Here is a 55,108-nt window from a genome sequence, read left to right as displayed (position 1 = left end):
AAGCCTGCGGGGTCTCACTTGTCTAGCTGCAGGGCTTAGAGGCACATGTCATAAGCCAAACCGACCACCAAGAAGCCAAAGAGCACATTTTAGGTCGATTCGTCTTATGACACCAGCCTCTGAGCAAAGCCCTTCCGCTTTTCTAATAAGCTACTTTTCCCGCAGGAATCTTCGTCTTGCACTCCAATCAACCGCTCGAACAAGCTATATACATAATGGACATATGAACAAAGCTAATAAAAACCAGAACTTACTTGAAGTTAGAGTTCGAATTAGTTCGGGTTTTATTCAGACTAAAGCACTTTTGTCCCAGCCTCATTTTTCATCTCAAGATAAGCACTGGTTAGCGATTTTCATATCTACAATAATATCCAGAAAATAAGCTACTAAAATAAGGAGAGAAAATCCTCTTATTGAGGAAATAGCACGAAAAATAGAGTGAATAGAGGGAAAAAATCCCCCTATTTACTCCAAAAGCATGAAAATGCCATTTCACTTGCCTTAAAGGAAAAAACTCCCATTATATCCCACGAAGCTAGCCCTATTCTGCAGGATAAAGGAAAAAACTCCCCTTATTTAAGCATTCAGAGGTTACTCACAATGAAGGATGAAAAAAATGTCTGCTTCATTTATCTGCCTCTAAAAATCAACACCCCCCTGCTAGATAAATATCATTCGCAGCACACCAATTGGTATAACAATTAGCATGTGAATTTTCATGCTGACAAAAACTTATGAGACCATGTTAAAAGGGGTTCGAAATTCAGGGCAGATTTACCGTATATTTTTCAACCCCTATATATATCAACAAAAAGAAGCAGTCTAATTCAGTTACGAATAGGACTGCTAATATTTTTTGTATTCGAAATCCGAACCCGTTATAAAAATTACTGCAGGTTATATATTTACAACTGGTAGAACGAGGTCACCTGTCCTGTGCAAGTATATTTAAAGATATGGATTTCCCCAATGAATAAACGGCCAATCCATCTAGGATTGGCCGTTCATATCTTTATTCTTCAGTCTTCTCTTCAGTGCTGCTGCCTTCATCAGTAGTTGATTCTTCTTCCATCTGTTCTTCTGTTCCTGTGTCATCTTCCGTGTCACCGCTGCATCCGGCTGCGAATCCAATTACTGATACCGACGTCAAAAGCATTAATAACCATTTTTTCATTGATTTCATTTTTTTGCCTCCTAATTAGATGCATTTGTAATACACCTCTATCATAATGATTTTTCTTCGATAGAGAAGGCTATTTACCATAAATCAACTTTTCTTTAGAGGGTCTTAACTTTATCATAACGAAGTTTACAAAGTAATCTTTAATCAGTTTTTTTGCATTGTATTAGCTTTAGCTGCATCGATTAACTCTTTGATTTCGCTGATCCTGTTCTCTTGAAGGAGGTCGATGATTCTGCTTCCTACTACGACTCCATCACATTCCTCAGTCATTTCTTTCACATGTTCGGGCGTAGAAATACCAAATCCTGCAAGGACTGGTACATTGCTATATTCCTTCAATACTTGCAGATGAGCACCGATTTGCTTGTTTACATCATTTCTTGCCCCAGTTGTACCATTAATGGTCACGGCATATAGAAATCCTTCCGTCAGCTCTGCAAGTTCACTGATTCGTTCTCGGGAACTTGTCAAGGTGGCAAGCTGGATGATCGCTATCCCATGTTTTTCAGCAGGCGCGGATATCAAGTCAAGATGCTCTGCAGGAAGGTCCGGAATGATCAGTCCGTCCACCCCGGCTTCTTCACATCGATTGAAAAAACGATCGATGCCAAATTTATAAACAGGATTTATATAAGTCATGAAAACTAACGGGATACTGATTTCCTCTCTTCTTAATACCAGCTCATCCAGTATTTGCGTTAATGTGATCCCTTTTTTCAGAGCCCTCTTCCCCGCTTTTTGAATGGTGGGTCCGTCAGCTACAGGGTCTGAAAAAGGAATGCCTACCTCGATTGCGGTCGCTCCGGCTTCTTCAAGCTGTTTCAAAGTGTTAATAAAACCACCGATTCCTCCGTCTCCTGCCATAATGTAAGGGATGAATAATTTATTTCCTTTATTCAATTCATATTGAAATGTTTGATCCATAAACACTTTACCCATTCTCCTTACCTCCTAACAATTCCTTCACTTGTTCCACGTCTTTATCCCCTCTGCCCGACAGACAAATGACGATCGATTCGTGAGGTTTCATACTCTTGGCTAAATGCAACGCATATGCAACAGCATGTGAACTTTCCAAAGCGGGAATGATCCCTTCAGTTTGGGAAAGCATTTTGAACGCATTCAGCGCCTCTTCATCAGAAATGGAAGTATATTGCACTCTATTAATATCCTTCAAGTAACTGTGTTCAGGACCGACACCCGGATAATCCAGTCCCGCAGAGACTGAGTGGGCTTCCTGAATCTGGCCGTCATCATCCTGCAGCAGATACATCAAGCTTCCATGCAGTATCCCCGGTGTTCCTTTCGTAAGTGTTGCCGCATGTTTATCTGAATCAAGTCCCGAACCTGCTGCCTCTACACCATATAATTTAATCTCTTTATCATCAATAAACGGGTGAAACATACCAATTGCATTGCTTCCTCCTCCAACGCATGCCACGATCGCTTGCGGGAGAGTGTTTTCTTTCTCCAGGAATTGTTCCTTTGTTTCTTTACCTATTACACTTTGAAAATCCCGTACAATTTTCGGAAATGGATGCGGTCCAAGAACAGAGCCGATGATATAGTGAGTATCTTCCACATTCGTCACCCAGTATCGCAGGGCTTCATTTACTGCATCCTTCAACGTGGCGCTGCCAGCAGTAACGCTTACCACTTTTGCGCCAAGCAGTTCCATGCGGAATACATTCAATTTCTGTCTTCTGATATCTTCTTCGCCCATGAAGATGACACATTCAAGGTTCAGCAATGCACAAACTGTAGCAGTGGCTACCCCATGCTGACCCGCCCCGGTTTCAGCTACAATCTTTCGTTTGCCCATACGCTCGGCTAATAGTGCCTGACCGATTGTATTATTGATTTTGTGGGCTCCGGTATGGTTCAGATCTTCCCTTTTCAAGTATAATTTTGCTCCGCCAACTTTTTCTGATAAATTTCCCGCAAAGTATAGTGGGGTTTTTCTCCCGACGTAATCAGTAAGATAATACCTGAGATTCTGCTGAAATTCCTCGTCCTGTGAAGCTTCTGTGTAGGCAGCTTCAAGCTCTTTCACTGCTTTCATCAACGTTTCGGGAACGTATTTCCCACCAAACTGTCCAAATAACCCTTTCTCGTCCGGCTGTGCATAAATCATTGTAACTCCCCGCTTTCACTGTCTGAATTTATTTCTCTTACTTCCTTGATGAACTCCACAATTTTTTCTTTATCTTTGATGCCGCCGCTTTCCACTCCACTGGAAACGTCGACCATGTATGGCCTTACTTTTTTGATTGCTTCCCTTATGTTTTCCTTCTTCAATCCTCCTGCGAGTATCAATCTGCGATTATTGGAATGATAGTCTCTGAGATAATCCCAGTCGAAAGAGGTGCCATTCCCTCCCCTGTATGGTCCTTTTCCGCTGTCAACAAGGATCATCTCTTCGCCGAATTCCGGCAATTTGTCTAAATCATTTTTTTCTTTAATAGAAACAGCCTTAATGTAAGGTATGTTCAAGCCCCTGCAAAAGGCGGGACTTTCATCCCCATGGAGCTGTACATAGTCAAGATTCGCCATTTTCACTGCTGATTGGAGTTCTTTCTTGGATGCATTCACAAACACACCGATTCGCAGAATACTTTCAGGAAGTGAGTCTGAGATGGCAGCCGCCTTTTCCAGAGTAATCCTCCGTCTACTGTCGGCAAAGATAAAGCCCACAGCATCTGCTCCTGCATCGACAGCCCACTGGGCAGCTTCCAGGTGCTGAATCCCGCATACTTTTACTTTAGTCATATCACTTCCCCCTTAAAACCTGCAAAGAGGCGAGTGTGCTGGCACAATCATTGCTTCTCATTAATGTTTCCCCGACCAGTACTCCATGAACACCAGCCTTTGCAGCCTTTTCACAGTCTGCCTCATGTTTAATCCCGCTTTCACTGATGAGAATGATATCTTTATTATTAACGATTGTTCCGAGTCTTTCCGTTACTTCCAGACTGACCTCGAACGTTTTTAAATTGCGATTATTGATACCGATGATATGCGCCCCCATCTCCACGGCCGCTTTCATTTCTTCTTCATTGTGCACTTCTACCAGAACTTCAAGCCCCTTGCTTTCAGCATAGTCAAACAGGGAGTGCAGAGTAGATTCATCCAGCGCAGCCACAATCAGGAGAATGATGTTTGCACCTGCATCTTCAGCACGGTCGATCTGTACGGGATCAAGAATGAAATCCTTGCATAAGATCGGGATGGAAACCTCCTTCCTTACTTTTGCCAGGTCATCCATCGAACCTTTAAAGAAGTGAGTGTCTGTCAATACAGAAATGGCCGCGGCACCAGCCATTTCGTATTCTTTCGCTTGCTGGGCGGGATCTACCTCCAATCTGATATCACCTTTGGAAGGGGATGCCCGTTTTATTTCTGCAATCACCTGCAATCTGTCCGCTTTTCCTAAAGAATCGTACAATCTGTTTGTATGCTTAATTGACTGATTAAATGGTTTATAACCCCGTTCTTTCAATTCTTTTATTTCACCAGTTTTCATTTTTATGATTTCTTGAAGTATTGTAGACACTTATATCACCTGCTTTCTCTTTTGTTGACTGAAACGAATGAGCGATTGAAGGGTTTCTTTTGCTTTTCCTGAAATGATGCTTTCCCTGGCAGTTTCCACTCCTTCAGCAATAGTTGAGACACTGCCATGAGCATACAAAGCAATTCCGGCATTGAATAGGACAGTGTCCAGATGCGCACCTTGCTTACCTTCCAAGACATTTTGCAGAATCCGTGCATTATCTGCCGCCTCTCCCCCCCTAATCATTGAATTTGGATAATGGGGCAGTCCGACATCCTTACCTTCCAAGGTGAAATGGGTTATCGAGCCGTTTTCCAGAAGAACCAGATGATTTTCCCCTGCAAGCGATGCTTCATCCATATAATCAGCTCCATTTAATACAATCGCCCTTTTTCTGCCGAGTGCATTCAGCACCTTGGCCATCGTTTCAAGCTTATCTCTCCTGTACACTCCGATAAGCTGGGTTTCAAGCTGTACAGGGTTCGTTAGCGGTCCGATCAAGTTGAAGATCGTTGGAATTTTCATTTCTTTCCTTACTTTCATAATCCTTTTTAAACCTGCATGGATATGAGGTGCGTACAGAAACGCGATATTGCATTCCGAAAGAAGCGTGTTGATATCATTCGAATGAAAATCCAGAGATACGCCCATTTGCTCGAGCACGTCGGCACTGCCGGTTTTACTGGAAATGCTCCTGTTTCCATGCTTTGCCACCTTCACTCCCGCTCCGGCCAATACAAATGCACTCGCCGTACTGATATTGAAACTGTTCGAACCGTCTCCTCCTGTTCCGCAGTTATCCAATACTCCCCTCATTTTGCTTCTTACAGGCAGTGCCATTTCCCTTAGTACCTCCACAAGTCCCGCGATTTCATCAACAGATTCACCTTTCGTTTTCATGAGGGTCAGGAAACAGGCAATTTGACTTTCTGTTGTGTCTTCGCTGAATAATTCTTGTGCAGCTTTTCTCATCTCAGCTTTTTCTAAAGAATGTCCGTTAGATAGCTTTTGCAGAAACTGTTTCACGGTTACTCTCCTTTCTCATCTCATCCAAAAAGTTTTTCAGCATTTTTCTCCCGGTATCAGTCCCAATCGATTCCGGATGAAATTGAACACCGAAAACTGGGTATCTCATATGCTGAATGGCCATGATTTCTTTGTCGTCCATCGATAATGCACTTATTTTGAATTGCGGGGGGAGTGATTCTTTGTCAATGATCAGTGAATGGTACCTCATCACGCTGAGCGGCTGGCTTAAATATTGGAATATTCCATGTCCGTCATGATGGATCAGCGATGTTTTCCCGTGCATGATATGGTCAGCAATGATGATATTTGCGCCAAATGCTGCTCCGATTGCCTGATGTCCAAGACAAACGCCCAAAATAGGCATTCTAGTGTGAAGATTCTGGATAATCTCGATGCAGATCCCCGCATTTTCAGGTGTACCGGGACCTGGCGACAGGACGATTCCAGATGGATTCATCTCCCGAATTTCGTTCAACGTGATCTCGTCATTTCTTTTTATCAGGACTTCTTCACCCAATTCATTGATATACTGATACAGGTTATATGTGAAAGAATCATAGTTGTCGATGAGTAAAATCATCCTCCCACCTCCAGTAAAGACTTAGCTTTATTCATCGTTTCTTCGTATTCACTTTTCGGATCAGAGTCATATACAATACCTGCCCCTGCCTGGACATAAGCTGTTTTATCTTTCAGAACCAGTGTCCGGATGGCCAATGCGAAATCCAGATTGCCGTTCGCCCCTATATAACCGATGGCGCCGGAGTATACTCCCCTTTTCTTCACCTCAAGCTCATTTATGATCTGCATCGCCCGGATTTTAGGCGCGCCGCTTACAGTCCCTGCCGGCAAACAGCTTACCAGTGCCTCTAAAGGGGTTATGTCTGCTTTTAAATTCCCTTTCACTTCCGATACCAGATGCATCACATATTTATACCGTTCAACCAACATGTATTTCGTTAAGGTGATGGACCCAGTTTCACATACTTTTCCTAAATCGTTCCTTCCTAAATCGACCAGCATCCTGTGTTCCGCTATTTCTTTCTCATCCGAAGCCAATTCATTTTCCAATCGATGATCTTCATCTTCCGTTGACCCCCTTTTTCTTGTGCCGGCAATCGGGTTTGTCGTAATCCTTCTGCCCTCGACTTTTACCAGGCTTTCAGGGGAAGCACCCAACACGACATATTCATCAAAGTCTATGAAAAACATATACGGCGACGGGTTGGATTGCCTGAGTCTTCTGTAGAAGCTGAACGAATCCCCGGTGAATGAGGCGCTCATCCTCTGAGAAAGAACCACCTGGAAGATATCTCCTTTCCGGATGTGGTCTTTAGCCGATTTGACTTTACCCATAAACTCCTGTTCTGACATTTGAGACTCAAAATGCACGCCTTTCAACTGAACTTCGTTGACATCAAGGTGTACATTTGTTATTTGACTTTCCACTTCTCTGATCTTCTTTTCAAGATTTCCTTCAACCGCATCCAGAACCACGATCGTCATTTTTTGTTCAACATGATCATATACAATCACTTTTTCGTAAAACATCAAATGAATGTCGGGCATATTCATTTCATCCTGTGGAATTGATCCAATGTCTTCGTATTGGCGGATGACATCATACCCGAGATACCCGACTCCTCCACCGGTAAAAGGTATACTCAGCTCTTGATGATTCACGGTTGGTATCAGCTCCTGGATGATTTCGATCGGCCTTCCTTCCCGCTCTTCTACTACCCCGGTATGGTTATTCAAGATTTGTACCCGGTCCCCGTAAGCTTTACATTCAAATAATGGATCACTTCCAACGAAAGAATATCGTCCTGACTGTTCATGCTTCAATGAACTTTCCAGCAAAAACTTTTTTGTACCCTTCAATGTTTGATAAAGGGAAATGGGTGTGTACAGATCTCCATTTATCTCTTTCACTGCATAATTGACTGCCTCTTGTTGTTTCACTTTCCATTCCTCCAATCGAAATAAAAAAAGTCCCCTATAAACACAGATTTAATGTGTTTATAGAGGACGATGCTGACCGCGGTGCCACCTCAGGTTGGAGTAAGAATCTTACTCCCTCTTCATTTCGAATACAGGGGTTAGACCCGATATTCTATCCATATAACGGTGGAATCCCGTATGACCCTACTCCAATATTCAAGTCATCTCTCATAAGTCCATTCCACTTAAGCTCGCCTGCCAAGGTCTCACCGTTCCCCGGCTCTCTGTAAAGATTCCCTTAAGTGTACTCTTCTTATTCAACGATTTATGATTATATAATTTTGCAAATAAAAAAGGGCATCTCTTCTCCTTATAAAAAGGACGAGATACCCGTGGTGCCACCTTTGTTGACTGCCTGAACAGTCCACTTTACCGCATCGAAGCCCCATGCTTGAATGCGAGTCTTCTGTAACGATAAGACATTCGCCAAATCCTACTCCCCGGCAGGGTTTCGGTTTGGAGGCTCGGAAGTCCATTCGCCCATGCATCCACACTAGTTCACACCAGCCACTAGCTCTCTTAAGTGTCTGCAAAGGGTACTCCTCTTCGTCAAAGCCATTCGCTCATTAATTTATTGTTTATTATATTAATCTGTTTAACTATAGATGTCAATACAAAAGAAAATATTTTTTTAATCACTTAATATTGACCATTAGTGAATCGCATATTGGTTCGTATCCGATTTCCATATAAATTTTATTGGAAGTCGGGTTATCAAGATCGGTGTAAAGGGTACAAAAATCGAATTCTTTCAATAAAATCGCACTTAATTTCGCTACAACGGCGGATGCATATCCTTTTTTTCTATACTGCTTCGGTGTATAGACAAAATTCACTGTGATCCCGTTGTCTGTCCATCTCCCGCCTCTAGCCATGGATACAGGTCTTCCGTCAACTTCCCAAAAGTAAACAAATTTTTCATTTGCAATCATATCTTGCGCCCTTTCGAGAGCATCTTGCTTGGATAAAGTGTTGATACCTGTTTCTTCTGTAAAACCAATTATCCACTCTGCAAGAAGTTTAATGTCTTTATCTTTTACTCTTACAAAACTGCCTTCAGGAATCGAAATGTTATTTACATGGTCCAGCTTGTATATTCGTTGTTTCATACTTATTTCATGGTCGCTGGAGGTCAGCTTGCACCAGACTTCTATTAGTTTTAGAGCAGTAGTCTTTTCAGAGACAAATCCCGGTATGGTGATTCCTTCCTCACTTAAAAGTTTATTCAGTTCCACCGCAATGGTGTGGCAGTCTTTCTCTTCTATTTCAAGAACAGCCACCAAATGATGCGGCGGAGTCATGATGAATGCACCCTTCACCAGAGTTCCTTCACCCTCTACACATACTAGAAGAGGGTCTTTATACCGGTTACCCGTCCTAATACTGTTCAACAGTCCCAATGGTAAATTATTTTCTGCTTCCTTTCGAAGAAGAAATGGATTCACTCGGCTGTAATAGCTATTGATATCTTTATATTTTGTCAGTTTCCAACTCATATTCCCCACCTCACTTACTAGTTCTATTTTCATGCATCATTCTCCTTCTCACAAATATGGGGACAGTCCTTTATACAGTTAAAGGACTGTCCCCGCTGGTCATCAGCTGAATACATTCCGCTTGGTGATCAGCGAGACGGAAATGTACATGATGAACGATATGAGAATTGGGAAAACGACAGTGTGCATATCTAAATAGTTCGGCAGGAAACTGTGAAATAAAATGTATGAAATCAAGCCGGAGATCATGGAAGCCAAGGCACCGTATGCATTCCCGGATTCCCAGTATAATCCCAGAACGATCGGCCAGATGAATACTGCTTCCAAACCACCGAATGAAAATAAATTGAGCCAGATGATCAGCTCAGGCGGGCTAAGAGCCATTAGGAATACGGCTATTCCGGTAATGGAGGTAACGAGGAAGCTCATCTTCCTGACCTTTTTTTCACTTGCGTCTTTATTGATATAGTTCATGTAAAGATCCTTTACAACAGCAGAGGAGACAATCAATAAGAGCGAATCCACGGTTGACATGATTGCAGCCATCGGAGCTGCCAGGACTATGCCGGCAAGCCAAGGCGGCAGTACTTCCAAGGCAAGGAGAGGCATGACTTTGTCCGCTGCCTCAACCCCAGGCATTACCGCACGTGCAAGCACCCCGATCAGATGCATCCCAAGCATGATCGATCCGACTACAATCGTCCCGATAATCAGGGCACGATGCAAGGAGCGTGAATTTTTATAACTCATGGCCCTTACAGCTACTTGCGGCAGGCCTACCACACCAACACCCACCAGTATCCAGAAGGAGGAAATATACCTGGCACTCAATTCACCGCTTGCACCATTTGGACTTAGCAGATTGGGATTTTCTGCTTTTAATTCCATCATGATATTTTCCATGCCGCCTCCTGCCACAATCGTCGCAATCAATAAGATCATCGTACCTCCAAGCATGACGACTCCCTGGATTGCATCGGTGACTGCCACCGCCTTGAATCCCCCGATAATAACATAAACAAGCACTGAAACGGCAAATAGAAATAACGCACTCTTATAAGAAAGACCGGTTAAAGATTCAATAAGCCTTGCTCCTCCCACCCATTGGGCGATCATTGCTGAGAACAGGAAAATGATAATGCTGAGTGCGGATAGAATCGTAATATAATGATTTTTATAACGTCCTTGTAAATAATCGACCAAGGTCACCGCATTATATTTCCTTGACATGATGGCAAACTTTTTACCAAGAACAAGAAGGACGAAGTACCCTGTTACAACTTGCGACATCGCTAACAGCACCCAAGATAAACCGAATGAATAAGCTGCACCAGGTCCTCCAATGAAGCTGCTTGCACTTCCATATGTAGCAATCATGGTCATCGCCAGAATGAACCCACCAAGCTGCCTGCTGCCGAGGAAATAATCCTGTACAAAAGAATCGGCTTTCCCGATGTTTCTTGAAGAATAAACTCCAACTATGAAAATGATGATTAAAAAAATGATCAAAGGAACCAATGCCATGTTATTCACGATATTCACCCTCATCTTCCTCAAAAGGAATATCCGTCAGCATATACTTGACTACAAACACCACTAAAATGACCATCAGCAGAAATCCGGCAATACAGCTGTAAAAAAACCACGCCGGCATTCCCAGTACCCACCCATATCCTGAAACGGGGCCACCGCCAAGACCGAAGGCAAAGCCATACCACCAGATAAAATTAATTACAACTAAGACAATTCCGATCAGTGCTTCGCGGTGAGCGATATGAAACCGTTTATCTTCTTTTTCATTCACTCTTTTTTCACTCCTTTTTCTTATCAACATTTTCAATTTACGACAGGCGGCGGTGAAATGCAATAACTTCCTGTATACAAAGGAAAAGAGACAATCCCGGAGCTGTGCACTCCGGGATTGTCTCTACGATTTATTAAAGGGGGGTAATCATGAACCATTCTCCAATATAGAAAGAAAGAGGGGGAAACTCTTTTATTTTCATTGAGAATGATTTTCAATATCATTGTAATTCTTCTATCAAGGTTTGTCAACAATAATTAAAAAAGTTTTATGTTTGAGCTTTTTCCTTACTCATGAACTCTGAAATTTCATGATTCCTTCTTTTCCCGGCAAGAGATTTAAACAATAGGTAATTCAAAGAAAAGACGATCACTGCCGCAATTTCAAGATTGATAAAATATGTGATCCCATCCCCAAACCATAATAAGGGAGTCTTCCCTTCAGGCGGTCCTGACAAAAAGAAGTAGTTCGAACCGCTTACTTTATTCACAATAAGTATGGGGACTGCTAAACAATTGACTAAGCCAAGACCGTAAAGAATGGATCTCTTTCGCAGCGGGTATTGGTCGTAGAAAAATAAATAAATAACCATCAATGGAATGGCCATGTGATGAAGAAAATATTTGATATACCTATAATGTGGAAAAGCATACGGAATATCTGGAGTGATAAGTGCAAGTATGGGAGGGATGAAGCCAATATAGAGGAATAGATAAAATAACCTGCTGCCCCGTTTGAAATACAAATAGATGCCTATGAAGGTACTGATGCTGCAAAGATGGAGGGGTAATGTCGTTTGAACGGACCAAAGTCCATTGGATATCGTCCAAATTTGATAACTGCCTTCAGAAATACAAAGAGTACACAAAAGAATCGTTCCGATCCATTTAACATTTGTCAATTTGGATAAGCACAGTAACATTCCAGCAATCATGAAAGCAAACACTAACAATGTCAAAAGGTGTACACTTGAAAACATCTGAAAGTTCATCATCTTTTCCGGTGAAAACATATCATCCACTCCCTTGCTTTTCATCGTTAATGAAACGGCAGCCGAGACGGAAAATTATTTTCTTAATAAAACATACAGAAGGAAAAATTTGGTGTCAATACGATTGAATTGTGGTAAAATTCTAAATTGAAATCAAAATATAGAAAGAGAGATTAGGGGGATTTTGATGAAAGAAAAACTAACTTCATTCGGTATACCTATCTTGCTGATACTGCTGCTATTGGGTGCACTCTTTGCTCATCAATTACTGGAGGTCAAGAAACAGCCCCAGCCTGACTGGAGCCGGTCGGTTCCATTAGGATTCACGACAGGGGAACGCCCTCAGGTATTCTTCAATAAGGAGAGCTTATTTTTGACTGATAACGGAAAAGTACGTGAATTGGCTTTCGATGATCAATTAAACATTAAAGAAGAATCTGTCCAGAATACAAAAATAACCCGAGGTTTCCCGTTCTGGTCAAACGGTTCTACCTTTATTCAATTGAAGTCAGGTCAACTGGTTTCCACAGAAAACAACGAGGATACTGTCCTCGCAGTAGAAGCAACCGGGCTGAGTACATCTGGTGACAAAATCTACTATTGGGTGGACAGCACGCTTTATTCTTTGAACCCGGCTGATTTGACCAGCAAAGAGATACATACTTTCTCAAAAGATATCATGGAAGTATATCAAGGCGGCAGCGGCACTTCGGTTATCCAGGAACAGATAAATGACTCATCTGCCGTTCTACATTATATGGATGAAAACGAGAAAATAGTCGGTAATCCTTTTGCTTCAGTAAAGATTTCCACCAATCACCATATCGACGGCCTGACGTTTAAGATAGAAAACGGTCATCTGACAGTTCTATATAATGAGGAACAAAGGTCGCAGGGTGTATTGAGCTATTCGATCATGAAATTGGATACTTCTTTGAGTCAATTAGGCACAGAAACTCTTACTCCTGAGAAGCTGAAGTTCAAGAATGTGGCTTCAGGTGAGCCACTTCAAGGTCCGCGTTCAGCAAAATTAGTAACGGTTGATGAAAGTAATGCCATTCTTTTCACTTCTGAAGGACATAAAGTGAGTGATAATAATGCCGTCAGTGTATACTTGGCTCCTCTGGATGATTCAGTGCTTCTCGAGGCAGAACCAATAGGAACCACCAAACATTATTCCTATTTCCCCCTTCAGCTAACAGATGAAAGCATCGCATGGCTGGACTATGATGGAGATACATATGAACTTTTCGGTGCTTCTCAAGATCCAGATGTTATTTCTGCAAGTGTGCAACTTACGAACCGCAGTGTTAAGGAAGCGGTCAACAATAGTATCATCATGCTGTTCAGCAGTGTCATCACCATAATGACCTCTTTCTACTGGGTACTGCCATCATTATTTCTGCTGATCCTGTTGTATATGTTCAGACCGAATATTTTTGAGAAAGACGGGATTAACTGGGTTGAGTATGCTTCAATACTCATATTCCTGATCATGCCATTAACCTTTATAAATAAAGCGATGAATGGATATTTTTATTTTGCAGCTCCTGAATACCTCACCTTTTCAGGAAGCGGTTATGTAGGACTCCTGATCATCACCCTGCTGACGGCGATGGTTTGGAAATTTGGACGAAACCCTGATTGGGGTACTTTCGGGGGAGTTTTTTATTTCATGGGCGTATATATCCTTCTTTACGTCACTTCATTTGGTCCATATATTTTCAATCTATATTAATATAGTCATAACTGAGAGACAAAAACCTGAAGCGGTATTCCGTTTCAGGTTTTTCATTCATTGGCATATTTCCAATCACTTCGTTTATAAAAATATATATACAGCGCTATACAAAGAGTGAGCCAGCCTCCGCCCGCTGAAAATCCGCCTATAATATCACTCGGAAAATGAACACCAAGATATACCCTGCTGATACCTATAAGTAAAATAAGCATTGAAAGGCAGCAGACACTTATCCATTTATAAATCTTTCTGTCGAATGCTCGAAAAAGTATAAACGCTACTGAACCGTAAAAGATGAACGATCCCATTGAGTGTCCGCTCGGAAAGCTGTAGCCCCCTTGTTCAATCAAGGCTTCGATATCTGGCCTGTCCCGCTTGAAAATCCATTTTAACACCCAATTGAAACAAGCCCCCAAGCCTACAGTCAAGGCAACAAAGATTGCGAGTGGATATTTTCTCATAAATAACAAAACGATGACGACCCCTATCGTGCAGATACTGAGCCACTTGACACCTCCCAAAAAGGTGATGGAAGTCATCACGATGGTCAGCTTTGGTGAAACAAAAGCATGAACGACATCAAAGACCCCATTGTCGAAGCCGGATATCTCATTTTCCTTCCACTCTTCTACAATTGAAACAAATCCCCAAGTGAATATACCTAAACAGATTATAGATATGACGAAAAATACTGTTTTCTTAAGTTGTCTCTCCTCCAACGTGTTTCTCCTTCCCACTTAATACTTTTTATTGTGCTTTCTTCTTAGCCGTTGTTTTCTTTTTGGCCGGTTTCTTTTTAGCGGCAGTTTTCTTTTCCGGTTTTGTGGAATCAATTGAAGCTTGAAGCGCTGCCATCAAATCAGTCACATTTTCTTTTGGAGCCTTTTCTTTAGCAGTCACTACCTTCTCACCGGTCTGCTTGGATTCGATCAACTGGCTCAACCGCTCCCGGTATTCATCGTGATAATTTTCCGGCTGGAACTCAGAAGTCAATTGTTCAATCAGCATGGTGGCCGTTTCTAATTCTTTTTCCGAGATATCATCGCTCTCAGGCACATTCGGAACATCTTTTGAAGTCCGTACTTCATCCGGGTAATGAATCGTTTCCATCACCAATGTATTTTCATAGACCCTCACCACTGAAAGTTGTTCTTTTGATCTCATTGTAATTTTGGCTATCCCAACTTTCCCGGACGTCAATAAGGCTTTCCTTAACAGTGTATAAGCTTTCTTTCCTCCATCATTCGGCGAAACAAAATAACTTCGGTCATAGAAAATCGGATCGATTTCATCTATTTTGATGAAATCCAGAATTTCTACTGTCTTTTCTGCATTTGCTTCCTTTATTTGATTCAGTTCATCTTCCTCCAACACCACAAATTTGCCTTTCGTTACCTCATATCCCTTTACGATGTCTGAATGATCGATTTCTTTATCACATACGGGACATACTTTCTCATATTTGATCGGAGTGTGGCATTCTTTATGAAGAGAACGCAGTTTTATATCCCGATCTTCAGTGGCAGAATGCAGTTTGATTGGAATATTTACCAACCCGAAACTAATTGAACCTTTCCAAATGGTATGCAATACAATACCCTCCTTTTTGTATACTGAATCTCATTAACTTTATCTTTTAGTTACTTATTGCACTTCATTCCCATAAACATTTGGAAATAATCAATGCGTGTCGTGGCCACACTATGATAAAAACGTTCAAGGTGATGCGAATTGAAGCCAATGCTGCCTACCCTTACAGACAATCTTCCTTTAAAGGGGAAATGGAATTACGAGGTGAAGTATGATGGATTCAGAGGGATTTTAAGGATTGATGATACAGAAGAAATTAGCCTGAGAAGCAGGAACAATAAGGATTTACTCGCTCATTTCCCAGAAATTGAAGAGTATATTAAAGAACTGATGAACCACACTTCGCTGCGGCTTCCACTCATACTCGACGGTGAAATTGTCATTTTGCGATCACCGGCAAGCTCTGAGTTTTATGAACTGCAAATCAGGGGAAGGATGAAAAACAAAAAGAATATAAGCAAATCCTCCTCTCAAAGACCTGCTAAGTTCCTGGCTTTCGATCTTATTCAAAGCGGGGACGTATCATGGTGCACCCACCCATACAGCAAGCGGAAAAAAGAATTGAAGAATCTGTTTTCCACACTTGAGTTACCCCTTGAACCTGATCCCTCAAACCAGGATGTCATTCAAATGGTTCCTTTCTCGACTAACTGGGATTCGATTTGGAATATAGTGACTGATGAAGAGGGTGAAGGCGTAGTCGCAAAGCTCTCAGACAGCAAGTGGGAAGAAGGAAAAAGGAGTGCATCCTGGCTTAAAGTAAAGAATTGGAAAAAATGTCTGTGTTTTATCACTTCCGTAGATATGAATAACGATTATTTCCATATCGGAGTCTTTGAAGGTGATAAAGTCAAAGGGATTGGATCATTCCATTTTGGCATTTCCGCGAATAATAAAAGAACGTTGAAGGAAATTATTCAAAGAAATCAATCTCGGAAAGAAGGCAGTCATTATTATATCAACCCGGCTATTTGTGTAGAGGTGGTGTACTTAAATTGGTATGAGGAGCAGCTAAGAGAGCCGCATTTTCGTCAGTTTATGTTTTCATCCCGTCCTGAAGAATGCACGTTGGAACGATTTCTACAGGATGAGGCAAGTTTACCCATGAGTGTGGATATCACTCATCCGGAAAAACCGCTTTGGAAAGAACCACCTCTGGAGAAATTGGATTATATCCGTTACCTTCGAAGGATTTCAGTCGTTTTGCTCCCTTTCCTGAGAAATCGTGCATTAACCTGTATCAGGTATCCTCATGGCATGTTTGGAGAATCCTTTTTTCAAAAAAACGTCCCTGATTATGCGCCTGAATTCGTTGAAACACAAGCACAGGATGGAATTGAATATATTGAATGCAATGCATTGGATAGCCTGATGTGGCTGGGAAATCAATTGGCTCTCGAATTTCATATCCCATTCCAGAAAGCGGGTCAACAAGATGTCAATGAAATCGTGTTTGATCTGGATCCTCCCGGCAGAGAACAATTTCCTTTAGCGGTTAAGGCGGCTCTTATCATGAAGGAGTTATTTGACGGCATGCGGTTACAGAGCTTCGTCAAAACATCGGGCAATAAAGGTCTGCAGATTTATATTCCGCTGCCTTCAGGGTTCTCCTGGAAAGATACAGGTTTATTCACTGAGTTCATCGCTGATTACCTTGTATCCAATCATCCGGCAGATTTCACGATTGAGCGGATGAAAAAAAACAGGAAAGGAAGGCTTTATGTAGATTACATTCAGCATGGAGAAGGGAAGACCATCATCGCCCCCTATTCATTAAGAGGGAATGATAAAGCTCTGGTAGCTGCGCCTCTGTGGTGGCATGAAGTAAAAGAAGGATTAAATCCCGAGCAATTTACGATGCAAGAAGTATTAAGCCGTCTTACCCGTTTCGGCTGTCCATTCAGTCAATATGACCGGGTAAAAGATTCTCAGCCGTTTCATGAAGTGATCAGCTTTCTGAGAGGGAATGGAAAATAATGAGCCTGGACGGTCATCGTCCAGGCTCATTCCCCTATGCTTTACTGAATACTTTACTGTCTACAACCAATTTGGAGTGCTTCTGTAGAAGACCGTAAGCATCCTCTTCATTGAAATCTGTTTTAGAGATCAACTCGAAAGATTCAGGCTGTGACAAAGAGAGCTCCAGTTCAGCTGCAAACAAATAAGTAGCATTCCCGATCAATTCCATAAAGTATTGACCGTCCTCCTTACGATTGACCACTACCCTTACCTTTCCACCATTATTATACACATCGATTTCTTCACCGAGTTCATTCTGACCAAGCAGACATGTGACCAAACTGGAAGCTGACATTGCGGTTCCGCACGCATTGGTAAACCCTACTCCTCGTTCATATGTACGGACATAAATCGTACCCCTCGCCATTGTATGCACAAAGCTGACATTCACTCCATCCGGGAACAGGTTATTCGGCCCGTTAACCGTTTCTGAAATCGCCTTCTGCTGGTTGGATATGATGGTTTCGGCATCTACCATACTGATTAGATGCGGGTTTGGCACGGCTAAAACCGTAAAGTGAAGATTTTCGGATATCTCAGGGATCTTCTTATCAACCAATCTTGAAAAATTCATATTCATCGGTACTTTATCAAGTTCAAAAAATACAGGAGAGATTTCCACATTGAATGTGGGGATATCATCATAAATGGCAGGGGCAGATGCCACTTTCAAATCTGCTTTCATTGTTTCGATGATGATTTCTTCTTTGCCCACTAATTCACTAACATACCGGCCTGCGCATCTGAGACCATTCCCGCACATGGATGCTTCGGAACCATCTGCATTGAATACCCTCATGGCGGCATGGCACCGTTCGCTTTTCAGGACAAATAATATCCCATCCGCCCCTAATCCTTTTTGCCTGTCGCATAATGACAGTGCAAGATTTTGTCTTGCTTCTTCTGTAAACGAATAAGGGTTGGAGATTTCATCAATCAGTAAGAAGTCATTCCCCGAACCGTGACATTTAATAAGATTTATATTCATTTTGAACCCTCCGTTGCTTTCAATCTGACAGACTGTTATCTTCGATCTGCCTCAATTGCCAAAGTCTGATTTTATCATAAGCTTGCCATAAACCATTTCATTTGGCAATGTGAAGTAATGATTCTCTATCAGTTTACTACATGGATTCAAACAATGTGTTCAGCAGCATGCTTTTTACTGAAAATCCCTGTGAAAACCGGTACAATTTAAATAGATTCAATGTATTTGGATGATTAGTGAGGTGATGATTGATGGAAGAGTTATTATTCCGTTTTCAAGTGAAAGATGTCAGCGAAGCCGGGGATGAATATCATTCAAGGGATGTTCTTGTGTTGGCGAAGATAATGAACCAAAATAAAGACCTTCTTCAAGAAGGCCTATTCAGGGTGCGATATAATTCGATCGGCATCTATCCATTCCCGGCGGATATCGCTCAGCAAATCAGTTCCAGGAATGTGCAGCGGCTTCTGCTTATGGAGTTAAAAAGATATATAAAACCGCAGAGGAAATTCCTTAAACCAGGCACTTATAAACCAATCTGGTAATCGGTCAATGTGAGATTTCCTGAATGAGGAGCTCTTCCGCCCATAGACAGGCTTGTTGATAACTTTCCGAAATATCCTGCTCAGTCAGGTTGAGCATATCCATTCTCTCATCAAGAGCTGTCCATTCAGCTTTTTCTACCGAAATGACCAATTCCAGCATATCCTTTAGCTCATTTGTTCGGCCGATCAACGCGTTACAAATTTCATCGTTTAACGGTAAATCATCAAGGATCCTCTTCATAGGGACCCCAAGGATGGTATCCATCAAAGAGAACAAACCGGTAAGGAAATAACTGGATGTGTTGACAGGACCGTTCATTTTTTTGGCTGCAAGCTCACACATTTTGGCCCTTGTAAGACATAATGTGATGACTTCATTCTCCATTTTTTCCCTGGAAACAGCCTGTTCCCTCACTGCCAGCACGTAAATCCATCTTTTGATTTCCATTAATCCCAATAACACGATTGCTTGACGGATGGAGTGGATTTTATGTTTAGGCCGGTATGCAGGAGAATTGATCAATTTTAATAGTTTGTAAGATAAAGATAGATCTTGTTCAATCAATCCGCTGATCACATCAATGCTCGGTTCTGACATTTCGAGACTTTGAATGATAGAATAGTATGAATGAAAATAGGCGGGAACATCATGAGACCCGATAATGTTCGGTTTACAGAAAAAGTAACCCTGAAAATAATGATAGCCCCGTTGTCTTGCAAGCTGATACTGTTCTTCTGTTTCGACTTTCTCCGCGATCAGCTTAAATCCCAATAAACTTGATAATACTTCGATGCTCCTTCTCATTTCACTTGTTGTCGACTGAAAGTCCACTTTCACAAAATCAGCCGCCCTCATCAGTTCTTTGGAATAAGGGTTCGATTCGTTGAAGATGAAATCATCAAGTGCAATCTTGTAACCAAGTTTCTTTAGTTCCATACAGATTTTCACCACATCAAGGCTGGGCTCGACCGACTCAAGTACTTCGACCACGATTTCCCTGGGGTTAAAGTAAGTCGGTATCTTTAATCTTAGAAGATTTTCAGTAAAATTTATGAAACATGGCTTTCCGGATGATAAAGAATCGATTCCGATATTCAGAAAGCTATTTATTATGACATCTGCTGTTGCCTGATCGCCATCAATATCAGGAAACATATTCAGCTGATTATGCCTGTATAGAAGTTCATAGGCTGCCTTTTCCTCATTCAAATCAAAAATGGGCTGCCTTGCAACAAATACTTCCATTCTCCCCACTCCTGCCAAATCCCCATAAGTAACCAATATATGTATTTTTTGTAGTTATTTAGATTTGTATTTTCTCTTAATAATATCAAGGAATATGTGGAAAGTCTACGGAATTTGTAAATTTAAGGATGCTGAGGAGAAGCAGGTTAGTTTAGTAAAAAACAAGAAAGAGGCTGAAAAAAAAATAAATACTATACTCTATAGATGAACTATATCTGGTTAAACTTTTTATTAACTTTTAAATACCGCTATTGATTTCCGTGTATGACTTCGCTTTCTGCGGGGTCTCACCTGTCTCGCTTTTCCCGCAGGAATCTGCGTCTTGCACTCCAATCAACCGCTGAAACAAGTTAATATTAATAACAATCTTTAAAGACCTATAAAAAATCCGAACTAATTCGAATTCTAATTAAAGAATTTGAATTAAAGTTCGGATTTTTATTTAGCTAAAACACTTTTGTCCCAGCCTTTTACTTTATGTTTTATTAATGAATCGAATGAACAAAGAAGTTCATGAGGAATAGTCCGGCTATGATGTAAAGGGGGATGGATACTTCCCTTGCTTTACCTGTAGCCATCTTCAAGATCGGATACATGATGAATCCGATTGCGATACCGTCTGCAATGCTATAAGTGAAAGGAATCATCGCAATGATAAAAATCGCCGGAAATGCTTCGGTCAGATCTCTGAGATCCATATGGCGGATGTTCTGTATCATCAACCCGCCGATGATAATCAGGATCGGAGCGATGGCATGGTCCGGAATCCACTTTAAATAGGGAATGAACATGACAGATCCAAGGAATAATACTCCTGTTGTCAGAGAAGTCAACCCTGTTCTGCCCCCTGCTGTCATAGCCGCTGCACTTTCAACCGTCGCCACAGTCGGGCTTGTTCCGAAGAATCCCGATGTGAAAGCAGAAAAAGCATTTGCCTGAAAAGCTTTCGGATATTTGTGAGGCTGTCCGATCATATCGACATGACCATGAATCAGGCCGATGTTCTCAAATACAAGGACCATCGTAACAGAGAATACTGCAATCCAAAATGGGATCTTCACAATAGAATCAAAAGAGATCTGTCCGAAAACCTGACCATATTCACTCCAATGAAAGGACCCTCCAGAAATGGAAGGTTCAATTCCAAATAAGAAACCGAGCAGGGTTCCGAAAGCGATACTCCAGAGAAATTGTCCTTTTACATTGCGGATAAAAAGAAAAATCGTAACCAAAAAGGTCAGCACGGTCGCCAGCACTTTTAATTCCCCAAAGTCACCGATGGTAATGAGGGCAGAGTCCCCTCTTTGGATCAGACCGCCTTTTTCCAGACCGATAAACATCAAAAACATTCCAAGACCGACCGTAATCGCCTCTTTTAATGTTTTTGGGATGGCGTCCGATAATATTTTTGAAAGCTTTGTAAAAGCAATGACCATGAACAGTATCCCTGAAACTACGACAACTGCTAAAGCTTCCTGCCACATCAAACCTGAAGATTTGACCAGGGTGAAAGTAAACATCGCGTTAATGCCCATTCCCGGAACCAGAAGTATTGGTGCATTCGCCCAGAAAGCCATCACCAAACACCCAACAAAGGAAGCCAGTATCGTAGCCATTACCGCCCCTTCAAATGGAATTCCAGCTTCAGAAAGAATGAGTGCATTGACAGCAATGATGTACACAATCGTAAAATAACCAATTGCACCGGCCATTATCTCCTGCTTGAACGTGGTACCATGATCCTTCAATTGAAAAATACCTTTACGCTCGTTCATATAATCTTCCTATAAAACTGCCCTCTCCCTACCCGCTCATCCCCAAAAGGGTGAGCCACAAGATACTATTCTAGCAAATAAGGAGGGGTTTGCCAATAAGAATTGTTACCAAGTGATTGAGATTTGCTCATAAACCAACTTTAATAAGGAAATTAGCTTGAAGGCCGGCACCTTTTCGGAACCGGCCTTCTTTCATATTTGTTTATTTATCTATTTCACGTACAAGATTGGCCATTTCGATGGCTGAGACTGCTGCTTCCCAGCCTTTGTTCCCGGCTTTCGTTCCTGCACGTTCGATTGCCTGTTCAATCGTGTCCGTCGTCAGCACCCCGAAGATGACCGGTATGTCTTCTTGCAGGGCAAGATTCGCAACTCCCTTGGCGACTTCTCCGCTTACATATTCAAAGTGGGCAGTTGCACCGCGTATAACCGTTCCAAGCGTAATGACTGCATCATATTTTCCTGAACGAGCCAGCTTTTTTGCAATCATCGGAATCTCGAATGCACCGGGTACCCACGTGACAGAGATGTCACTTTCGTCGATGCCGTGTCTTTTCAGGGCATCCTCCGCACCACCAAGAAGCTTCGATGTAATGAACTCATTAAAACGTGAAACGACAATTGCCACTTTTAGACCGGAACCAACTAAGTTTCCTTCATAAATTGTTTTCATTTTCTAATTCCTCCAGTTGAATTGATTTTACCGTCACAGGCAGCTTTCGGTATATTCTAAAATTTCAATAAATGCCCAAGCTTCGAATGTTTTGTCTTTAAGTATTTTTCATTTTCCAGTTTTGCCGGCATTTGAATCGGCACCCGGTCAACTATTTCAAGTCCGTAACCGTTGATGCCTGCAATTTTTCGGGGGTTATTGGTTAAAAGCCGGATACGCTGAATATGCAGATCCCTTAGTATTTGTGCACCTATACCGTATTCCCTCAAATCTGCCCCGAACCCGAGCTTATGATTAGCTTCAACGGTATCAAGCCCTTCTTCCTGGAGTTTGTAGGCTTTCAGTTTATTGATTAGACCAATGCCGCGTCCTTCCTGTCTCATATACAGGAGAACACCTTTCCCCGCTTCTTCTATTTGTGTCAGTGCAGTCGCAAGCTGAGGTCCGCAGTCACACCGGTTCGAACCGAACACATCCCCCGTCAGGCATTCGGAATGGACACGGACTAATATATCCTCATCTTCTTTCCATTCACCCTTGACCAGGGCGATATGTTCTTTACCTGTCAGGATTTCTGTGTATGCAACAGCCTTGAACTGACCAAATTCAGTCGGTAATTCGATTTCCACTTCACGTGTCACAAGTACTTCTTTCTTACGGCGGTAGCGAATCAAATCTTCTATCGTAATCATCTTCAAATCCCATTTTTCAGCTACCATTTTTAATTCAGGCACTCTTGCCATTGTGCCGTCTTCGTTCATGATTTCACAGATGACACCAGCCGGCACTGCCCCTGCAAGGGAGGCGAGATCAACCGCAGCTTCCGTGTGGCCTGCACGTTTCAGTACTCCGCCTTTCTTGGCGACAAGCGGGAAAACATGTCCGGGACGTTTGAAATCTTCCGGAAGGGACGACGGATTCAACAGCTGCCGGATGGTTTCCGAACGTTCAAATGCACTGATTCCCGTCGTGGATGAACGGTGGTCGATACTAATCGTAAAAGCAGTCCCGTGTGGATCAGTATTTTCATCAGTCATCGGCGAAAACTTTAACTTATTGGATAATTCTTCTGTAATTGGCGCACAAATCAGACCCCTTCCTTCTTTCGCCATGAAATTGATGACTTCAGGTGTGGCTTTTTCGGCAAGTGCCACAAAGTCGCCTTCATTCTCACGATTTTCATCATCCACTACGATGACTATCTTGCCTTTTTTAAGATCTTCTATTGCTTCTTCGATCGAATGAAACACATGAAACTCCTCCTCTTTTAGTCAGCAAAACCGTGTTGACTCAAAAAATCATAATTTATAGTACTCGGGGTACTTTTAGAACCATTAACCCTTTCATAAAAGCGGTGAAAGTACTTTGCCATCACGTCGCATTCCAGGTTGACAGTCTCACCTGTCTTCTTTTCACCTAGAATTGTATCTCCCCTGGTTTGGGGAATAAGGGAAACCGTGATGGAATCGTCGTTCACCCCAAAAACAGTCAAGGACGTACCGTCTATTGCCACCGACCCTTTCATGATAAAGAAATGGGAGAGTTCTTCAGGGATGGAAATGTCGATATAAACAGCATTCTCCACTTGTGCAAGTCTCTTTATCGTCCCTATTCCGTCTACATGTCCGTTAACAAAGTGACCGCCAAATCGTCCTCCCGCAGCCATGGCTCTTTCCAAATTGACATGGGAGCCACCAGACAAGTCTCTCAGTGTCGTTCCAGCGAAAGTTTCCGGCATGACGTCGACTTGGAACAGCCTTTTCGAAAAAGAGGTAACCGTCAAGCATACTCCGTTCACACTTATACTGTCTCCAATGTGCACATCTTTCAAGACCTTATCTGCCGCAATTGTTAATGTCATGGATGCAGCCGATTTCTTTATTTGTTCAAGTTTTCCTATTTCTTCTATTATTCCGGTGAACAAGCCCTCTTCCTCCTTTCATGCTTTATGGATTTTTTGGAACAGCTGTAATTTTGATATCTTCTCCTATGGACATGACAGAATTGATTTTCATTTCCATCCCTTCTGCAATCGTTTCAAAGCCGCTTCCTCCGAAGCTTGTAAAAGCCTTTGTGCCGCCTACCAGCTTTGGGGCCATATACACGATAAGTTCCTGAAATGCCCTCTCTTTAAGAAATGAGCCGTGGACCAGGGAACCGCCTTCCACATATAAAGATTGAATCGACCTTCTTCCCAGCTCTCTTAACAAGGAATGCAGCCTGATCTTCTCTTCAGGAAGTGAAATTACTTCACATCCTGCTTCTATGAAAGGAATTTTTTTGTCATCCTTTACTGCCGTGCTTGTAACGATAAGAGTCTTGCTCTCCTTGTTCTTTACAACATGCGTTTCTAAAGGTGTTCTTAAATGAGTATCCAAGATTATTCGAATGGGGTTTTTTCCACCTTGGGGCAAACGGGTGGTAAGGTGCGGATTATCGCGGATGATGGTATTGACTCCAACTAATATCGCGTCATGCCGGTGACGATCGAAGTGGACGTCCAGTCTTGATTCTTCGGAAGTGATCCATTTACTGTCTCCAGAAGATGCAGCAGTCTTGCCGTCCAGTGTAACGGCGGATTTCAAGGTCACATAAGGTGTTTGATGCCTCATAAAATGAAAGAAGTGCTTGTTGAGTTCCAACGCTTCATCGCGGCATGTTCCTACATGTACCTCAATTCCTTCGTTTCTTAATTGTTCTATGCCTTTGCCTGAAACCAATGGATTGGGATCTGTGGATGCGACGAACACTCTTTTTATACCGCTCGAGATAATGAGCTGTGCACATGGTGGTGTTTTCCCATAGTGGGAGCATGGTTCCAGCGTCACATATATGTCCGCACCTGCTGCCTTTTCTCCAGCTGCTTGAATGGCATGTACTTCTGCGTGTCCTTCCCCGGCTTTCAAATGGGCTCCGATACCGGCGATCGCTCCATCTTTCACTACGACTGCTCCGACTGCAGGGTTTGGTGATGTTTGTCCCTGTGTGGCTTTGGCCATATTAATGGCAAGTTCCATATAATCTGAGTGTTTCATTCGTTAACCCCCTTTCCTGATAAAAATAAAACCCCAAGTAATTAAACTTGGGGAGATCGGCATGACAAATAAAGTATTTAATGATCAATTTCTGATAATAAAAACTCCATCTATCCTTGATTGGTCAATGACGTATTATTACTTAATCATGTAAATACTGCCTTTCCTTCTCCCATCCAGACTATCACTGTCGGCTTTGGAGTTTCACCAAATCCACCGTCTGACCTTCAGTCAGCCGGGTCACGGACTGAGAGCATGCTGCTCATCACCGCCGGTAGGGAATTTCACCCTGCCCCGAAGGAAACCTATTCGATTATCATTATTCTATCATAGTTTCTCCCGTGCATCACGCAAGATGCTTATTATTTTGATTTTTTCCTGAATGGCAAGATTCAAACAGGTTAAACATCACTTTTTCAAAAGAAAAATGCTCCCATAACGGAAGCATTCACTCTTTCCTATATTAACTTTCTGCACTCTTGCGCACAATGGAAACACGCTTTTGCACAGTCCTGACAGTGCCTGTGATCATGTGATTTGCACTCAGAACCGCAAGCTTCACAGATCTCAGCACATAAATGCAAGATCCCAGTCACAAATTTGCTGCTCCGTTGGATGGCATTGATTGAGTAGCCACAGATTTCCGCACAGTCGCGGTCGAGCTCTATGCACCGCATTATCGGCAGTTCTTCTTTTAAACTCGCATGATAACAAATATTGCAAGCTTCCATGCACCTTTCAAGTGCTGTGAGAACTTCCTTATAGGCTGCATTCATTTCCCTCACCTCCGTTACCCTTTTTAGCGTCCCCTATCCAACTTAAAGGATAACCTACGATGTAAGAAAATAATCACGGTCCACCAGCCAGAGAAAAATGAGCAGCCAGTCATCTGATTCAGAATACGCTTCATAAAAAGTAATATAGCTGTGGTGACTATCGAACAGCTTTTGAAAGCTTTGGGGGAGAAAGCCTTTTTGTAGTGAGAGTTTGTTTACCCCCTGATAATTCAGTATCCATCGTTTATTACCCTTATAAAGGAGGATCGTCTCGCTTCTTTTTTCATTTCTCCATTCAACGGCAGTGGTGCTGTGATATTTCAACCTGAAATCAAACCTGTCACCTTCATGGGCTATCGCAATCCGCCTGCTCCATTTACAGATCGAAAGGGATTTATTGTTTTTTCTGTGAAAGATAAAATGCTTAGGGTTATTAATTATTGAATGTCGTTGAAGCGAGTATTGCGACCATCCATTCGATTTCAAATAGAAAAAGCCTTCTTTCGTATTGATTCCGATCAATGAATGGCTGGAAGCGGGAATATTTTCGTAAAACAATCTCCGTGCTTTCTCGATCTCTTTTTTCATACTATAGCTTAAATACAGGTTGGTCAGTGCAGGAATGAATAGCAGGAGGGGGAAGTAATAGAGTGTTTTCACGACAAATAACATCCCCACACCCATCATGAAGTACATCACGCTATGATAAAGGAGGGTATTTTGTTCATTCTTATAAATATGATAAAGGTTCATGAAATGCTCGTCCTTTCCACGAATCACTACCATATTTATGTTCGTATTTTAGAAAAAAGACCCTTTATCGAAAGTAAAAAGGGAAAACATATTGTCCGGGGAAGGAAACTTCACCATACATAAAAAGCCTGCTGTTTAATAACAGCAGACGATTTCTATTATTCATACAGTTTATTCATGCGGGAGACTTCTTCTTTGACCGTCTCGTATAGTGGAGCAGGCGATATGACATTTGCCTGCGACCCGAAGTTCAGTATCCAATTGATCAGCCCTCCGCTCACCCTCGCTTTGACTGATAAGATGAAATGATCTTCATCATGCTTTTGAATATCCACATCCTTGCCGAACTTGTCGATAATCACATTGATGAGGTGATTTTTAAATTTAATTTTGATCCATTCCTCATCACCTGCAAACATATGAAAGGTCGACTGTACATATTTAGATACATCAAACGATTCGTATGGGAAAGATTCATTCATGATATTCACATTCCGCAGCCGGTCAACCCGGTAATGACGGATTTCACCAGCCTCGTAATAATAGGCGATCAGATAATAGAAGTCATTGGCCCAGGTTAAAGCATATGGCTTCACTTTATACAGGCTGCCGTCATGGCTTAGTTTGAAGTTCTTATCCATGTCGTACCGTCCATATTGAAACGTGATGATCCTCCGTTCCGATATAGCCTGATGAAGGTCATGAATCGCCAATCTGATAAACGGGCTTTCACTCTTTATTGATGAATCAACCTGAATCTCATTCTGGAGTTTTTTTCCTTGATGTGAGCTCGTGAGCTTTCTGATTTTACCGATCAACTGACGGGTTTCCTGTCTGGTAATGAATTTCGCTGATACAACTGCATCCACCAGCATACGGAGTTCGTATAATTCAAAGAGTCGGTACTGATGGCTGTAGAACTTTGGCAGCCCGTCCTTTTCCTGATTGATGGTAACATCAAAAGAATGATTGATCAGATGATTGATATCATCTTTTAAGGAATTTTTATTGAGTTTCACATCCGGTCCGTAGATCTGTTTGAACCGCAGTATGAGTTCATCTAAACTCAGCTCATGATCTTCATCTGTTTCTTGGGTAAAGATGGTCATTAATCTCAGCAATCTTTCTTTGTTATCAATCCTCGTCATAATCTTCCCCTCTCCTCAAGCCTCGTCATCTATCAATTTATGTATTTGAGAAGTTATTTTAATATAAATTATCAAGTTTCAGCATCAATTGTCAACATAATTCCAATAAATGAGCAAGAGCTCACAGCTTTGATCAGCCATGAGCCCTTCTTAATCCTTATTTAAAGAAATGAATAACGGTGGGAATGCGGTAATGCTCTCCCTCGTATGCTTTAATTGCTGCTAATATTGTAAAGATTATGGCCAGAATCCCTACAATCGGGGCAATGACCAGTCCAATCAGCACAATGATCAGAATCGAACTGATGATTCCATAAATTGTATATGAAATCAGAAAGTTAAGATATTCTTTCCCATGATGATCAACAAATCCAGATTCATCTTTTTTCAAAAGCCAAATGATGACCGGTCCGATAAAAACAGTAAAAAAACTTGATACATAAATGAGTGCAGCCATCAATCTTTCATCTTTTGTCGGCATTTTCTTCCTCCTTACTGGAACCTTCCTATAACACTTCACCTTATACTTACGTTCTTCAACTGCCAAAGTTTCATTTTATCAATAATTTATTCCAATCAGTTAACTTCTTCATGAAACACAGCTGAAGTGAATATACGTTAAGTGAGGAGGTTTGTCCAAAGTATTCTTAAAGAAAGGTTCGATGTAAAATGGATAAATTTGAAGCATTTATTCTGGGAATCATTCAAGGGTTAACCGAATTTCTTCCAATATCAAGTACAGGGCACTTATTTCTGGGCAGATACGCCTTTGGATTGGAAGAAGCCGGTTTATTCCTTGATACCATGCTGCATATCGGCACACTCGTTGCCGTTCTCGTTTTTTATCAAAAAGAACTTCTCCATATGATCAAACACCCTTTTAGTAAACTTTCATGGATACTTGTGATCGGGACGATACCGGCTGTGATCATCGGTCTATTATTTGAAGATTACTTTGATGCGATTTCCAAAAGCGGATCTACAATCGGATGGGAGTTTATAGCAACCGGATTGATCATGTTCATGGCTGACGGGGTAAAAAACGGTCATAAGAAACTGGAGGATATCAACTACACCGATGCTTTGATAATCGGGAGCTTCCAGGCTGCAGCGATTTTCCCGGCTCTCTCAAGATCGGGTCTTACCATTGCAGCTGGTTTATTTAGAAAACTTGATCGAGAAACAGCGGCTTATTTCTCTTTCCTTCTCTCTACACCGGCAATTCTCGGGGGAATTATTTTTCAAGGAAGAGAAATGTTCAGCGGCCATGTTGAAGCGATTCCGTTTACAAGCTTGGCCGTCGGGACGGTCACAGCTGCTGTATTTGGTTATCTTGCTATCCTTTCCATGGTCAACTACTTAAAAAAGCACTCGTTAAAACTTTTTTCTTATTATGTATGGACTTTGGGGATACTGATCCTCATCCTGCAATATTCAGGCGTAATGTAGGAGGTAATGATGAATCACGAATGGTTGGTCTCTTTACTCACGGTATTAACGGATTGGGGTTATATCGGAATTGCACTCGCTTTGATGATCGAGGTCATTCCCAGCGAGCTTGTGTTAAGTTATGCGGGATTCATGGTCAGTTCGGGAAAGCTTTCCTTCATTGGGGCTTTTCTTGGAGGTGTTATCGGAGGGACTGCGGCTCAGCTGTTTCTTTACTGGCTCGGTTATTACGGCGGAAGACCATTTTTTAAGAAATACGGTAAATATCTATTTATATCTGAAAAGCATATCGAATCTGCAGAAACATGGTTTAACCGTTATGGCACAATTGTTATCTTCACTGCGCGGTTCATTCCGGTGGTGCGGCATGCCATCAGTATTCCGGCAGGAATCAGCAGGATGTCTTTGACAGCTTTCACACTTTATACGTTTGCAGCCATGCTTCCGTGGACACTGCTGTTTATGATCATCGGAATGGAGCTCGGTATACATTGGGAACATATTGAGGTGACAGGAGTTAGATACATCAGACCTTTAAGTTTAATTGCAATCACAGCAATATGTTTTTATCTGTTATTTTCATATTTTCGAAATAAAAAGAAAGCCTGACTTCTCTTTTCGCAAAAAAGTGATTAGAATAGGAGTCATATACTACCCGAAATATGAAAGGATTTATTATGAATTCAATACTTTTAATGAATGCAGCCATTTATCCGATTTCTTCATCACCCGTACCAAATGGTTCCATCTTCATTTCTGATGGGAAAATCAAGCAAATTTATCAACATAAATTAGATATCCCGCCCAATATCAGAGTGATTGACTGCCGAGGGAAATATATTTTTCCGGGATTCATCGATACTCATACGCACTTGGGTTTATATGACGAGGGAACAGGCTGGGCGGGAAATGATGCAAACGAAACAATCGAACCAATGACCCCCCATATCCGTGCTTTCGACGGGGTTTACCCGCTTGATCCGGGTTTTCAGGATGCACTTAAATATGGAGTTACTGCTGTGAATGTGATGCCTGGCAGTGCCAATGTCATCGGAGGAACTACTTCTGTCATTAAAACGCACGGTTCATCCATACGGTCCATGATGATCAAGGAGACTTCAGGATTGAAGCTCGCCCTGGGTGAAAACCCGAAGCGTATACACAGTACTGGAAATAATGATTCAATTACGAGAATGGGCATCATGGGAATGCTTCGGGAGGCATTCTTCTCAGCCAAATATTGTGACCAGCCTGAGGAATTGAGAGTGGCACCTCTTGTCTCTGCTTTAAAAAAGGATATTCCGGTAAGGATCCATGCTCACCGGGCAGATGATATCCTCTCTGCCATTCGTTTTGCAGAAGAATTCGATTTGGATTTAAGGATTGAACACTGTACAGAAGGTCATCTTATTGCTGATGAAATGAAAGGCAGAAATTTAAAAGTGGCCGTGGGACCGACATTTACACGCCGATCAAAAGTAGAACTGAAGAATAAAAGCTGGATCACATATCAAAAACTGACAGAAGCAGGCGTGGAAGTGTCGATTACGACTGATCATCCTTACACGCCGATCCAGTACTTGAACATGTGTGCAGCTATAGCGGTGCGGGAAGGTCTTGACGAAAGTAAGGCTCTGGAAGGGATTACACTTCTTCCAGCTAAAAACCTGGGGGTGGACGATCGAATCGGCTCTCTGGAAGCCGGGAAAGATGCGGATTTGGTGGTGTGGAGCCATCATCCTTTCCACTTTATGGCCAAGCCGATTTTCACGTTTGTAAATGGTGAAATCGCATATCAAAATTTGTAGAAATTTGTTATATTTTTTTAGCGAAATTGAGCATTTTTCCTATTCCCTTTTTATATAATTTCATATATGATACAGAAGGATATTTATTTCCGATTACAATGTTCTTTAAGCTCGATCTATTTATAATAGAGCGATTGTAATGGAGGGAAGGCAAAAGGTGCGCCACCAGTTTCTTGACTGGTCTTAGTGGGTTCGATTCCCACCCCGAAATTTTTTAGTTAACTTTTAAAAATTTCGAGGGTGGGATCGTACGCAAGTAGACTGCCCTCAAGGAGGGTCTACTATGATCAAGAAACGTGATTTACAGGACTGTCATGCTCTGTATGACTTGATGGTGCACCCGGATGTCTTCCCTTTTGTGCGTCAAAAAGCGTACTCACATGATGAGTTTCTCTTTTTAACAAAGCAGACAATCGAAGCGGAGGAGCGTGGCGAGCTGATCTCACGCACCATCATCGATGAATGGGGCAATGCCATCGGTACCATTAATTTATTCGATATCCAGGAAAACGCAGGGTTTCTGGGGACCTGGATCGGCAAGTCTTTCCATGGCAAGGGATATAACAAGCCTGCGAAAGATGCATTTTTTCATGAGCTTTTTTATGAGCTGGGTATGGAAACGATCTTTATGAGAATTCGAAAAATCAATACCCGTTCACAAAAAGCTGCACAAAAATTACCTTACGTCGTGAATGCCAACGAAACAAGAAAAGCTCTTTATGATCAATTAAATGCAGCTGAAGATGTTTATGATCTTTATGAAATCCCTAAAGATTTGTATACACTTCATTTGTATCAAGCTGCGGAAGAACAGGAAGAGCAGGCTATGGAAGCTTAATATGTATCAAAAAGTCAGATAAGCCTATCCGGCTGCCAATTTTGGCAGTCGTTTTTTTGATTTTCCAGGTTGTTTTGAATCTAAAGAATCCTTTACCAACAAATAGCCGGCTTCTGTGTTTTCTCAGAAACACAAGAGCCGGCATTTTTATTATTTCTTCTTCGCAAGTTTTTCAAAATATAAATTTCTTACAACAAAGGTTTTATAGCTTTCAAGTTTTCGTTTATCCACTGGATGATAATTGTAGCCCATTTTTTTAAGCTCTTTTATATACCATCCTTTTGAATATTGATAACTCATACCCATCCTCTCCCCTTCGCCTATTCATACACTATATGCGCGAAGGAAGAGATTAAGTTATCATTTTGACATAGCGGCAAGTTCCTGATACATGTCCTTTATCGTATATGCCTTCTGTCCACTTCTCATGTTTGAAAGGATTTCTTCACCGCTTCCTTTCAACTCATTGACTTTATTGATAAAGCTTTCTCTTGTCAGTTCTTCTTCTTCAAGTTTCAACGCATACCCATGCCCTGCAAAAGAGTCGGCATTTAAGATCTGGTCCCCCCTGCTTGCCTCCCTGGAAAGCGGAATGAGAAGCATGGGCTTCTTCAATGCCAAAAATTCAAAAATGGAATTCGATCCCGCACGTGAAATGACAAAATCGGTCATCGCTAAATAATGGGGAAGTTCGCCTTTAATAAATTCATATTGCCTATAGCCCTTTTGAATAGCTTGTTCTTCAATATTCCCCTTACCGCAAATATGGATGATTTGAAATTGAGCTAACAGGTCCTCGAGATTTTCTCTTACCGCTTCGTTGATCTTTCTCGCTCCTAAGCTGCCACCCATGATCATCAGCACAGGTTTTTCTTCATAAAACCCTGATAGTCGTTTTCCTTCAGCTGCATCACCTTTGAATAATTCTTCCCGGATGATGGCACCGGCGCATATTGATTTTTCCTGCGGGAGTGTCTTTACCGTTTCAGGGAATGTCGTGAATATTTTTGTTGCGAAAGGGACTGCCAGTTTATTGGCTAAACCTGGGGTGACATCTGATTCATGGATGGCAACGGGCACCTTTGCCATTTTGGCTGCCATTACAACCGGCACAGATACAAATCCGCCTTTAGAAAAGATGATATCCGGTTTGGATTTGCGGATCACCAATAATGCCTCCATTACTCCTTTCATAACCCTGAAGGGATCGGTAAAATTCTTCCACGAGAAATAGCGGCGCAGCTTTCCGCTCGAAATGCTTTTATATGGAATATGCGGAAACTGATCAATAATGATTTCTTTCTCTATCCCGTCTTCAGATCCTATATAGGTCACTTTCCATCCTTCACTTTCAAAATGAGGAATCAAGGCTGTGTTTACCGTAACGTGCCCAGCAGACCCTCCACCAGTAAATAAAATATGTTTATTCATGTATATGTACTCCTATCCAGTCGTTATCGCTTATCTTTTTTAACTATCCATATACACTTTATCAAAAATGCGCTTCGGATAGAACAATGAATTATTCTTTCCTCTTATTCCCTGCTCAAACAGAAACCTTTAAAAAGCTTTTTCGTACTTACTTTCCAACTAATATGATACAGTATGATAGTGTATTTAGTGATTGCATCGATTTATCAACGTTTGCAGCAAATGAACATAAGGAGTCAGGCATATGAAACAGACATACAGTATAAAGGGAAAACTGTCACAGTTTTCGTTTATCTTAGTTCCTATACTGATCACTCAACTCGGCATGTTCTCCATGAATTTCTTTGATACGATCATGTCCGGACAATTCTCTCCGAATGATCTGGCAGGAGTCGCAATCGGCTCTTCGCTCTGGGTGCCAGTCTTTACAGGTCTTAGCGGTATTTTACTGTCGGTAACCCCGATCGTCGCACAATTGATTGGCGGGGGACAAAAGAGAGAAGTTCCCCATACTGTTTTTCAGGGAGTCTATGCGGCAATTCTTCTGTCACTTCTTGTCATGGGTATAGGTATGATCGTTCTAGATCCCATCCTGAACGGCATGAACCTTGACGAAAATGTACACCGTGTCGCCAAAGATTATTTGATCGCGTTATCAATCGGGATGATTCCCTTATTCATCTTCAATGTTTTGCGATCTTTTATTGATGCACTCGGTTTGACAAGAGTGACTATGTTCATCACCCTGTTATCTCTTCCGATCAACGTAATACTGAATTATATCTTCATATTTGGAAAACTTGGTCTGCCTGAACTTGGCGGGGTAGGAGCAGGTTACGCTTCTGCGATTACTTATTGGATTATTACGCTCATAGCTTTCTGGATCATCCATACAAAAAGTCCATTTCAGGATTTCCAAATATTCATCACGATGCAGAAACCAAATTTCAGTAAGTGGAAAGAAATATTTAAAATCGGTGTACCCATCGGTTTATCCATATTTTTTGAGGTCAGCATTTTCTCTGCCGTTACATTGCTGATGAGTGAATATAAAACTGCAGTCATCGCCGCACACCAGGCAGCGCTCAATTTCGCATCATTTTTATATATGATTCCGTTGAGTATATCAATGGCACTGACGATTGTAGTGGGCTTTGAGGTTGGTGCAAAAAGGCTTAAAGATGCGAAAACATACAGCTGGATGGGGGTAAGTATCGCTCTTATTCTGGCCGTTCTGTATGGTGTGATTCTATATGGATTCAGAAATGAGATTTCGCATCTCTATAGTGATGATGCATATGTCCTGGAGCTTATCGGCCATTTTCTATTGTATGCGGTCTTCTTTCAGCTTTCTGATGCGATACAGGCTCCTGTCCAGGGGGCGCTCCGAGGCTATAAGGATGTGAATATCACCTTTATCATGGCGCTGATCTCCTATTGGGTGATCGGACTTCCGCTCGGCTATCTATTGGCAAACTTCACAGAGTTAGGACCTTACGGCTACTGGCTTGGTCTTACTTCAGGATTGACAGCAGGCGCTTTGACTCTATCGGGAAGACTGCTTGTCATTCAAAAGAGATTCAGAAAAGAGTACACGACGAGATTGAAATCATAACAAAGAAGATTCGCCCGATCACTGAGCGAATCTTTTTTTAATTATGAAATACTTTCCCGAGGACATCTTTGCCTCCTGTAACAGGTATAACTGCTCCTGTTATAAAATCAGAGTCTTCCCTGCAAAGAAATTCTACTACCCTCGCTACATCTTGACCGGTACCAGGACGACCGACCGGAGTGGCGGGATCCTTTCTCTCCTTTGCACGGACAATTTCGTCTTCTTTCCATTCCCCAACGATATCACCCGGACAAACCATGTTTGATGTAATTCCATTTTTGGCTTCTTCAATCGAAATCGTTTTCGTAAATGAAGCAAGCCCCGCCTTTGCAGCTGCAAAAGCAGAACGATAGACCCAGCCAGGGGAAGTTTCTACTCTGTCATAACCAAGTGTGATGATTCTTCCCCATTTCTTTTCTCTCATTTTCGGAATCATCAGCCGCGTCAAGTAAAAGACACTGTTGAGATTACCGTTTACTATGTAATTCCATTCTTCCGGGGAATATTCATCAAATGTCTTTCTTTCTTTGACATAGGGACCTGCATTATGGATCAAAATATCAATGCCTTCACATTGTTCATTTGTTATTTCCGCCATTTTTTCACAATCATCAGGATTTGAAACATCTCCTTTAACTGCAAAAACTTCATTATTGTATACACCGCGTAATTGCTTGACGAAATCATTCGCATATTCTACATCGCTTTTATAATTAATGAACACTTTGTATCCGTTTTTGGAAAATTCTATCGCTGTCCGGCTCCCTATACCTTTAGAACCCCCGGTTATCATAACTGATTTGTTCTTGCTCACCAACATCCACTCCAGAAAATCTTTATATTACCATACTAAGAATCATTTCAATGAATTGCAACTATTAGATGTTTATAGAAAAGTCGTGGAAACCATCCATGCTCATCTTTTATAGTCTCCGAATAAAAAAGAGCAGCCTCCGCTAAAGAGGCTGCTTCCATTCAATATCAGATTATTTTGAAATGAATTGTTGTGTCCAATAGTGTCCATCTTCAACATAACCTACACCGATATGAGTGTAATTAGAATTCATGATGTTTTTACGGTGACCTTCACTATTCATCCATGCCTGTACAACTTCTTCTGGAGTAGGCTGACCCATCGCAATATTTTCACCTGCTGAAGAATATTCGATACCGAATTGTTTCATCATATCAAAAGGTGAACCGTATGTCGGGCTGTCATGAGAGAAGTAGTTATTTGCTTGCATGTCGCGGGATTTTTCTTTTGCAACTTTACTTAACTCAGCATCCACTTCAAGTGCCGGAAGTCCTTGCTTTGCACGCTCCTGGTTTGTAAGTTCAACTACTTTTTGCTCATATTGACTTAACTCGCCAGTTTCTGCTGCAGGCTTCGCTTGCTGTTGTTCCTGAGCTTGAGGCTGAGCTTGTTGTTCCTGAGCCTTGGGCTGTGCTGGAGCTGGTGCTTCAGCTTCAGGTGCTTTTTGTTCAGGTGCAGGTGCTTCAGCTTTCGGTGCTTCCTGAGGTTGTGGCGTTTGACCCTTCAAGCAATCTTGAATATTAATATTCTGAGCATCCGCTCCATATTTTGATAGAATATCTTGAATATATTTATTTAAATCTTCTTGATTACCATTTAGTTGAAACGTTTTGACTTGAGTTTTAACTTGTTCTGGACTTGCAGCGTCAGCACTGCCTGCCGCTAATGGAGATGCTAATAATGTTAATGCTGTTGCTGCTGATAACAATTTTTTCTTGTTCATAAAGATGAATTCCTCCTTAGTGAATGTGTTGTTTTCTTGCTGCACATTCATCATAACACCCTTTAATTGTTACATTTACGGGAGGAATTGGTAATTGAGTTGAAATTGTTCATTTATGAAAAACAATTTATCTGGGAAGCTAGCAATCTTAGATAAATAAAGGATTTATTTTTTTAACTTACATTTCCGCAATAAGAATTTTTTTACTCAACGGCCTAAAATTTACCGCAAAAAGAATATTGACACCATTCGGGAGCGCGTCCTTTTGTAACGGATATTACAAATAGGTGTCAAAAATATAGGTATTTCACCCCATAGATAAGCTATCTTTGCATGGGTTGTCTCTTTCCATTCTTATATATCCCACTACCGCGAATCCCAAACCTCTTAATTGTCTGACCCCGACATTGCATTCAACGGAAGAATTACCAAGGACAATAATCTGACCGGCGGGAATTTCATGAGCATGACGCCTCAAGTATCCGCAAGGAATGGCTAAAGCCTGGTCGCAGGTTGATTTATATGACTCCTGATAATCCCTGACGTCGATGATGATATGAGAATCATCCAGATCCTTTCCTCTCAGTTCTTTAACACGCACTGGTGCATAACGGTAATAAAATGTATAGGAAAGCACACTAATAGTAAAAAACATTATTAACAGCATACTGTATCATCCTTTTCAAAAAACTAGTTGTATTATATACCTTACAGGGTATGAAGAAAAGGAAAAAGCCTTACAGTTTGATTATCTTTTTCTAATCAGCAGATGATCTATTCAACTCCTTAATTCAGTTGTTCCATTAATTCCATATGTAACCGAAGCAAGTCGATTTTACTTTCAGGTGATAATTGAGAATCCAAGATTCTTCTGGAGGACGATACATATTTATCATTCACCGGCTTTCTAACTCGAGGATGACTGTTTTCGTCGAGCAGTTCCCTTCTAATGGCATCTTTCAGGATATCCTCTGCGGCTTTGTCTCCAGTTTGCAGGATCCGATTCTTCCAAACGGTTCGATAATCTTCGAGCAAAAATTGAAATGTATCATTACACATAGTAAATCTCCTTTACATAATTTTGATTCAGCAGAGCATACTAAAAAAAAACAAGGATAGGTGATTCTTATGACTACACCGTATCGCTGTCCGAATTGCAGGACGAACCGGACAAGGTTTAACATCATTCAACAAGTACCGCAGAGTGTGAAATTGGATCCCCAATCAGGTCAGGTTGTTCAGCAATATGAGGAAGGCAGCCTCGATCCATTCCATCTCGCTTATAATGGTCCTGAACTAAAAGTGCAGTGTGCTGCGTGTGGATTGGTAGAAGATGAGATGACCTTCAAAAAATTCGGGGAAAATACACATTAACAGTAAAAGGGTTAACCATCTCGGTTAGCCCTTTTAGTATTGTGATCGACGCCTTTAGTTCACGTGTGATCGATTTCTTGAAGCCCTCGAATAATATCTGATTTATGTAATCCTTCACCAATGACGACAAAGTTAGTCTTATACTTCATATCAGCCTGCAAGAACAAAGGCATACCGTATGAATATTGAAACATTGTCGGATATTTATTGCCTCTAAGCGGTATGTACCCTTTCATTCTGTAAATTGTCTCTGGCTGCCGTTTAACCCATTTTTCAAACTTTTCACTGTCAACAGAACCCTTGAACGTGTAAACTACAGCTTGTAAGGTAAGGTGTTGGCCAATCGCAGCCCGGTCGTAATCATTGATTTCATTAATTGATTTCGATGAAAATATATCTTTCATCGATACTTTCGCATAATTCGTCATGAATATTTTTGCATTCGAATTCAGCTGCTGGAGTTCATAAACGAATCTTCCCTGTTCCATTTCGGTAAGCAGATCCATTTTATTCGCGATGATATATTGAGCATGCCTGATCTGTTCCCTCATTAAATGCAATACGGAAGGACTGAATCCCGACCTGTCTTTCCATTGCTTAGCATCCACGACTGTAATAATGCCCTTGAACTCAAATCTGTCTGCAAATAACGGGGAAAGAATTGAATCCACTACCTCTACAGGATGAGCAGCGCCTGTTGTCTCAATAATAAGTACATCGAATTGTTCGTTTACTAACAGCTCCTGTAATTGAGACTCTAATTTTTCAGAAATGGTACAGCAGATACACCCATCCAGCAGTTCCCGTAAAGCGGTGTCAGCTTCCACTGCATCACTGTCGATTGAAACATTCCCCAACTCGTTCATCAGAACAGCCGGTTTCTTACCTTCAACTTTTAAAGCCTGCAGCACTTCTTTCAATAAAGTGGTCTTCCCGCTCCCAAGAAATCCGGATAATATAAAGACTTCTTTCTTCATTTATTTGTCCCTTCCCTCTTCTCTTCGATCTTCACCTTTTCATTTTATATAAAATCTTAAGCAAATACAATGAAACGCCAATCCTATATTGTTTGTTCTAAGGGGAGACCGGACAGATATATAATAGAAGAAGACTGTTTTATGAAGGCGGGGATTTTCATTGTTCTATGAAAAAATAGTGCCTTTGAAACTAAGGGATTTCCTTAAGAATCCTTCGCATGAATCGTTAAAGGAGTTATTGCTTCATAATACGGGCGAAACCGATTATGTGGATTTCAAATCAGATTGGATCGAAATCTCAAAGCTTGCCAAACATGTATTAGCCATATCTAATTCGGGAGGCGGCTGCATCATCATCGGGGTTATGCAATATGATGATGGTTCTTTAGAGTTGAAAGGATTGACTGATGATGAATTCTTGGATAAAGCAGATGTGGATAATAAACTTCAGCATTTGCTTCCAAAATATTTACGTTACAGAACCGAGGATTTCATCTTTACAGAGGACATCCACCCCCTTTTAAACATGAAGCGTTTCCAGGTGCTGATTATTGATTACGATCCGAGATATGTCCCCTATACCTCTGTTGTAACAAGAGGAGAACTCCGCTATGGTGCCATCTATGTTCGCCAAGGGACAAAAACCATCGAAGCAACAAATGAACGACTTGTAGAGGTCATCCTGAGGAAAGTGCAATCCGGCGGTTCAGACAGTGACGAACGTTCACTCCAGGAACATTTGGAACACCTGAAAATTCTTCAATATGAATATGACCATACCGATGATGATAAATATAAACAATATTTACATCAGTTGATCGTGAGAAAGATGAAGCGTATCGAAAGCTACCTTGACCTCGACATATCAGAATTTTTTCCCTCCTGACGTTTACTTTATTTATTGAATGGCTATTTAACATTCTTTAAGTAACGGAAATGATTGTTATTCAAACAAAAAGATCTCAGGGGAAATTCCTGAGATCTTTTTGACATCATCTTTTTTTTAGAACCTCGACCGCTTTTTTGAATTGTGGATCATTTTCTTGAAGTTTCTGACGGAGCTGCTCCATGAGTCTCAGCGTGGTCTCTCCTTTGAGTACGCCGGTAACATCAAGTTTATTATTTTCCTGGAATTGCTCGACGGCACTCTTCGTATCCTCATCGAAAAAGCCGTCCACATTTCCCGGGTTGATTTCCAATGCTTTTAACATCTGTTCTGCTGTTTTCACTGAATCGGACATATCGCTTTCTTTTAACTCTTTATCAGGATTGATGAATGGCAGCTGTGCATAGTCAGGCATTTTCACTTCATAATCCGGGGTGATGCCTTTTTCATGAATCCAGTTCCCATCAGGGGTCAGCCATTTGGCGGTGGTGAATTTCATATTTGAACCATCTTCAAACGTCTCTGCTGTTTGGACAGTCCCTTTTCCAAACGTTTTCGTCCCAACCAATGGGATATCATTTGATTCACTGACTGCAGCAGCTAAAATTTCTGAAGCACTCGCACTTCCTTCATCCACGAGAATGGCTGTCGGTACATTCACTTTCTGACCGCCTTCAGACACATACTTCTCTACTTTGCCGTCATGGTTTTCAACCTGGAAGAGTACTTCGCCTTCAGGAACAAACAGATTGGAAATTTTGACTGCCTGCTCAAGAAGGCCACCTGGATTTTGTCTTAAGTCCAGGACAAGCTTCTTCATGCCTTTATCCTGCATCTCATTTATAGCATTGACCAATTCTTTATAAGTGTTTTCAGAGAAGCTGGTGATCTGGATTTCAGCTACTCCATTTCCCTTCATTTCAGCATAGACAGTTTCGATCGGGATCTCATCTCTTGTGATCGTAACTTCCATATTCCCTTCTTGCCCCGGGCGCTGGATCGTCAATGTTACCTTCGTTCCTTTCTCACCGCGGATTAAGAGTACGGCGTCGGTCACCGACATGCCTTGGATACTTTTACCATCGACCTTTATGATTTTATCATGAGGCTGTAAACCTGCTTTTTCGGCAGGAGATCCTTTAATTGGGGATACGATCGAGATATATCCATCTTTCTCTTGAATTTCAGCACCGATTCCTTCAAAAGATGATGAAATGCTTTCATCAAACTTTTTGGCCTCTTCCTGATTCATGTAATCGGAGTAAGGATCACCAACGCTCTCAATCATTCCATTGATTGCACCATTTACCAGTTTTTCCTGGTCGAGATCCTTATAATAATTTTCATTCAATTTATCATAAGCTTCGTACAGCTTGTTGAACTCTGCTCTTTCTGTGACGCCTACATTCACTGCCTTTTCATCCCCGAATGCCAACGCAAATGTCGTTATTCCAGCGGTAGCGAAAACGAGAAAAAAGAGGAGCATCACAAATTTGAATTTTTTTATTTTCAGATAGCTTGATTGATTTTCTTCTTGATGTACTGATTCTTCTTTTGTTTTATCTTGTTCCAAGGCTTCCACCACTTTCATTGCTATGTATCTTAAGAATTTCCGTTTAGAATATCATGAATATTCACGATGGGCAATCCCATAACTTCTTCATTTTATCAGCTTTTATCATTTAGCGAAAGGAATATCTCCATCACTATCTTTATCATGTGTCAAAATCGTGGTAAAAAAACCTACTGTACTAATGGCAAACAAAGAATACAAAAAAGACTCTGTTCCGATGATGGACCAGCCAATTAATACAACCATACTGTCAATTGCAAATATCAACTTGCCTACATTAAATCCAAAGCTTTTTCCAATCAGCTGTGCCAATAAGTCCGTTCCTCCGGTTGCTGAGTCAGCTCTCAGCATCAGGCCGATTCCCACCCCGACAAAAGTACCTCCAGTGAATGAGCTGAGTAATGGAGGAATGAGATACAGGTCGTGCCATTGATAAAAAAAATCAATCATAAACGAAGACATCCATAAACCGTGTATACTGTTATAAAAAAGGGATCTGTCCTTAAAAAAGGCAATCAAATAAAGTGGTATGCTCAAAAGGATGATTGTAAGTCCTGATTTAAATCCGAACCAATAATGAAAGATAAGTCCGATTCCAATCATGCCACCGTCCAAAAACTGGTGGGGAACAAAGAACAGATTAATTCCGATGCCTACCAGAATGCTTCCCGCCATTAAAATAAGAAATCCCTTCGCCATTGAAAATCCCCCATCCTAAAAAGACAACCTCTCCTATTATTGTTCTATGTTGGAAAAGCTTAAAAAAGTCTTCTATTTTCCCTGATTTTGAATTGAGGGGGGACAGGTAAATTGTATGGGTCAACTTGATTGTTTCCATATAAAAAAGGCAGAGAGCTTATTATGCTTCCTGCCTTCTTTACTAGATCTTTTTCACGTTTTTAAAATATTCTTCAAGGGTCCAGTCATTTTCATGGATGACTTTTGCAGCCTCAAGGCCAACATATCTGAAGTGCCATGGCTCATATTGGTATTTAGTAATATCCACTTTATCCTCTGGGTACCTTAAGATAAACCCAAATTTATAAGCATTTTCGGCAAGCCATTTCCCTTCCTTGGTTTCACCGAATTTGATATTCACCTGAAAATCATTGCTTTTACTTGAAATGTCCATTGCCAGCCCTGATTGATGCTCACTTTGACCGGGTGGAGCAACGGCCATAACGGCTTTTTCTTTTCCAAACTGCTCAATTTCACGATTTAGCAGCATTTCTTGGTAATCGTAAGAACGATATCCCGAAATGGCAGTAAGGTAGACTTGCTCAGTCTTCGCTGCTGCAAACATCTTCTCCAATTCTCTTGCAGCATCTTCACGGATATAAGCTTTCTCGAGTTCCTGATTACCAAAAACGAACGGAACATCCGGACGTACCAGATCGGAAGGTTTATACTCCCCAAGCGCAAATTCCTTGTTTACAAGCGCAAGGATATTGGCGGGATTCTGTATAACCTGTTTTCCATCCACTACCTTCACATCATTAAAGAAATGCGATTCCAATTGCAGCTCAGGGGGAACAGAATCTTCTTCGGGCTGCTGATTTGGTTCTTCTTTCGGGTTCTCTTCAGTAGGCCCTGTATTCTGACCGCCATCATCTTCAACAATTTCTTTCTTCTCTTCTGTCTCTTTGATGCCTAATAAATTCTTTGACCATTCTTGTGCTTGCTGACACCCAGATAATAGAACAAGGGAACCTGCAATAACCAGGATGACCTTTTTCATACTTTCACCTAGTTTCTCTTTATAGTACATCCATCATCTTAACACGAATCCTGCATCCTGTAATCAGGATAATCCTACTGTCTGCTGAATTGCTCCACAATAAAACTGCTTACTTTTCAGTAAGCAGTCAGTGAAAACGTTAACTTTCATAATTATTCCTTTATAGCCGCTTCCAGTGCCACTTCAATCATTTCATTGAATGTCGTTTGGCGCTCATCTGCTGAAGTCTCTTCCCCTGTCAGAATATGATCGCTTACAGTCAGAACAGAAAGAGCACTTCGCCCATATTTAGCGGCTAAAGTATAAAGTGCGGAAGTTTCCATTTCAATTGCGAGAATTCCATATTGAGCCCATTTTTCATGTTCCGCATTATCGTTATAGAACATATCAGCTGTAAATACATTACCAACCTTCAAGCTCAAACCCTTTTCGATGCCGCTGTCGTAAGCACGTTTCAATAAGTCAAAGTTGGCTGTTGGTGCATAATCGATTCCATTGAACGTTAAACGGTTCATCTGGGAATCTGTGGATGATGTCATGGCAAGAATGACATCGCGCACTTTCACATCCTTCTGAATAGCCCCGCATGTACCGACACGGATTAAGTTCTGCACATTATAGCTCTGCATCAGCTCATTGATATATATGGAGATGGAAGGCACACCCATACCCGTTCCCTGCACACTGATTCGTTTACCTTTGTACGTACCCGTGTACCCGAACATATTACGGACTTCGTTATAACATACCGGGTTTTCCAGGAAAGTTTCTGCTATATATTTTGCTCTTAACGGATCACCGGGAAGTAATACCGTTTCTGCAATTTCATTTTCATTTGCATTAATATGTATGCTCATCTTACTATTCCTCCTTATAAAGATTGCCTGAAGTAACATTGTAATCCTTTTCTTTTGCATATGCAACGATGCGGAAGCTTTATGGATAGGAAGCTGCCAACTGGTAAAACTAACGACAGAAGGAGGAATGGTCATGACAAAGGAAAAAATGAGCAAGAAGCTTCAGCAGGCTGTTCAGCATGCAAATGAAACAAACCCTTCTACTAAAAATCGTACTCAGCCTAACTCTTCAAGGACAGAAAGACAGAAATCTTGATCAGGGAGAGATGAATGATGGGTAAAAAACATAGAAACAGAATTAATTCACCAAAGAAAAACAATCATATATCTAAGGAAGTGCTCGACGCAGAGCATAATGCCCATGGTAAAGAACATGAAGCTGGAAAAAGAAAAAATGGGCCTGGTCACCATATTTAATCAACTTAAAAAGGAAAGACTCCTGATGGTGTCTTTCCTTTTTTGCTTAAGACTTTAATGAAGGAGAATACGATTCACCCTTTTCCAGCCATTGGGCTGTAGACGGTAGTAAAAGTGCCCCTTTCTGCCTTCGTCAATGAAAATAATATCCCTGGTGGCGATATATCTGCCATTGTAATCAGCAGGCATGAGGTCTGGAACATTGAAAATCCTGAACGTTTCGTAAAGGGCCTCTTCATGGGAATTTGCTTCTATTGAAATTCTATACACCTTCTGGTAGCCCTTTTCTTCCCCGTACTTGGGAGTCTGAAAAAGGGTTATGTCATATTTTGACCTCAGCATCCTTGGACGTTTGATTTTTTCGAGTAAAAGCATGAGCACCCCTCCGGTTTAGGTTGTACTCATAGTATTAAACAACGTCTTTGTCGAATCCTTCATCAAAAATTAAGAACCTTTGTCGAATTCAATCAAACAAATCTGCTGATTGCTTCCTTGAATTTTGTTGACAGATGAGGGATGTCGGAAGATCTTACCGTCATTTTCACCATCGACTCATCCATTTCAAGGGCTTCGGCCAAGAATCCTCCAAGTCCTCTTGCTCTGCGATCTACCTCGATCAGAACATCCGCCTGATCCTCGGACTGATTAAGGAACATTAATTCGATTTCGTCCAATGAACGTTGATACTGCCCGTTCACTGGAACAAATTCGAATTCCTGGATGAATGGGTATCTGCCTCTGAAACGACGCGGGGCCTGTTCACACTCGACTTTCCTTATCCTGAAGCCCAGATCCTGCACTGAATGCAGAATGGAGTCGATGAGGTTATTAGGAAGAATTTCAATATAGTCTTTGTCTTTTGGATCCACTGCGTTCTTTATATCCAGTCCCGTTGCAACCCACACTCTTGTATTGCCGTACGTAATCGGCGTTTCAAAGGGAAGGGTGAATGAAAAAGGAAACTCTTTCTTTTCATTTTCACCGATTGTAAAAGGATCTGAAATTTGAACCTTTTGAATCGGGGCATAATCTGTATATTTCTTATCATCCGACTCGCGAATATAAGTCGTGTAAAGGGTTAAATAAATCGAATCAATACTTTGGGAAGTACTTCCGCCTGTAATCTCAACTATCCCATTTGCTGTTTCACCGGCTTTATAGCTTGATTTCTCTAATTTCGTATCTACGGTTGCAGCACCAATACCAAATGAAGCAAATACTTTGTTAAAAAATGACATGTCCATTCCTCCAGTTTCAACGGTTTTTTTGAAAGTGATGTATTATTTTCATCATTTCCCCACGCGCTTCCTCCGCAGTTTCAAAAGGAGTACCGATTCTGAGCAGCTTTTGAAGAAGCACCCTGGTATCCTTCCTGATATTCAGTTCATCCTCCCAGCTTTTTTCCTTTTTTTCGTGTGGCACGTAGGATGAATACAGAAGGAATAACAGGAAGTGTCCCAGCGCATATAAATCACTTTTTGCAGTTTTTTCTCTCATATATTCCTTATGATGCCTGGGTTCTTTTTCAGGATTCTTTTCAATCTTACATGCCAGTCCGAAGTCGATGATGTACAATACCCCGTTATTCCATAATATATTCGGGATCCTTAAATCCCTGTGAACATACCCTTGCTGATGAATATAAATGATCAGATCGATTAATTTGAGACCTACGTCTAATGATTCTTCCTCTGAGTAAGTTTTTCCTTCTTTAAAAATCAAATCTTCGAACGTTTTTCCGTTCATTCTTTCCATGACGAAAAAGGGTGTTTTCATATGAAGTCCCGTTTCGTATAATGCCGGAAAATGAGGATGACTAAGTTCACCTAAGACAGAAGTTTCATTATCGATATATTGTCCATGATCGGAAAAAAGCTTTTTATAGGGACGGATTCTTTTCAGGATGGCCACTTTCCCTGTTTTGATATTTTGAACCGTATATGCAGTGCCGTAACTCCCTTTCCCCACGATATCCATAACCAGATACTCCCTGACTCTATCACCTTTATTCCAATTCATTTCAAAGCTGTCAACCAGCCTTCGAAACACAGAGCGTATCATCAGCTGCTGAAAAAGCTGGAAAAGTAACTTTTGCCCTTATATTTCTTCTTGTAATGATGATGACCGTAATGCTTATGTTTCTTATGCTTTTTCCATGAATCACTTGAACTGTAGTAACGGGGTTTCGAATGCGAACCCAATAAACTCTTCAATAGTTTCTTTAACATTGTTCTACCTCCAAATATTTAAGTTCATTCATGATTGCTACTACTATATACGGTTAGATTGCTCCATCGGTTTCATAAAAGTTGAACAAAAACAAAATATCCCGTCCCCCGGATCCTTTCAAGGATCCGGGGGACGGGATATTGATTAATTTTGAATTATACGTCTTCTTCCCATTCTTCGTCGATGATGCACTTGGCAATCAGATACTCGAAAGTTATGTCCGCTAGTTCTTCCAGTTCATCTTCAGAAGGTACATAGCCTCTTTGCACAAGTTCTTTCATGAAGAAATCAGCAATTTCTTCAGTGTCGATAAAGACTTCAATTTCCCGCATTTGATCGCCCCCTTTGATTCTCAATTTATGATACCGGCAGCTTAGTTATGCCAGCAGAAAAAAAGTTTTCATAAGAGCTTTCGGACAAGCATACACTTTACCATTAAGATTAGAGGAGCGATTGTATGTTGACTTTTATTAAAAAAGGCCAATCCACACTTAAAGAATTGGAAAATGGAGGAGGCAAGATTGCAGCCTGTATGCAATTGGTTCTGCGAGCAATATTGATTTCATTCTTACTTATAAGTGTTCCGTTATTTTTATATATTATGTGGATCATTCCTTCTCTTTAACGACAGAGTGAGAATTTGCATGGTTCTTTAATTGTTCAAGGACATGGTCCATTTTCTTTTTGTACGCGTTGTCTTGGAAGAAAAGATAAAGAGCTTTATAGTCGTTATAATAATCCAGAAGCTGGTCTGTCCAGCTTATTTTATAAGAAGGGGAATTAAGCAGCTTTGACTTACCGTCTTTTTTCTGAGGAAATACAAAGCCGTATTTTTTAATAAATGCTTCTGCCTGTTCTTCATCAGCTACGAGGGTAATCTCATCTTCATCTGCCTCTAGCCATTCCCCGTCAGTAATTCTCATTAATTCGTATATGACATCTTCCCATGCATCGTCTTTATAACGCCAAATTTCCGTTCTGAATCCCACCACTTTGAATAGGTCTTCTTCATATCCCTTAACAATGACAAGATCTCCAAAAAGAAATTTATATTCAATATCGATTTGTTCCTGTTCAAAAATATATCCGTCATATGTTTCAAGAAGTTCGAGTGCTTTTTCTTTAAACAACCCTTCACTTTCATTTACTTCATATAGGAATTCACCATCTAATTTTTTGATTTTTGTTATTTTGCCAACTGTTCCATAGATGGTCACGACTACTGTTTCCCCTACCCTGAATCTAGGCTCTTTTCGATTCTTCATTCTCCCCTCACCCTTAATCGCCTTTTTTATATAATATGCAAAAAACGTTATAACGGGATACAAGATTTCTGTTTAGAGGCTTTTCATTGAAATCTATATTCATACCCATTGCAGGCTTAAGGATTACTGCCCTCATCTTGTCTGAAGATGATATAAAAAGACTGACTTCAGTTATACAACTACACTTCAGTCAGTCTTTTTATTTTAAACTTTTTCATCTATTAAATAATGGTCCCAGGCTTGGTCGAATATGGTCATGCTTTCGAGATAAGAGCCGTTCATTTCAAGGTATGAGCTGATCTCATCATACTTTTCGGACTGCTTAGGGAAGCTGTGATCGTCATAAGCCGCATTTGCAAACCTGGTCAAATCATCTTTGGCTGCGGGCTGCCTGTGTTTCATTAAGTAATGATAAAATGACTTTCTCATCTACTCACCTATCCTTCGTAATGTATGTCTAAAGGATAGCGAATCATTCAGAATCCGTAAAGTATAGAGAATGTCAGAAGCGAAAATAATTTTTCTTTAGGAATCTTGGGATATTCAAGAGTTCTTCATAGGTGACCGTATCTGAAAGACTTTTGGTGTCGATTAACATCAATTGATCCTCAATCGCGTTGATTACGTGCTCTTCCTGGTACTCCATACCGCATTTCCTGCAGTTGATCCCTGGAACTTCCACGATTGTAATCGCCCGTGTCCCGTCAGGAAGTTCCCAATACACGTTACCCTTTTCTTCCATGACATCTGCTCCACCACACCATTCGCATTTATTCTTATTCTCCATCATTCGAATCTTCCTTTTTTTCGGAATTCATTTTAGCAAGCATGGCTTTATGTTTCTTCTCTTTAAGTTGGTCGCGTTTGTCCCTGAAGTCCTTGAGTGAATTATGGGATGGGTCCTCTTCGTATTTCTTTCTTCGTTCCAATCTTTTTAAACCACTTGGTGTCAAGGAAGGATGTGTATCATTCATTAACCCCGCGATACCGATCGTTGTACCAGAAATGTCCTCATCCTGATAAATTTCTTTAAAATAATCATCTGCTTTGCCTGGAACATATCCTTCAGGTTCTGGGTATGTGGAGATAACCCCTTCGAAATTCCGCACGACAACCTTTGATGCACTTTGAGATATCAGATAATTTGGCTGAAGCGAGATTTTCCCTCCTCCTCCTGGAGCGTCCAATACAAACGTAGGAACTGCATAACCAGAAGTATGACCCCTTAAACCTTCCATGATTTCCAATCCTTTGGCCACAGGTGCCCTGAAATGCCCGATGCCTTCGGAGAGATCACATTGATAAATATAATAGGGACGTACACGAATTTTGACCAAGTCATGCATCAGCTTCTTCATGATTGGGGTGCTGTCGTTGATTCCTGCCAGAATGACTGCCTGATTCCCGACAGGCACCCCAGCATCAGCAAGCATTTCACAGGCTTTCTTTGATTCTTCCGTAATTTCTATCGAGGTGTTGAAATGCGTATTCAACCATACCGGATGATATTTTTTCAAAATGGAGCAAAGATTTTCAGTGATTCGCTGCGGAAACACTACCGGTGCTCTTGTCCCGATCCGGATGATTTCTACATGTGGTATGTCTCTTAAATTTTTAAGAATATATTCAAGAATCTGGTCGTTTATCAATAATCCATCACCGCCTGACAACAATACGTCCCTTACAGCAGGTGTCTCACGGATATATTGAATCGCTGCATCCAATTGTTTCTTCGGCACCCCCATTCCGATTTGTCCGGAGAAACGTCTCCTCGTACAATAACGGCAATACATGGAACATTGATTCGTAACGAGAAACAAGACTCGATCAGGATATCGATGTGTTAAACCTGGAACAGGGGAATCTTCATCTTCCTGGAGAGGATCTTCCATGTCGTATTTGGTTTTATTGATTTCTTTCCCAATTGGGACAGACTGCATTCTGATAGGGCACCTGTGATCATCTTCGTTCATTAACCAAGCATAGTAAGGAGTGATATTCAATGGGATCGTCTTTGTTGAGATCCTTACCCCCTCTTCTTCTTCCGGTGTAAGATTCACCACCTTTTTTAAATCATCAAGTGTCCTGATGGTGTTGGTGAGCTGCCAAAGCCAGTTATTCCATTGTTCATCGGTAACGTTCTTCCAAAGTTCGATATCTTTCCAATATCTCTTCGGTTTATATAGGTTCATCCTCAAATTCTTCACCATCTTTCATAAAGTTTCTTCCTAAGGGCCTTATGATGATCGGTACTCCTCCTGTCGTGTGGATTTATTGCCCCAAATCCTTTTCCCACAAATTCATATCTTCAATTTTATCGAAAATATAACAATTATTAGCTAGCCTTCCTCTGTATTCATACCCCAATTGATGGAATACTGCATTCATCCCATAAGAAAGCGCTCTCGCAATAGTGTATGCACAATAAATGTCACGGTACAGTAATTCTTCTTCAAGCCTTGCAATCAGATTCTTCATGAATCCCCCTTTTCTGTAAAGCGGAAGGGTGGCACAATCCGTCAGTTCAGCATTCTTATATTGAAAATTAATCTCCGCCGAAGCAGCACTGATTATTTGTTCATTTTTCCTGATGCATACAAAGATTGTCCCATTCTTCATTGCGTCCTTAATGTATCGAGGATCGTGAAGAGGCACTGGATAAAGCTTAAATACTTCTTTATATAAACTGGACAATTCTTCAGCCTGCCCGGTCCCCGCGACTAGTATAGAGTCATCTGAATCCATAAAGGAAGGATACACCCCAAGCTTATGAACGGAAGAAAGGAGGTCATCTTCTTGACTCCAATAGCTGCTTGTACGGCGTTCCTCTTTCATAAATCTGGACATGAAATGCACTCTGTCCCCATTAAAATAATGATTGATCACTCCCTCATGCACGAAACCACGCTCAATCAGTGTCATGAACTGACTTTCCCGTGCCTTGATAATGAGTTTTTCGTAATTGTCAAATTGGGAATCGTTGTTTAAGTGCGTAAGGAAGAAATGCAGGTTTCCCTGTAGATCATCCACCCTTATTCGTTTGTTTACACCATCCCTGTAAACGGACGCGGCGAATTTTTTCTGCTTTATCAATTCATACTTCTGCATATATAGCACCCTTTTTTATCAACATATGAATTCTTATCGAAGTATATGAAACAAACCTCTGAAAGAAAGACCGCCCAATAACCCGGCGTGATGTTCCCCGCACTCCTGCCATCCATTCCCGACATACATAAAAAAATTTCAGCAGTCCCCGTTACACCAATCTAAAATAAATAGAGTAAGGATTTCGGCAGTTTGAAATATTTTATCCAGCTCGATGAACTCATTGGCATCATGTGCAACTTCTGTTGTACCTGGACCGAATACGACAACAGGGATATTTGCGCCCTGGGATAGAATCCCCCCGTCTGTCCCCCAGGGTGAAGCTTCGATGACCGGGGCGGAACCCATCACCTTCATGAAACTACTCTTTAATTCATTCATGATCGGATGATCCGGAGATAAATCACCAGGCTGCCAGCGGCCACCAAACCATTCGATTTCAACAGGATGTTCTTTAAACCAGGGATCGGCCGTCTCAAGATCCGCAAGACACTTCTCAAATTCACGTTCAACATGCTCCATCGTTTCCCATGGTGCTACCCCCACTCTGCCCTCAATCACCGCCAGATCCGGTACTGATGATGGCCACTTTCCACTTTCCATTTTTCCTATATTAATAGGCAACGGAATGGGGACAGTATCATATAACGGATCTTTCACTCTTCCGTTTCTCTTCTCTTCCAGTTTTTTCAATGTTGAAAGGACAGTATAGCCTTTTTCAATCGCATTAACCCCTTCATACCGGGTACCTCCATGAGCCGCTTTCCCTTTAACAAAAACTCTGAACCACATCGACCCTTGCTGTTTAGGGAACATTTTCATATTTGTCGGCTCGGGTATGATCGCACCATCGGCTTTATAGCCCCGCAATAAAGCTGCAAGGGTCCCTGCACCGCCGCTCTCTTCTTCTATTACACTTTGAAAGATAATATCCCCCTTCAAAGGAATCTGTAAATCTTTGATCACTTCTATCGCCATTAATAGGGCTGAAGTTCCTCCTTTCATATCTGTTGAACCCCTGCCATATAACCTCCCGCCACTAACGGTGCCGCTGTAAGGATCATGCTTCCAATCCGCTCTGTCGCCTTCTGGAACGACATCTACATGACCATTCAAGATAAGACTCTTTCCTCCGCCTGAACCTCTCAATACAGCAGCCATATTGGGATTCCCTTTAAAGTCCAAGCGGTCACAGCGATAAAATGGATGATCTTTTAACTCCTGACCCTGAATCTCCCAAATATCAAGATCCATTCCCAACTCCCTGCATTTTTCGATTATTACCGCTTGCGCTTTGTATTCTCTCCCTCTGACGCTGTCTTCCTGCACCATTCTTTGCAGAAGTTCCACCGTACTTTTCTTTTTTTCTTCTATTTTTTCTTTTATGAGTTGATGGACATAGTTCAACAGGACCCTCTCCTTTTCAAGCATTAATCCATATAAGTAACTTGCGGGCTGATGAAGAATTCTGCTTCTGTGGAATTGTTAATTTCTTCTATTGAATAGGGACGGAATACTTCAATCAGCGTTAAGCGGCCTTTATCGATTGTGAACACCCCGCGATCCGTGATGATCATGGATACGCATTGTTTTGCGGTTAAAGGCAAGGAACATTCTTTTACTAGCTTACTATGATGATATTTATCCAAGTGAGTCATTAAAACGATCACTTTTTTCGCTTTGGAGGCAAGTTCCGTCGCTCCACCCATACCCGGCACCTTTTTACCGGGTATGATCCAATTTGCCAGGTCACCTTTTTCGCTGACTTGCAAGGAACCAAGGATAGTCAAATCTATTTTCCCCCTTCGGATCATTGCGAATGCTGCGGCACTGTCCGTATAACATCCGCCGTTAATCAGTGAAACCGGGAAACCTCCTGCATTGCACAGATTTTCGTCCTCACTGCCTTTATCCGGGGCAGCACCTATGCCCACAATTCCATTTTCAGATTGAAAGATGACTTCATACCCTGAAGGAAGATGATTGGGTACGAGTGAAGGGATCCCAATCCCAAGATTGACGACCATCCCTTCCTTCACTTCCCGGGCAGCTCTCTTTGCCAGTCTGTTCTTTATTCCCATATCCATTTCCAATCGACTCCTTTAGAAGGAACAATATAATCGACAAAAACTCCTGAGGTAACAATCTCCTCCGGATCCAAGTCCCCGGTGCCCACAATTTCTTCCGCTTCCACAATGGTGATGTCCGAAGCCATAGCCACCAATGGATTCGTATTCCTCGCACTTTTGTCATACACAAGGTTCCCGAACGGATCCGCTTTCTTTGCGAATACGATACCCACTTGTGCAGAAAGGGCGGTCTCAACTAAGAAAGAATGTCCCTCTATTTCAATCACTTTCTTCCCATCGTTCAAGTACGGGTCATCAATACCTATTTCAGATAGGAAACCTTTGAGCCCCACACCGCCGGCCCTGATTCTTTCCGCCAGTATTCCCTGTGGAGAAAATTCCACTTCAAGCGTCCCCTCACTCATCATCCTGCCTGCTATCGGATTCGAACCAATATGGGAGGCGATGACTTTTTTGACTCTGTCTTCAGCAATCAGCTGTCCGATCCCTATATGCGGAAAGCCCGTGTCATTCCCAATAATCGTCAGGTCCCTGATCCCCCATTTCAGTATGCTGGTTATCATTGTCGGTGGAGTTCCTACTCCCCCAAAACCGCCAAACATCAGAATCATATTATTGAAGAATAAAGACTTTAAGTTTTCATAGCTGCTTATTTTATTTAAATGTGCGGGCATCCCTACCCCTCCTTCGACCTCATTTCTATCATTTGAAAGGTGGAACGCAGCCTTTTATATACTTCCTCAAGCTCCCTTTTTGAACTATTCAGAGGAGGTGCTATTATGATGGCAGATCCTTTTCTTCCGTCGATACCAGACGCTGCCGGATACAATAGGATTCCGCTTTCGACACCCGCAGCCACGACAGAAGATGTAAAGGCGCCACCCGATTCAATGCCGGATGGTGTGAATTCAATGCCTAATAACAAGCCCTTTCCCCTTACCTCCCGCACAAATGAAAACTCATTCATTAACTTAACCAATAAATTTCTTAAGTAAATACTTTTACTTTCTATCCCTTCTATGATTTTTTCTGAGTCGATGAGTTTCAGAACGGCAAGAGCGGCGGCTGATGAGAGAGGATTGCCGCTGTAAGTATGCCCGCTCATGATGATTCTGGTCCCATTTACTATTGGTTCCATTACTCTGTCGGATATCAGCGCAGCCGCTATTGGCGCATATCCGGCACTCAACCCTTTTCCGACTGCCACGATATCCGCCTTGACTCCCCATTGTTCAAGTGCCAGGAAAGTCCCTGTTCTTCCGCACCCGCTCATGACTTCGTCAGAAATAAATAGAACATCATTACGTTCACAGATTTCTTTGATACGGGAATAATAATCATCAGGCGGTG

At 41.5% G+C, this 55,108-nt stretch carries 61 protein-coding genes, 1 riboswitch and 2 other annotated features (1 of these 64 cut by a window edge); of the genes, 12 read left to right on the top strand and 49 right to left on the bottom strand.

The window, feature by feature from the left end; translation table 11 throughout:
• Positions 1-1,012: 1,012 nt before the first annotated feature.
• The 12 genes from V6B33_RS16355 to V6B33_RS16300 all read right to left on the bottom strand — a co-directional run bounded on the left by V6B33_RS16355 (position 1,013) and on the right by V6B33_RS16300 (position 12,078).
• Entirely contained in the window at positions 1,013-1,183 is a 171-nt protein-coding gene (locus V6B33_RS16355; protein WP_334218819.1) for a hypothetical protein, read from the bottom strand.
• A gap of 144 nt (positions 1,184-1,327) precedes the next feature.
• A complete protein-coding gene (gene trpA / locus V6B33_RS16350; protein ID WP_334218818.1) occupies positions 1,328-2,122 on the bottom strand; it encodes a tryptophan synthase subunit alpha in 795 nt (264 codons plus the stop codon).
• Complete coding sequence (gene trpB / locus V6B33_RS16345) at positions 2,115-3,317, bottom strand: tryptophan synthase subunit beta (RefSeq protein WP_334218817.1); 1,203 nt, start codon at positions 3,315-3,317, stop codon at positions 2,115-2,117. The genes trpA and trpB overlap by 8 nt, the downstream gene beginning before the upstream one ends.
• On the bottom strand, positions 3,314-3,952 hold the full coding sequence (locus V6B33_RS16340; protein ID WP_334218816.1) for a phosphoribosylanthranilate isomerase: 639 nt from the start codon (positions 3,950-3,952) through the stop codon (positions 3,314-3,316). Before V6B33_RS16340 ends, trpB begins: the two co-directional genes overlap by 4 nt.
• Position 3,953: 1 nt before the next feature.
• Complete coding sequence (gene trpC / locus V6B33_RS16335) at positions 3,954-4,736, bottom strand: indole-3-glycerol phosphate synthase TrpC (RefSeq protein ID WP_334218815.1); 783 nt, start codon at positions 4,734-4,736, stop codon at positions 3,954-3,956.
• Positions 4,737-5,762: an anthranilate phosphoribosyltransferase gene (trpD, locus tag V6B33_RS16330; RefSeq protein ID WP_334218814.1), complete on the bottom strand. Its 1,026-nt coding sequence runs from the start codon at positions 5,760-5,762 to the stop codon at positions 4,737-4,739.
• Positions 5,734-6,345, bottom strand: a complete 612-nt coding sequence (locus V6B33_RS16325; RefSeq protein WP_334218813.1) for an anthranilate synthase component II — start codon at positions 6,343-6,345, stop codon at positions 5,734-5,736. Before V6B33_RS16325 ends, trpD begins: the two co-directional genes overlap by 29 nt.
• Complete coding sequence (gene trpE, locus V6B33_RS16320; protein WP_334218812.1) at positions 6,342-7,727, bottom strand: anthranilate synthase component I; 1,386 nt, start codon at positions 7,725-7,727, stop codon at positions 6,342-6,344. Before trpE ends, V6B33_RS16325 begins: the two co-directional genes overlap by 4 nt.
• Positions 7,728-7,786: 59 nt before the next feature.
• Positions 7,787-8,036: a binding site (T-box leader), on the bottom strand.
• A gap of 44 nt (positions 8,037-8,080) precedes the next feature.
• Positions 8,081-8,328: a binding site (T-box leader), on the bottom strand.
• A gap of 73 nt (positions 8,329-8,401) precedes the next feature.
• Entirely contained in the window at positions 8,402-9,295 is an 894-nt protein-coding gene (locus tag V6B33_RS16315) for a GNAT family N-acetyltransferase (protein WP_334218811.1), read from the bottom strand.
• 69 nt (positions 9,296-9,364) lie between these two features.
• Positions 9,365-10,795, bottom strand: a complete 1,431-nt coding sequence (gene panF / locus V6B33_RS16310; RefSeq protein ID WP_334218831.1) for a sodium/pantothenate symporter — start codon at positions 10,793-10,795, stop codon at positions 9,365-9,367.
• Positions 10,788-11,096, bottom strand: coding sequence for a YhdT family protein (locus V6B33_RS16305; protein WP_334218810.1), 309 nt, complete (start codon positions 11,094-11,096; stop codon positions 10,788-10,790). Before V6B33_RS16305 ends, panF begins: the two co-directional genes overlap by 8 nt.
• 238 nt (positions 11,097-11,334) lie before the next feature.
• Positions 11,335-12,078 carry a YwaF family protein gene (locus tag V6B33_RS16300; RefSeq protein WP_334218809.1) on the bottom strand — a complete coding sequence of 248 codons (744 nt, stop codon included), beginning with the start codon at positions 12,076-12,078 and terminating at the stop codon, positions 11,335-11,337.
• Positions 12,079-12,244: 166 nt separating this feature from the next.
• Between V6B33_RS16300 and V6B33_RS16295 the strand changes: the two genes are divergently transcribed.
• On the top strand, positions 12,245-13,795 hold the full coding sequence (locus tag V6B33_RS16295) for a hypothetical protein (RefSeq protein ID WP_334218808.1): 1,551 nt from the start codon (positions 12,245-12,247) through the stop codon (positions 13,793-13,795).
• A 53-nt stretch (positions 13,796-13,848) separates the two neighbouring features.
• Here V6B33_RS16295 and V6B33_RS16290 read toward each other — a convergent pair whose 3' ends face one another.
• On the bottom strand, positions 13,849-14,517 hold the full coding sequence (locus V6B33_RS16290; RefSeq protein WP_334218807.1) for a phosphatase PAP2 family protein: 669 nt from the start codon (positions 14,515-14,517) through the stop codon (positions 13,849-13,851).
• A 28-nt stretch (positions 14,518-14,545) separates the two neighbouring features.
• Positions 14,546-15,388: a non-homologous end joining protein Ku gene (ku, locus tag V6B33_RS16285; RefSeq protein WP_334218806.1), complete on the bottom strand. Its 843-nt coding sequence runs from the start codon at positions 15,386-15,388 to the stop codon at positions 14,546-14,548.
• Between the two features lie 150 nt (positions 15,389-15,538).
• On the opposite strand from ku, the gene V6B33_RS16280 reads away from it, so the two are divergent.
• The gene (locus V6B33_RS16280) at positions 15,539-17,365 is read left to right on the top strand and encodes a DNA ligase D (RefSeq protein WP_334218830.1); all 1,827 of its coding nucleotides are present in this window, start codon (positions 15,539-15,541) and stop codon (positions 17,363-17,365) included.
• 34 nt (positions 17,366-17,399) lie between these two features.
• On the opposite strand, the gene dapF is transcribed toward V6B33_RS16280, so the two are convergent.
• The gene (gene dapF, locus V6B33_RS16275) at positions 17,400-18,395 is read right to left on the bottom strand and encodes a diaminopimelate epimerase (RefSeq protein WP_334218805.1); all 996 of its coding nucleotides are present in this window, start codon (positions 18,393-18,395) and stop codon (positions 17,400-17,402) included.
• A 251-nt stretch (positions 18,396-18,646) separates the two neighbouring features.
• Between dapF and V6B33_RS16270 the strand changes: the two genes are divergently transcribed.
• The gene (locus V6B33_RS16270) at positions 18,647-18,940 is read left to right on the top strand and encodes a hypothetical protein (protein ID WP_334218804.1); all 294 of its coding nucleotides are present in this window, start codon (positions 18,647-18,649) and stop codon (positions 18,938-18,940) included.
• 4 nt (positions 18,941-18,944) lie between these two features.
• Here the strand turns inward: V6B33_RS16270 and V6B33_RS16265 are convergent, their stop codons facing one another.
• From V6B33_RS16265 to V6B33_RS16225, 9 genes are all read right to left on the bottom strand, one after another.
• Positions 18,945-20,186, bottom strand: coding sequence for an EAL and HDOD domain-containing protein (locus V6B33_RS16265; RefSeq protein WP_334218803.1), 1,242 nt, complete (start codon positions 20,184-20,186; stop codon positions 18,945-18,947).
• Positions 20,187-20,671: 485 nt separating this feature from the next.
• Complete coding sequence (locus V6B33_RS16260; protein ID WP_334218802.1) at positions 20,672-21,961, bottom strand: NCS2 family permease; 1,290 nt, start codon at positions 21,959-21,961, stop codon at positions 20,672-20,674.
• Positions 21,962-22,163: 202 nt separating this feature from the next.
• A complete protein-coding gene (ribH, locus tag V6B33_RS16255) occupies positions 22,164-22,634 on the bottom strand; it encodes a 6,7-dimethyl-8-ribityllumazine synthase (protein WP_334218801.1) in 471 nt (156 codons plus the stop codon).
• A gap of 56 nt (positions 22,635-22,690) precedes the next feature.
• A complete protein-coding gene (locus tag V6B33_RS16250) occupies positions 22,691-23,884 on the bottom strand; it encodes a bifunctional 3,4-dihydroxy-2-butanone-4-phosphate synthase/GTP cyclohydrolase II (protein WP_334218800.1) in 1,194 nt (397 codons plus the stop codon).
• 17 nt (positions 23,885-23,901) lie between these two features.
• The gene (gene ribE / locus V6B33_RS16245; RefSeq protein WP_334218799.1) at positions 23,902-24,558 is read right to left on the bottom strand and encodes a riboflavin synthase; all 657 of its coding nucleotides are present in this window, start codon (positions 24,556-24,558) and stop codon (positions 23,902-23,904) included.
• Positions 24,559-24,580: 22 nt separating this feature from the next.
• Positions 24,581-25,669 (bottom strand): bifunctional diaminohydroxyphosphoribosylaminopyrimidine deaminase/5-amino-6-(5-phosphoribosylamino)uracil reductase RibD, encoded by a 1,089-nt coding sequence (gene ribD, locus V6B33_RS16240; RefSeq protein ID WP_334218798.1) that lies wholly within the window; start codon positions 25,667-25,669, stop codon positions 24,581-24,583.
• Between the two features lie 160 nt (positions 25,670-25,829).
• Positions 25,830-25,975: riboswitch (FMN riboswitch) on the bottom strand.
• Between the two features lie 524 nt (positions 25,976-26,499).
• The gene (locus tag V6B33_RS16235) at positions 26,500-27,198 is read right to left on the bottom strand and encodes a hypothetical protein (protein WP_334218797.1); all 699 of its coding nucleotides are present in this window, start codon (positions 27,196-27,198) and stop codon (positions 26,500-26,502) included.
• A gap of 158 nt (positions 27,199-27,356) precedes the next feature.
• The gene (locus tag V6B33_RS16230) at positions 27,357-28,346 is read right to left on the bottom strand and encodes a helix-turn-helix transcriptional regulator (protein WP_334218796.1); all 990 of its coding nucleotides are present in this window, start codon (positions 28,344-28,346) and stop codon (positions 27,357-27,359) included.
• A 157-nt stretch (positions 28,347-28,503) separates the two neighbouring features.
• Positions 28,504-28,827 (bottom strand): DUF4870 domain-containing protein, encoded by a 324-nt coding sequence (locus V6B33_RS16225; RefSeq protein WP_334218795.1) that lies wholly within the window; start codon positions 28,825-28,827, stop codon positions 28,504-28,506.
• Positions 28,828-29,015: 188 nt separating this feature from the next.
• Between V6B33_RS16225 and V6B33_RS16220 the strand changes: the two genes are divergently transcribed.
• The 4 genes from V6B33_RS16220 to V6B33_RS16205 all read left to right on the top strand — a co-directional run bounded on the left by V6B33_RS16220 (position 29,016) and on the right by V6B33_RS16205 (position 32,441).
• Positions 29,016-29,795, top strand: a complete 780-nt coding sequence (locus V6B33_RS16220) for an undecaprenyl-diphosphate phosphatase (protein WP_334218794.1) — start codon at positions 29,016-29,018, stop codon at positions 29,793-29,795.
• A 9-nt stretch (positions 29,796-29,804) separates the two neighbouring features.
• A complete protein-coding gene (locus V6B33_RS16215; protein ID WP_334218829.1) occupies positions 29,805-30,404 on the top strand; it encodes a DedA family protein in 600 nt (199 codons plus the stop codon).
• A 68-nt stretch (positions 30,405-30,472) separates the two neighbouring features.
• A complete protein-coding gene (locus V6B33_RS16210; RefSeq protein ID WP_334218793.1) occupies positions 30,473-31,603 on the top strand; it encodes an amidohydrolase in 1,131 nt (376 codons plus the stop codon).
• Positions 31,604-31,886: 283 nt separating this feature from the next.
• A complete protein-coding gene (locus V6B33_RS16205; protein WP_334218792.1) occupies positions 31,887-32,441 on the top strand; it encodes a GNAT family N-acetyltransferase in 555 nt (184 codons plus the stop codon).
• A 150-nt stretch (positions 32,442-32,591) separates the two neighbouring features.
• Here the strand turns inward: V6B33_RS16205 and V6B33_RS16200 are convergent, their stop codons facing one another.
• Complete coding sequence (locus V6B33_RS16200) at positions 32,592-32,741, bottom strand: DUF2639 domain-containing protein (RefSeq protein WP_334218791.1); 150 nt, start codon at positions 32,739-32,741, stop codon at positions 32,592-32,594.
• Positions 32,742-32,801: 60 nt separating this feature from the next.
• Complete coding sequence (locus V6B33_RS16195) at positions 32,802-33,872, bottom strand: undecaprenyldiphospho-muramoylpentapeptide beta-N-acetylglucosaminyltransferase (protein ID WP_334218790.1); 1,071 nt, start codon at positions 33,870-33,872, stop codon at positions 32,802-32,804.
• A 244-nt stretch (positions 33,873-34,116) separates the two neighbouring features.
• On the opposite strand from V6B33_RS16195, the gene V6B33_RS16190 reads away from it, so the two are divergent.
• Complete coding sequence (locus V6B33_RS16190; protein ID WP_334218789.1) at positions 34,117-35,487, top strand: MATE family efflux transporter; 1,371 nt, start codon at positions 34,117-34,119, stop codon at positions 35,485-35,487.
• Positions 35,488-35,524: 37 nt separating this feature from the next.
• On the opposite strand, the gene V6B33_RS16185 is transcribed toward V6B33_RS16190, so the two are convergent.
• The 4 genes from V6B33_RS16185 to V6B33_RS16170 form a co-directional block, all read right to left on the bottom strand.
• Positions 35,525-36,301 (bottom strand): SDR family oxidoreductase, encoded by a 777-nt coding sequence (locus tag V6B33_RS16185; protein ID WP_442915548.1) that lies wholly within the window; start codon positions 36,299-36,301, stop codon positions 35,525-35,527.
• A gap of 172 nt (positions 36,302-36,473) precedes the next feature.
• A complete protein-coding gene (locus tag V6B33_RS16180) occupies positions 36,474-37,244 on the bottom strand; it encodes a CAP domain-containing protein (protein WP_334218788.1) in 771 nt (256 codons plus the stop codon).
• Between the two features lie 307 nt (positions 37,245-37,551).
• A complete protein-coding gene (locus tag V6B33_RS16175) occupies positions 37,552-37,911 on the bottom strand; it encodes a sulfurtransferase (protein ID WP_334218787.1) in 360 nt (119 codons plus the stop codon).
• A gap of 119 nt (positions 37,912-38,030) precedes the next feature.
• A complete protein-coding gene (locus V6B33_RS16170; RefSeq protein WP_334218786.1) occupies positions 38,031-38,303 on the bottom strand; it encodes a hypothetical protein in 273 nt (90 codons plus the stop codon).
• Between the two features lie 69 nt (positions 38,304-38,372).
• Between V6B33_RS16170 and V6B33_RS16165 the strand changes: the two genes are divergently transcribed.
• Positions 38,373-38,618 carry a DNA alkylation repair protein gene (locus V6B33_RS16165; protein WP_334218785.1) on the top strand — a complete coding sequence of 82 codons (246 nt, stop codon included), beginning with the start codon at positions 38,373-38,375 and terminating at the stop codon, positions 38,616-38,618.
• A gap of 59 nt (positions 38,619-38,677) precedes the next feature.
• Here V6B33_RS16165 and V6B33_RS16160 read toward each other — a convergent pair whose 3' ends face one another.
• Complete coding sequence (locus V6B33_RS16160) at positions 38,678-39,595, bottom strand: CobW family GTP-binding protein (protein ID WP_334218784.1); 918 nt, start codon at positions 39,593-39,595, stop codon at positions 38,678-38,680.
• Positions 39,596-39,755: 160 nt separating this feature from the next.
• On the opposite strand from V6B33_RS16160, the gene V6B33_RS16155 reads away from it, so the two are divergent.
• Positions 39,756-40,481, top strand: a complete 726-nt coding sequence (locus V6B33_RS16155) for an AlbA family DNA-binding domain-containing protein (protein WP_334218783.1) — start codon at positions 39,756-39,758, stop codon at positions 40,479-40,481.
• A gap of 106 nt (positions 40,482-40,587) precedes the next feature.
• Here the strand turns inward: V6B33_RS16155 and V6B33_RS16150 are convergent, their stop codons facing one another.
• The 4 genes from V6B33_RS16150 to deoD all read right to left on the bottom strand — a co-directional run bounded on the left by V6B33_RS16150 (position 40,588) and on the right by deoD (position 44,649).
• Positions 40,588-42,072 carry a S41 family peptidase gene (locus tag V6B33_RS16150; RefSeq protein ID WP_334218782.1) on the bottom strand — a complete coding sequence of 495 codons (1,485 nt, stop codon included), beginning with the start codon at positions 42,070-42,072 and terminating at the stop codon, positions 40,588-40,590.
• 87 nt (positions 42,073-42,159) lie between these two features.
• A complete protein-coding gene (locus V6B33_RS16145; RefSeq protein ID WP_334218781.1) occupies positions 42,160-42,753 on the bottom strand; it encodes a YitT family protein in 594 nt (197 codons plus the stop codon).
• 181 nt (positions 42,754-42,934) lie between these two features.
• Positions 42,935-43,792, bottom strand: coding sequence for a M15 family metallopeptidase (locus V6B33_RS16140; protein ID WP_334218780.1), 858 nt, complete (start codon positions 43,790-43,792; stop codon positions 42,935-42,937).
• 152 nt (positions 43,793-43,944) lie between these two features.
• A complete protein-coding gene (gene deoD / locus V6B33_RS16135) occupies positions 43,945-44,649 on the bottom strand; it encodes a purine-nucleoside phosphorylase (protein WP_334218779.1) in 705 nt (234 codons plus the stop codon).
• A gap of 133 nt (positions 44,650-44,782) precedes the next feature.
• Here deoD and V6B33_RS16130 point away from each other — a divergent pair, with 133 nt between their 5' ends.
• Together V6B33_RS16130 and V6B33_RS16125 are read left to right on the top strand one after the other, a co-directional pair.
• The gene (locus V6B33_RS16130) at positions 44,783-44,905 is read left to right on the top strand and encodes a hypothetical protein (protein WP_334218778.1); all 123 of its coding nucleotides are present in this window, start codon (positions 44,783-44,785) and stop codon (positions 44,903-44,905) included.
• 14 nt (positions 44,906-44,919) lie between these two features.
• Entirely contained in the window at positions 44,920-45,066 is a 147-nt protein-coding gene (locus tag V6B33_RS16125) for a hypothetical protein (protein ID WP_334218832.1), read from the top strand.
• 54 nt (positions 45,067-45,120) lie between these two features.
• Here the strand turns inward: V6B33_RS16125 and V6B33_RS16120 are convergent, their stop codons facing one another.
• The 14 genes from V6B33_RS16120 to V6B33_RS16055 form a co-directional block, all read right to left on the bottom strand.
• A complete protein-coding gene (locus tag V6B33_RS16120) occupies positions 45,121-45,441 on the bottom strand; it encodes a YodL domain-containing protein (RefSeq protein ID WP_334218777.1) in 321 nt (106 codons plus the stop codon).
• A gap of 92 nt (positions 45,442-45,533) precedes the next feature.
• Positions 45,534-46,304, bottom strand: a complete 771-nt coding sequence (locus V6B33_RS16115) for a sporulation protein (protein ID WP_334218776.1) — start codon at positions 46,302-46,304, stop codon at positions 45,534-45,536.
• 16 nt (positions 46,305-46,320) lie between these two features.
• Positions 46,321-47,043: a protein kinase family protein gene (locus tag V6B33_RS16110; protein ID WP_334218775.1), complete on the bottom strand. Its 723-nt coding sequence runs from the start codon at positions 47,041-47,043 to the stop codon at positions 46,321-46,323.
• 83 nt (positions 47,044-47,126) lie between these two features.
• Complete coding sequence (locus V6B33_RS16105) at positions 47,127-47,294, bottom strand: hypothetical protein (RefSeq protein WP_334218774.1); 168 nt, start codon at positions 47,292-47,294, stop codon at positions 47,127-47,129.
• Positions 47,295-47,450: 156 nt separating this feature from the next.
• Positions 47,451-47,627, bottom strand: a complete 177-nt coding sequence (locus V6B33_RS16100; protein ID WP_334218773.1) for a YozD family protein — start codon at positions 47,625-47,627, stop codon at positions 47,451-47,453.
• Between the two features lie 276 nt (positions 47,628-47,903).
• On the bottom strand, positions 47,904-48,560 hold the full coding sequence (locus V6B33_RS16095) for a hypothetical protein (protein WP_334218772.1): 657 nt from the start codon (positions 48,558-48,560) through the stop codon (positions 47,904-47,906).
• 204 nt (positions 48,561-48,764) lie between these two features.
• Positions 48,765-48,989, bottom strand: coding sequence for a YozE family protein (locus tag V6B33_RS16090; protein WP_334218771.1), 225 nt, complete (start codon positions 48,987-48,989; stop codon positions 48,765-48,767).
• A 73-nt stretch (positions 48,990-49,062) separates the two neighbouring features.
• Positions 49,063-49,347: a YokU family protein gene (locus tag V6B33_RS16085; protein WP_442915551.1), complete on the bottom strand. Its 285-nt coding sequence runs from the start codon at positions 49,345-49,347 to the stop codon at positions 49,063-49,065.
• On the bottom strand, positions 49,337-50,752 hold the full coding sequence (ablA, locus tag V6B33_RS16080; RefSeq protein WP_442915547.1) for a lysine 2,3-aminomutase: 1,416 nt from the start codon (positions 50,750-50,752) through the stop codon (positions 49,337-49,339). The genes V6B33_RS16085 and ablA overlap by 11 nt, the downstream gene beginning before the upstream one ends.
• A gap of 79 nt (positions 50,753-50,831) precedes the next feature.
• A complete protein-coding gene (ablB, locus tag V6B33_RS16075) occupies positions 50,832-51,668 on the bottom strand; it encodes a putative beta-lysine N-acetyltransferase (protein ID WP_334218768.1) in 837 nt (278 codons plus the stop codon).
• 138 nt (positions 51,669-51,806) lie between these two features.
• Positions 51,807-53,075: a peptidase gene (locus V6B33_RS16070; protein WP_334218767.1), complete on the bottom strand. Its 1,269-nt coding sequence runs from the start codon at positions 53,073-53,075 to the stop codon at positions 51,807-51,809.
• 23 nt (positions 53,076-53,098) lie between these two features.
• A complete protein-coding gene (locus V6B33_RS16065) occupies positions 53,099-53,761 on the bottom strand; it encodes a 3-oxoacid CoA-transferase subunit B (RefSeq protein WP_334218766.1) in 663 nt (220 codons plus the stop codon).
• The gene (locus V6B33_RS16060; RefSeq protein ID WP_334218765.1) at positions 53,740-54,432 is read right to left on the bottom strand and encodes a 3-oxoacid CoA-transferase subunit A; all 693 of its coding nucleotides are present in this window, start codon (positions 54,430-54,432) and stop codon (positions 53,740-53,742) included. The genes V6B33_RS16065 and V6B33_RS16060 overlap by 22 nt, the downstream gene beginning before the upstream one ends.
• Positions 54,433-54,434: 2 nt before the next feature.
• A protein-coding gene (locus V6B33_RS16055) for an aspartate aminotransferase family protein (RefSeq protein WP_334218764.1) crosses the window boundary here: on the bottom strand, positions 54,435-55,108 show its 3' portion. The gene runs 646 nt beyond the window's last position; 674 of the gene's 1,320 nt are visible here — the last part of the coding sequence; the start codon falls outside the window, past its right edge; its stop codon occupies positions 54,435-54,437.

The organism is Mangrovibacillus sp. Mu-81 (genome assembly GCF_036867415.1).
In the GTDB taxonomy this organism is placed as follows: Bacteria; Bacillota; Bacilli; order Bacillales; family Bacillaceae_B; genus Rossellomorea.
This window is presented reverse-complemented; position numbering and strand designations above follow the sequence as displayed.

Bases quoted from the DNA above. Each gene is read 5' to 3' on its own strand.
- V6B33_RS16225 (WP_334218795.1), bottom strand. From the start codon at position 28,827: ATGCCGACAAAAGATGAAAGATTGATGGCTGCACTCATTTATGTATCA.
- V6B33_RS16205 (WP_334218792.1), top strand. From the start codon at position 31,887: ATGATCAAGAAACGTGATTTACAGGACTGTCATGCTCTGTATGACTTG.
- ablB (WP_334218768.1), bottom strand. From the start codon at position 51,668: ATGCAGAAGTATGAATTGATAAAGCAGAAAAAATTCGCCGCGTCCGTT.
- V6B33_RS16180 (WP_334218788.1), bottom strand. From the start codon at position 37,244: ATGAACAAGAAAAAATTGTTATCAGCAGCAACAGCATTAACATTATTA.
- V6B33_RS16215 (WP_334218829.1), top strand. From the start codon at position 29,805: ATGAATCACGAATGGTTGGTCTCTTTACTCACGGTATTAACGGATTGG.
- V6B33_RS16115 (WP_334218776.1), bottom strand. From the start codon at position 46,304: ATGTCATTTTTTAACAAAGTATTTGCTTCATTTGGTATTGGTGCTGCA.
- dapF (WP_334218805.1), bottom strand. From the start codon at position 18,395: ATGAATATAAATCTTATTAAATGTCACGGTTCGGGGAATGACTTCTTA.
- V6B33_RS16095 (WP_334218772.1), bottom strand. From the start codon at position 48,560: ATGAAGAATCGAAAAGAGCCTAGATTCAGGGTAGGGGAAACAGTAGTC.
- V6B33_RS16170 (WP_334218786.1), bottom strand. From the start codon at position 38,303: ATGTGTAATGATACATTTCAATTTTTGCTCGAAGATTATCGAACCGTT.
- V6B33_RS16145 (WP_334218781.1), bottom strand. From the start codon at position 42,753: ATGGCGAAGGGATTTCTTATTTTAATGGCGGGAAGCATTCTGGTAGGC.
- trpB (WP_334218817.1), bottom strand. From the start codon at position 3,317: ATGATTTATGCACAGCCGGACGAGAAAGGGTTATTTGGACAGTTTGGT.
- V6B33_RS16210 (WP_334218793.1), top strand. From the start codon at position 30,473: ATGAATTCAATACTTTTAATGAATGCAGCCATTTATCCGATTTCTTCA.
- V6B33_RS16265 (WP_334218803.1), bottom strand. From the start codon at position 20,186: ATGGAAGTATTTGTTGCAAGGCAGCCCATTTTTGATTTGAATGAGGAA.
- V6B33_RS16305 (WP_334218810.1), bottom strand. From the start codon at position 11,096: ATGTTGATAAGAAAAAGGAGTGAAAAAAGAGTGAATGAAAAAGAAGAT.
- V6B33_RS16235 (WP_334218797.1), bottom strand. From the start codon at position 27,198: ATGAACCTTTATCATATTTATAAGAATGAACAAAATACCCTCCTTTAT.
- V6B33_RS16060 (WP_334218765.1), bottom strand. From the start codon at position 54,432: ATGCCCGCACATTTAAATAAAATAAGCAGCTATGAAAACTTAAAGTCT.
- V6B33_RS16150 (WP_334218782.1), bottom strand. From the start codon at position 42,072: ATGAAAGTGGTGGAAGCCTTGGAACAAGATAAAACAAAAGAAGAATCA.
- V6B33_RS16260 (WP_334218802.1), bottom strand. From the start codon at position 21,961: ATGAACGAGCGTAAAGGTATTTTTCAATTGAAGGATCATGGTACCACG.
- ribH (WP_334218801.1), bottom strand. From the start codon at position 22,634: ATGAAAACAATTTATGAAGGAAACTTAGTTGGTTCCGGTCTAAAAGTG.
- V6B33_RS16090 (WP_334218771.1), bottom strand. From the start codon at position 48,989: ATGAGAAAGTCATTTTATCATTACTTAATGAAACACAGGCAGCCCGCA.
- V6B33_RS16120 (WP_334218777.1), bottom strand. From the start codon at position 45,441: ATGCTTTTACTCGAAAAAATCAAACGTCCAAGGATGCTGAGGTCAAAA.
- V6B33_RS16315 (WP_334218811.1), bottom strand. From the start codon at position 9,295: ATGAAAATAGAACTAGTAAGTGAGGTGGGGAATATGAGTTGGAAACTG.
- V6B33_RS16295 (WP_334218808.1), top strand. From the start codon at position 12,245: ATGAAAGAAAAACTAACTTCATTCGGTATACCTATCTTGCTGATACTG.
- V6B33_RS16105 (WP_334218774.1), bottom strand. From the start codon at position 47,294: ATGTTAAAGAAACTATTGAAGAGTTTATTGGGTTCGCATTCGAAACCC.
- V6B33_RS16340 (WP_334218816.1), bottom strand. From the start codon at position 3,952: ATGACTAAAGTAAAAGTATGCGGGATTCAGCACCTGGAAGCTGCCCAG.
- V6B33_RS16325 (WP_334218813.1), bottom strand. From the start codon at position 6,345: ATGATTTTACTCATCGACAACTATGATTCTTTCACATATAACCTGTAT.
- V6B33_RS16195 (WP_334218790.1), bottom strand. From the start codon at position 33,872: ATGAATAAACATATTTTATTTACTGGTGGAGGGTCTGCTGGGCACGTT.
- V6B33_RS16110 (WP_334218775.1), bottom strand. From the start codon at position 47,043: ATGGATATCGTGGGGAAAGGGAGTTACGGCACTGCATATACGGTTCAA.
- V6B33_RS16100 (WP_334218773.1), bottom strand. From the start codon at position 47,627: ATGCGGGAAATTGAAGTCTTTATCGACACTGAAGAAATTGCTGATTTC.
- ablA (WP_442915547.1), bottom strand. From the start codon at position 50,752: ATGAACCTATATAAACCGAAGAGATATTGGAAAGATATCGAACTTTGG.
- V6B33_RS16280 (WP_334218830.1), top strand. From the start codon at position 15,539: ATGCTGCCTACCCTTACAGACAATCTTCCTTTAAAGGGGAAATGGAAT.
- V6B33_RS16125 (WP_334218832.1), top strand. From the start codon at position 44,920: ATGATGGGTAAAAAACATAGAAACAGAATTAATTCACCAAAGAAAAAC.
- V6B33_RS16085 (WP_442915551.1), bottom strand. From the start codon at position 49,347: ATGGAGAATAAGAATAAATGCGAATGGTGTGGTGGAGCAGATGTCATG.
- ribD (WP_334218798.1), bottom strand. From the start codon at position 25,669: ATGAAACACTCAGATTATATGGAACTTGCCATTAATATGGCCAAAGCC.
- V6B33_RS16300 (WP_334218809.1), bottom strand. From the start codon at position 12,078: ATGTTTTCACCGGAAAAGATGATGAACTTTCAGATGTTTTCAAGTGTA.
- trpA (WP_334218818.1), bottom strand. From the start codon at position 2,122: ATGGGTAAAGTGTTTATGGATCAAACATTTCAATATGAATTGAATAAA.
- V6B33_RS16190 (WP_334218789.1), top strand. From the start codon at position 34,117: ATGAAACAGACATACAGTATAAAGGGAAAACTGTCACAGTTTTCGTTT.
- V6B33_RS16270 (WP_334218804.1), top strand. From the start codon at position 18,647: ATGGAAGAGTTATTATTCCGTTTTCAAGTGAAAGATGTCAGCGAAGCC.
- V6B33_RS16175 (WP_334218787.1), bottom strand. From the start codon at position 37,911: ATGCTGTTAATAATGTTTTTTACTATTAGTGTGCTTTCCTATACATTT.
- V6B33_RS16160 (WP_334218784.1), bottom strand. From the start codon at position 39,595: ATGAAGAAAGAAGTCTTTATATTATCCGGATTTCTTGGGAGCGGGAAG.
- V6B33_RS16355 (WP_334218819.1), bottom strand. From the start codon at position 1,183: ATGAAATCAATGAAAAAATGGTTATTAATGCTTTTGACGTCGGTATCA.
- V6B33_RS16140 (WP_334218780.1), bottom strand. From the start codon at position 43,792: ATGAAAAAGGTCATCCTGGTTATTGCAGGTTCCCTTGTTCTATTATCT.
- V6B33_RS16220 (WP_334218794.1), top strand. From the start codon at position 29,016: ATGGATAAATTTGAAGCATTTATTCTGGGAATCATTCAAGGGTTAACC.
- deoD (WP_334218779.1), bottom strand. From the start codon at position 44,649: ATGAGCATACATATTAATGCAAATGAAAATGAAATTGCAGAAACGGTA.
- V6B33_RS16165 (WP_334218785.1), top strand. From the start codon at position 38,373: ATGACTACACCGTATCGCTGTCCGAATTGCAGGACGAACCGGACAAGG.
- V6B33_RS16130 (WP_334218778.1), top strand. From the start codon at position 44,783: ATGACAAAGGAAAAAATGAGCAAGAAGCTTCAGCAGGCTGTTCAGCAT.
- V6B33_RS16230 (WP_334218796.1), bottom strand. From the start codon at position 28,346: ATGACGAGGATTGATAACAAAGAAAGATTGCTGAGATTAATGACCATC.
- V6B33_RS16200 (WP_334218791.1), bottom strand. From the start codon at position 32,741: ATGAGTTATCAATATTCAAAAGGATGGTATATAAAAGAGCTTAAAAAA.